Genomic DNA, 57,671 nt, shown 5'->3' on the forward strand with positions numbered 1-57,671 from the left:
TGCAATCTCTTTATTTGAACGATTACTCGTTCGTGCTTACTCACTCGTTGTTCAGTTTTCAAAGATCAATCACTCTTGTCCTACCTGCTCTCTTTCGAAAGCCGGAACATCAATATATCATAGTTACTTTTCTTTTGCAACTTGTTTTTTTCAAGTTACTTTTGTATTTCCGCATGTCTCAGCGGCAACTTTTATAAGATAACACAGATGGCTTGGTCGAGTCAACCTTATTGGCAATGTATTATTTTAACAGCTAGAGCAAGGCTAATTTCACACCGACCAGTAACATCACACCAGGAATACCGAGAAGGGTCGCAGTACCTAAAGTCGCCGTATTAATGGGAAGCTCTACATGGGTGTATGAACTTACCAGATTCAATACATACAGCAGAAACGCTGCCACCACTACATTTAATCCAAGGGATGCAACGACTCTGCCGCCACTACGGCTTCGAAACACAATTAACAACAGCATAAGAGAGGAGAGTATCATAACTCCCCATATGGCATATTTGAGATACAACGCCTACACCTCCATTAAACGATCACTATCAATTAAACTAATCCCTAGCTTCTTAGCTTGTTTGATCAACATTTCGAATCTCTTCTCCGCTGCCTCTAATGCATAGATCGTGTAGTCGATTTGATCCTTGTCCAAAGCAAAGTCGAAATGAGCTTGAGCGGCAACCCAAGTCTGATGAGCAGAACGTATCTCTTGAATCAACATAATCTTGTCCATTTTCAACTCATCTTGAACGTGCTTCTGTCGCAGACTCTTGAATCCATGCTTGCCTAATAATGCTGGTCGCACAGGCAACCCCCCATTCATTCCATAATCAGTTTGCTCTATATATATGGAGTTTCTGGTTAGTTCAGAACTAGAACAATGGCAGTTATTAGGTATGAAAAAGAGAGCCTCTCGGCTCTCCACATACACGTTTTATAGGTTATAATTCCCTGCGGCCTTCCATCGCTTTGGATAAGGTTACCTCATCTGCATATTCCAAATCCCCGCCAACCGGCAGTCCATGGGCAATACGGGTAACTCGTAGTCCAAACGGCTTGATAAGCCTCGATAAATACATCGCTGTGGCTTCGCCCTCAATATTCGGATTCGTGGCCAGAATCAATTCCTGCACCGTTTCGTCGCCTAGTCGTTTGAGCAGTTCAGCGATATGAATTTGATCAGGGCCAATTCCCTCCATCGGGGAAATGGCGCCATGCAAAACGTGATAGTAGCCTTCAAATTCTTTGGTTCGCTCCAGCGCAACCAAGTCTTTGGGCTCCTGTACCACACAGATGATGGAATTATCGCGGCTTTTATCCTGACAAATCCGGCAAGGGTCCACATCGGTAATATTACAACAAACGGAACAATAATGTAGATTTCGTTTCACATTAACAAGCGACTTCGCAAAGTCGATCACATCTTCTTCTTTCATCCGAAGCACGTGAAAGGCTAAGCGTCCCGCCGTCTTAGGACCTACTCCCGGCAAACGGGAGAAGGCATCGATCAACTTGGCTATCGGTTCGGGGTAATACAAAGGAGTACTCCTTCATCGTGCAGAATCGTTATTTCTTGGTTGTTCTAGAACAATCCAGGGATATTCATACCGCCTGTGAATTTGCCCATATCTTTGTTCGCAATTTCTTCAGCCTTGGACATCGCATCATTAACAGCTGTCAACACAAGGTCTTGCAGCATTTCAACATCATCAGGGTCAACCGCTTCTGGTTTAATCGTGATGCTTTGTACTTTCTTGTGCCCATTGATGATACATGTGACAACGCCGCCACCTGCTGTTCCTTCGATCATTTTAGTACCTAGTTCTTCTTGTGCCTTCATCATTTGCTCTTGCATTTTCTTCACTTGCTTCATCATTTGGTTCATGTTATTCATAATAGGTCGCTCCCTTATATTTAGTCTTCTTTAATGGTTACTAGGTCTTCGCCAAACAATTGGATGGCTTCCGAAATCCATTCTTCTTTGACCGCGTTCCCGCGTCCATCTTCAGCCACTAATTCCATCTCTTCAGGCGGGGCGTGCGTTGCTTCATTCTTCGCATCGTCCCATTCCTTCCGCATCAAGGTCAACAATCGCATCGGTTTACCAAAAACAGAAGAAAGCACTTGTTCAATGATGACTTTGTTTTCCGGCTTCTCTGTCGTATTACGGTGCATGTCATTCTTGAATGCGACAAGCACAACATCATCGAGCATGGCGACCAGATCCCCGTTAACAAACCAAGCATGAACGGTGATCTTCTTCTCTTTGACATCTCCTAACACTTGACTCCACTTCATCAGCGCAGTCTTCGTATCTGGAGCTTCCGACGCCTTCAGATAAGGGTCCAACTTAAGTCCTGACTTCTTAGATGGTGCCGAGGCTACGGCCACTTTGGCCGCAGGCGCTTGCCTAGCATTATCACCAGCAGCAACCGTCACTCCCGATTTTACCAGTCCTGCTATCTGTTCTTCAAGTTGTTTCATTCTTTGCGTCATCTGCGCGAGAAGATCGCCTTGCGGCGCACGTCCTCCGGATTCATCCATTGAGCGAGAGCTGCCCTCAGCACCGCGATGTCCACCACTTATTTTCATTATGGCGATCTCGAGCAGCGTTTGCGGTTGAACCGAATATTTCATCTCACTCTGGTAATGATTCAGCGTCTCGATCATGCTCATCATTTCACTCGGGGTGAAGTGACTCGCAATCTCTTTGAGCTCCGCCATATCAAATACGCGCTCGGCAATGACTGGTGAATTCGGCACCATCCGAACCATCAACAAATCGCGGAAATAATGAATCAAATTTTCGATACACTTATCCGCGCTCTTTCCCTCTTGCATAAAGGTATCAATCAACTCTAAAGCGGCGCCCAGATTCTGTTCCTTGATATAGGAAACGAGTTTCTTGAATTGATCCGAAGCAACACCGCCTGTGATTGATAAAATATCAGCAAGCTGTATCTCTCCCGTCGCGAAAGATGTGGCCTGATCCAACAGACTTAGCGCATCCCGCATTCCGCCATCCGATAGTCTTGCTATATAGTGAAGAGCTTCCTTATCAATCGATATGTGCTCTTGATCACAAACATACTGTAGACGCCCAACTTCATCCTCCATCGAAACGCGCCGGAAGTCAAAACGCTGACAGCGGGAAATGATCGTAGCCGGAATCTTATGAGGCTCCGTTGTCGCCAAAATAAACATCACATGCGCCGGCGGCTCTTCCAGTGTCTTCAGTAAGGCATTGAAGGCTTCTGTCGTCAGCATATGCACTTCATCGATAATGTACACTTTCTGCCTAACTTCCGTCGGGGCATATTTGACCTTATCTCGAATGTCTCGAATCTCTTCAACACCGCGATTGGAAGCCGCATCGATCTCAACAACGTCCATCACAGCACCTTCGGTGATTCGCTCACAGGCAGAACATTGGTTGCACGGCTCTTCGGCTGGTCCGTTCAAGCAATTTATAGCTTTGGCTAATATTTTGGCTGTACTTGTTTTCCCCGTCCCCCGGGGGCCGTTAAACAAATAAGCATGTGTTAGACGATTTTCCCGTAAAGAATTCTGCAGGGTCTGCGTTATGTGTCTCTGTCCGACGACATCACGAAACGTCTGCGACCTCCACGTGCGATACAAAGCAATGTGTGCCATAGTGTTCCTCTCCAATAATCCCTGCGTGGATTGACTACATCCATTATACTATATCGTTCCAAGGGATGAAATAGAGGATAGATCATGTATAGGGAATGGATATCGTGAACGTGGTTCCAAAGCCTTTGGAACCGACTCGAATCGTTCCGCCCATATCATGAATAATGCGTTGGCACACAGAAAGCCCAAGCCCCGTACCGGTATCCTTCGTTGTAAAAAAGGGATCGAAAATTTTATCAATCACGAACATTGGAATACCAGAACCTGTATCATGGATGTCCACACACACATTACGCTCTATGGTATCTACACGCTCCGATATCGTCAGCACCCCTCCATCGGGCATGGCTTCAATCCCATTTTTACACACATTCAAAAAAACTTGCTTGAGCAGTTCATTGTCCGCAATGACCTCTGGGACGTGACATGATGCCTCGTAATGGAGCTGCACATTGTAGAGGATCGCCTCATTATGGATAATCGGCACCATCCCTCGCAACACTTCGCTCACAAGAATAGGCTCATAGGCCACATGCCTAGGCTTACTCAGCAATAGAAACTCGTTTACTAGCGCGTTGATTCGATCAATTTCCTCCAGCATGACGTCAGTGAAGTTTTGCTCTTTGCACATGTCACGCTCACCGAACGCACGCCGAAACACTTGTAAGAAGCCCTTAATCGAAGTCAGCGGATTGCGAATCTCATGAGCTGTGCCCGCAGCAATCTGCCCAATCATGGCAAGACGGTCGCTTCTTTGGACCATTTGTTCCAGAGAGCGCATATTCGTCACGTCCTTAAAAATGACATAGGCCCCCACGATATTCCCTTGACTATCCTTTAAGACACTGGAATCAAGCAGCAAGTCGAACCTTTCCTGATTATTGGTCCAAGACACCGCATGATTACGCACAATCGCTCCATTCAAAAGTGATCGTTGCACAAGCTGGTGCTGACTGGGAACTGTTGCAAAAATATCATCCAGCGATTTATTGAGAATGTGTTCTCGTTCCAAAGCTAGCATCTGGCAGGCACGATCACTAATATCAGCCAGTTGGTAATCCAAATTAATTAAGAGTACACCTAAGTTAATATCTTTGAGAAAGGCATCTGAAAAGCGTTGCAGCAAGTTCAAGGATTGGCCTTCTTCTTTGTTTTTCAATGACAATAAGTATATGCAGGTATTCCCGTTGTTCACACGCAACATAGAGAATTGATAATACATCAAGCTACCGTTCTTCGCCTTCAAAAAGCCATGCGGCCACTCACCCACATCGTTCTCATGTTTAAAGTGAAACTCGTATAACTCACGTAAAGAAGCCCTCGCCTTAAATAATTGAGGGAACGTAATGTTTGTTATTTCATCCGCCGAATAACCAGAAACTTTCAACACCTGGTCGGATGCATGCAAGAGCCTATCGTCTTCATCCACCATCAGCATGCCCGTTTGCAGGCTATGATTGAACAGCTTCCGTAGTTCTTCAATGGATACCGAATACATCTGGGGTTCATGAATGGGCATGTCAACAGCTCCTTCATTTTCTCTTATCCAACCATCTGCGCGCGGCATCAAAACGTATGTATTTATCGTATAAAGATTCTCTATAAAGTTATATTCTTCCTGCTATATATAAAAGAAAAAACGCCCTAGAAGCTGGCGTTTTCATTATGTGTTCGAACTTATAGGGCAAGTTAAAACTGTGCACCTGTTATTGATAAAGGGATACAAGCGAACTCTTATCGTTGGCTCAAATCAGGCAACCCCTCGGCACATGAAACATCTCACTTACGGCTGCTTCCTTCCAGACCTGACCGGGTTCATGAGCATCCATTGCGAAGGACCCGACTCTCAACACCACGTGTAAAAGCCAGACCTCACATCACAGTACCGCTAACAGGAATTCAACCTCGCTACAGCGGATTGCGAGTTACAGGGCACCGCTACCTCCCCATCTAGCACAGTAAAAATAGTATAGCTGATTCACTGCTAAATAGCAACCTGAGGGGAAAAACTACCTGCTGGGTGCAATTCTAACGAACCATTGTGACTTGTATGTTATATCGCGGCATGTTGGTTTGCAGTGCCAGCTGCGCTTGCGAACGCAATTCTTCAACTTGGGCCGCTGTCAATGAAGCTGTTGGCGTTATTCTAACCTTAGCTGAAGGACCATTGATTGCGATATTGGTCTTCTGTATGCCAGGCAGCTGAGCCAGCACAGCCTTCATCAGATTCGTATCATCCTCGTAATGATGATAGGTTGGGTTCATCGGATTGTTCGGGTTCACATCTGTGATTCCCAATAACCCATCCTGCTTATAATTCTGTACTTTATAATTAGCATCGTTATTCGATTTCTTGTTGTTGCCTGTCCACATCCCGCACCCTACTAAACTCGCTATAAGGCAAATGGTTCCCGTAAACTTGACTAGACCCTTGAACATAAAAACACCTCCCATTGGACTCTAAGCCTAAGCTTAGGATGACCAAGGGAGGATGTCTTATGCTGATTGGCAATCAAGCAAATGATGCCAATTAGATTCCGTATTTCTTTTTGAACTTGTCGACACGGCCGCCTACATCGATAAACTTTTGTTTACCAGTGTAGAAAGGATGACAATTGGAGCAAATCTCAACACGAAGGTTTGCTTTGATTGAACCCGTTTCGAACACGTTACCACAAGCGCAAGTCACTGTGGTTGCATGATAAGTAGGATGAATTCCTGCTTTCATTTGGTTCACCTCTTTCCGCCCTGAATCATGTGCTGAAACAGAGTTAATGGACGTACTATTGCATTGTAGCATACTCGTAAGAGCAGATGCAATGGAAAATGATTTGCTTAAACCTGCCATTGGAAGGTTTATAGCACCGTCGTAAGCGCACGATCACTCGTGTAGAATTTGGGTGTATGGGAGTAAGAACCAATCACCACATCCGGCAATTCTTGCTCGAAAATCTCAATCATTTGCTTCATCCCTAGCAGTTCACCCTGAGCCTTGGGGATAATGCTGAGATAACTCTCGGGATCAATATTCAGGTTGCGCAATTGAATCAATTTCAATCCCGTTCTGCGGACAAATTCGATCATCGCTTCGATCTCTTCTTCTCGGTCGGTAACACCTGGGAAAACCAGATAGTTGATCGATGTGATGACCCCTTTATCCGTCGCATAACGGAGGGATTTCTCTACATTTTTGAGCGTATACGCTCTCGGCTTGTAGTAGGCGTTGTAATGATCATCTAACGCGCTGATCGTACTAACACGCATAAGATCAAGTCCAGCATCTACGATGCCGCGAATATGGTCCGTAAGGCCCGCATTCGTGTTGATATTGATGTAGCCCATCTTCGTTTGCTCACGCACACGTTTGATGGCATCAATGATAATTACCGCTTGCGTGCTCGGCTCGCCTTCGCAGCCTTGTCCGAAGGAGATGATGCTCTCCGGAGTCCGCAGATGCTCAAGCATGATCTCCGTAATCTCTTCGACCTTCGGCTTAAAGTTCATCCGCGTCTGCGGAGCCACAAAGCCGCTCTCATCAGGCTGCTCAGAGATACATCCGAAGCATCCTGCATTACAGGAATAGGAGACAGGGACAGCCCCTTCCCATCGCTGTAAGAACGTGTTCGAAGCCGTCAAGCATTCGTAGCCCAGCGCGCAGTTCGAGAGATGCGCATACAAACGATTTTCCGGATATTTGGCTGTTAGCCGTTTCACTTCAACCTCAAGTTCATCAGGGTCGCAATGAATCGGATTCCAGAAGTAAGGATTATCCGTCAGCCGCGCGGCTACGTAGAAGCCATCTTCTTTCCATACGACAGCCGTGTAACCGAACAAGGGCAATGCTTTCGTTTTGTCCGATTTCACATACCCAGGGAGAAGAAGTCTCGTGAAACCCTGCGGAAGCAGCGCGCCAACCGCGTGATAGTCCCCTTCAACCAGTTTCATCTCACCCGTTGTGGCATCAATGCCCACTGGACGTGTGAAGGGAAGACTGACAAGTGTTGAGCCCTCAGGAAGAGGGATCAGTTCGTCATCTAATATTTCGGTGATCATTTCTGCATTTCGGCCAAGGGCCAGAAAATCAGGATGATCAAATACATTTCCTTGTGAATCTGAATAAACCAAGTTCATAACGGTACTCCTCTGTATACAACGAATGGATCGTTATCTGTAAGCTTAAGATGCTGAATTTTTGACTTTCCCTTTGTTCGCTGACGAAGGCGTTCCAGCAGAAGGCGACGCCAACGAATCCAAGAACTCTTGATTCGTCTTCGTATCCGCAAGCTTTTTGATAAAGGCTTCGGTGTACTCATGCGAATCATTCATGCTTTTGCGAAGCGCCCATACTTTCTCAAGCTCATCTTTACCAAGCAACGCTTCCTCGCGGCGAGTCCCTGAACGACGAATGTCGATAGCTGGGAAAATACGACGCTCTGCCATTTTACGATCGAGATGAAGTTCCAGATTGCCTGTCCCTTTAAATTCTTCATAAATGACGTCATCCATACGTGAGCCGGTTTCGACGAGTGCTGTAGCTAGAATGGTTAAGCTACCGCCTTCTTCAATGTTACGAGCAGCTCCGAAAAAACGTTTAGGACGATGGAACGCCGCGGGGTCAACACCACCGGATAATGTCCGGCCTGATGGGGGTACGACGAGGTTATAGGCTCTTGCTAAGCGTGTAATACTATCGAGAAGGATAACGACATCTTTCTTATGTTCAACTAGACGCATCGCGCGTTCTAGAACGAGTTCAGCGACTTTGATATGATTCTCAGGAAGCTCATCGAAGGTTGAAGCTACAACTTCACCTTTGACGGAACGCTGCATATCGGTTACTTCTTCCGGACGCTCATCGATCAACAAGACGAAAAGCTCAATCTCTGGATAATTCGTCGAAATACTATTCGCGATTTCTTTCAGCAATAATGTTTTCCCTGCTTTAGGAGGTGCCACGACAAGCCCACGCTGCCCAAGACCGACAGGTGCGAGCAAGTCCATAATACGCATCGAAATCTTGTTCGGTTCTGTTTCCAGCGTAATCCGCGTGTCTGGATAAAGAGGTGTCAATGCCGGGAAATGCAAGCGCTCCGCAGCTGTCTCCGGTTTCTCACCATTTACTGCTTCGACTTGGAGAAGCCCGAAATAGCGCTCATTTTCTTTAGGAGGACGGCACTTACCGGACACAATATCACCCGAGCGCAAATCAAACTTCCGAATTTGTGAGGCTGAAATATAGATGTCCTCTGAGCTTGGCAAGTAGTTGATTGGACGTAAGAATCCAAAACCTTCCTGCAAAATTTCTAGGACACCTTGCATGAACATTAATCCACTCTCTGCAGCTTGTGCACGTAAAATGGCAAAAATGAGTTCTTTTTTCTTCAGCGTACCGTAATATGGGATCTGATGTTTCTTAGCTAGTTTATATAATTCAGTAAGCTTGAGTACTTCAAGCTCAGCAAGCTGCATGCTCATATTTCAACCACCAAACTATTAAATTTTCAATTGGATTCTAGCATTGCCTGTTGTCTGGTACTTTATTCCTCGTTCTCACGCCAAACTTCCGCACCCAGGGAAGATAGATTAAATACTAAATTCTCGTAGCCACGATCGATAAACTCCACACCTGACACTTCTGTTATGCCACCGGTCATCACGCTAAGACCTGCAATAACAAGGGAGGCACCGGCACGTAAATCCGTTGCTCTCACTTTGGCTGAACTGAGTTGTGAACCTTCAATGATCGCGGAACGTCCTTCGACCTTCATTTTGGCGCCCATACGCACAAGCTCTGGAATATGTTTAAACCGATTGCTATATACATGATCCGTTAGGATACTAACACCTTTGGCTTGGCAAAGCAGGCTGGCCATCGGTGATTGGAGATCCGTTGCAAATCCAGGATACGTTAGTGCTTTCACATCTACACTTTCATAGATCGGCTGCCCGACAATACGAATGGATTCATCCATTTCATAGACATGAACACCCATCTCTTGGAGCTTAGCGGTAAGGGCTTCTAGATGCTTAGGAATGACATTATCTACGGTCACATCGCCGCGTGTCGCTGCTGCTGCAATCATGTAAGTCCCCGCTTGGATACGGTCAGGAATGATGGAATGACGACAACCGTGCAGCTCCGAAACACCTTCAATACGAATTGTATCGGTACCCGCACCTTTAATCTTCGCGCCCATCGAATTCAAGAGCGTTGCTACATCTATAATTTCAGGCTCTTTTGCCGCATTTTCAATCGTTGTTAACCCTTTGGCACGTGAAGCTGCCAGCATGATATTGATGGTCGCGCCAACACTCGCCATATCTAAGTAAATCTTAGCTCCACGCAATTCTTTGGCACGAATATGAAGAGCTCCATTCTCGTTGCTTACCACAGCACCTAAAGCTTCAAAACCTTTAATATGCAAATCAATTGGACGTGGTTCAAAATTACAACCACCTGGCAAACCAATCGTTGCCTCTCCGAATCTACCTAGCAGTGCACCCATCAAATAATACGAGGCACGAAGCTTCTTCACTTTGCCGTTCGGCATCGCAAGAGGTTTCATGTCACTTGGGTCAATCGTCATTCGATCTTCGTTCCAATCAATCGTCGCGCCTAAATCCGTTAAAATTTCTGTATATATAGCCACATCACTCAAATGTGGAAGGTTATCCAACGTAACTGGTGTTTCTGCAAGTACGGCAGCAGGAATAAGCGCAATCGCACTATTCTTCGCTCCACTGATTTGAACAGTTCCCCGTAGTGGGCGTCCACCGACCACCATTAATTTCTCCAACATACTTCTCCCCCTAAACCAGGTGCCTTCTCACTAGCTAAATCGATAAATCGTAATAAATCCACAAACATTCGACGAAAATCCACAAATAATGAAGTATATGAATAGGAACGGGGCAAAATAACGGCTTCGTCATCCCACAGGCATGATCGAGCGTTTACTATGAATGACGCGAAGCAAAATAGGAAGCTTACATGGTTATCAAGAAATAGAAGAAGGAAACGCCCGTAATGACACAGACGGATGTCAACGATTTGTTGAGCATCCTTCTGTGAAATACAGCATTTCCTACCCTATCTATACAATTTTGGAATTAAGCTTGGTTGCTGCTTCCGAACAATTGAATTTTGGATTTAACGACTTCGATCATAGCGCTGCGAGCTGGGGTAAGGTATTTGCGAGGATCGTAGATTTTAGCATCTTTGTTCAGAGCTGCACGAATGCTTTCTGTACAAGCTACTTGATTCTCTGTGTTCACGTTGATTTTACCAACGCCTGCTGCGATGGATTTACGAATCATTTCGTCAGGAACACCGGATCCGCCGTGCAATACTACTGGAACTGGGATTGCTTTGGAAACTGCTTCAATGATATCAAAGTGAATGTTAGGCTCGCCAGCGTACATACCGTGTGCAGTACCTACAGCGATTGCCAAGCAGTCAACGCCTGTTTCTTCGTAGAAGCGAATTGCTTCTTCTGGTTTTGCAAGGTTAGCGTGCTCTTCATCAACGGAGATGTCATCCTCAACGCCACCGATTGTTCCAAGCTCACCCTCAACGGATACGCCCATTGCACGAGCAGCTTTAACAACTTCTTTCGTCAAACGAATGTTTTCTTCGAAAGAATAGTGGGAACCGTCAAACATAACAGAGCTGAATCCTGCACGGATACATTTCATTGCTACTTCAAACGAACTACCGTGATCCAAGTGCAATGCGATAGGAAGACCGGATTTCTTAGCTGCTGCTTCTGCAATAGCTACAGTAAACTCGATACCCATATATTTTAGTGCGCCTTCGCTAACACCATAAATGAACGGGGAGTTCAGTTCGATTGCTGCTTCCACAATCGCTTGAGCAAACTCAAGATTGTTCATGTTAAATTGACCAACCGCATATTTGCCTGCTTTTGCCTTAGGTAAAAAATCATTCATTGAAACCAATGCCATGTTTCTCTTCCTCCTAGAACCTCTTTAGTAGATGCGCATACCGCTCTCTGTCATACCTGAGTTATTATAGCACATAACTTTTCAAATGATAACCAAGCCTTCATTTTTCCATAACAAATTAAACATCACCACCATCTTTTTTAGACCGGAGCGTTGTCTAATCGAATAGCCACTTGTATGATGTGAAATTTATCCGTTCTATATGCAAAAAAAGACCCTATTAATTAGGATCCTACGGCAAAGCCACTGCTTGGTTCATTATTTAATTGCATATTCACAGCCAAACGCAGTTCATCAATGTCAAAAGGCTTCGTAAAATGCATAATAGCACCCAAATCCGTCGCTTCTTTGATCATATCGAGCTCACCGTATGCTGTCATCATTATCACTTTGATGGACACGTCAATTTCCTTAACATGCTTCAAAATATCAAGTCCATCCATTCCAGGAATCTTCATGTCTAACAGTATGAGATCAGGAGCTACATTTCTAACGATATCCAAGGCCAGCTTGCCATTGGAGGCTTGATAGGTGTCGTACCCCTCGTTACTGAACACTTCCATGAGGAGCACGCGAATTCCATTTTGATCATCAACAACTAATACTTTTTTCTTCATCAGCCTAGTCCCCTCCCGAAAACGAATAACAAGTCCCAATCCTATGAGTCAAGGTATTCGCTATTCATTTTCGTTTTCCTTCTGGGGAGATCAGTTTTTTGAAAAGTTTTACATATAAGTTGAAAATCAGGAGATACGTCTCCTGAGCTTCAACAGAAGTTTCTAGCGAGCAATGGATTGCGCAGCTTTCACGAATTCACGGAAAAGCGGCTGTGGACGGTTCGGACGGGATGTGAATTCCGGGTGGAATTGAACAGCCAAGAACCATGGGTGGCCTGGAAGCTCTACCATTTCGACCAAACGGCCGTCTGGGGATGTTCCTGAAATACGCAAACCTGCGGATTCAACCAATTCACGGTATTCATTATTGAACTCGTACCGGTGACGATGTCTCTCATAGACAAGCTCGTCATTATACGTCGTTGCAGCTAGTGAACCTGGAACCAGTTTACAAGGGTATAGACCTAAACGCATCGTGCCGCCAAGATTCTCAATATCCTTCTGTTCTGGCAAAAGATCGATAACAGGATACGCCGTTGTTGGGTTAATCTCGGAGCTATTCGCCCCATCCAAACCACAAACAGAACGTGCGTATTCGATAACAGCCACTTGCATCCCTAAGCAAATACCGAAGAAAGGAATTTCCTTCTCACGTGCATAACGGATTGCCGCAACTTTCCCTTCGATCCCGCGATCACCAAACCCGCCTGGTACAAGAATTCCTTGTACGCCGGAAAGTAAGGAATGCACGTTGTGGTCATAGATATCCTCGGCATTAACCCAACGAATATCAATCTCGGAATCATTATCGATACCAGCGTGACCCAACGCTTCTACAATACTCAGATAGGCATCGTGAAGGGCAACATACTTACCAACGATGGCGATCTCTGTTTTCTTCGTCAAGGATTTCACCTTGCGAACGAGACTTTCCCATTCCGTCATATCCGGCTGGTTCGTGTTAAGTTTCAAATGATTCACAACGTAATCATCAAGACCTTGCTCACGAAGCATCATCGGTACTTCATATAAGGTTTCCGCATCTTTGCACTCAATCACTGCTGCAGGGTCGATATCGCAGAACAAAGCTAATTTACGTTTCATATCTTCTGTCAACGAATGCTCTGTACGACATACGATGACATGCGGTTGAATCCCTAAGCCGCGTAGTTCTTTAACACTGTGCTGCGTAGGTTTCGTTTTCACTTCACCCGCTGCTTTGATATAAGGAATCAGCGTAACGTGAATGTACATCACATTCTCGCGGCCGATATCATTTTTCATTTGACGAATCGCTTCTAGGAAAGGCAAACTCTCGATGTCACCTACAGTACCACCAATTTCAGTGATAACTACATCGGAACCCGCTTCACGACCTGCGCGAATCACACGCTCTTTGATTTCATTCGTAATATGAGGAATAACTTGAACTGTACCGCCTAGGTATTCACCTCTACGCTCTTTGGTAATAACGGAGGAGTACACTTTACCCGATGTTACGTTCGAGCTTTTGGATAAGTTAATGTCGATAAAACGCTCATAATGACCTAAATCCAAATCCGTCTCCGCACCATCATCGGTTACGAAAACTTCACCGTGCTGGTAAGGACTCATTGTTCCTGGGTCTACATTGATGTAAGGATCGAACTTCTGAATCGTAACTTTCAAACCTCTGTTCTTCAGCAATCTTCCTAAGGAAGCTGCGGTGATTCCTTTGCCAAGGGATGAAACTACGCCCCCCGTAACGAAAATGTATTTTGTCACTATGTACGCCTCCTAAAAGTTTTAGTATAAAACTGGCTTCGTAAGCTTGATTATCTTCATAAAGCTGATCATATCCAACTGACTTATTCTAAGCATGAGCTAAACGTATTCGGTAGAAAACCGGCTCCGAAAGCATTAGCTTTTTGTGGCGCCAGAACATAGGTGTGTAAGCATTAGCTTCTGCTAAATAAGTGTTTTCATGACAAAACGCAAAAAAAACCGCTAAAAAAACAAAAAAAAGTGACACCCGTAGTGACGGGGCACTTTTTGAACGCATACGCGAATTGTTAAGATTCTTTTAAAGCCCATGCAATAGTTTACTCTGAACGCCTAGTGGCTGTCAAGACAAGTTATTTGTCGTCGTCATCGTCCAAATCTTCGTCGTCTTCCTCATCGGATTCCTCATCCAAATCGTCATCCTCATCAGCGTCGTCTGTCTCTTCAATACCAGCTTCACCGAGATCTTCTTCGATTTCTTCGTCCTCAAAGAATTCAGTATCCTCTTCCGCTTCTTCTTCCTCTTCGGTTTCGGTACCAAACGCATCGTACTCGTCTTCCTCAGCGTATGTATCTTCTTCTTCCGCGTAAACATCTTCATCCAGATCATCATCTTCGTCGTTAATGATTCTAGGACGCTTCGCGTTCCCAACCGCATCGTCTGACTTCTCAACAGGGTACCAACGTTTCAAGCCCCATAGATTCGTTCCTACGCAAGCAAAACGTCCATCGATATTGATTTCCGTATATAGTTGGGCAATCACTTGCATGACGTTGTCTTCGGAAAGCCCTTTTATTTTAGCAATTTCAGCCATAAGTTCACGGTAATAAAACGGCGTATTCGCCGACTTCAGCAATTCGAACGCCAAATCCACCATGGGCATTTCGCGTGCTTGCTCTGTGGTGATTTTGAGAGTGTATTCGCTGCTCATCTAAGGCACATCCTTTTCGATCGTTTCTTGACTACGTTATCTACCATAACCAATATCTTCATTAAGTAAAACCTATTTTTTCTAAAATTGCAACTACCCTTAAATAAACGACTACACAGACCCCTTAGGTCGCGTGAGTTTAGCCAAAAATATAGCCCATAAAATGGAATACAAGCGAAGGTCCCCCTCCGCCTGCGACTGTACCCATTGGAAAGCGTCTGCCGATTAACAGCAGCCGTTTCCGCTACCTGAGAAAGAGACACTCCTGCCCGCGCCTCTCTATGTATCCTATGTTGAACCTACGCATCTGACACGGCTTCGCACCCATTTATTTCTATAAAGGCGATGACACGGTCAATCGAAATGACCTGTACATAGGATATGGGAGATACGACATTCGTTTTTCCGGGGGGATGGCACGATGGATATAGCCACCTTTCTTCATATGCTCCATGAAGATGTAGGTCCCACTAAACAAACAGCTAAAAAGCATCTTATCCATTTCACATCAGAGACAGATTACCTCGCCTGCAAAGATGAGCTTCTTCGAATGAAGACGGCGCTGACGGGCTTATCTGGGGTTCAACCACTCGATATCATTCACGCCTTCTCTTGCACCCTGTGTCCGGATACGAAACTTAAAGACTTTTCCAGCAAGACACGTATCGAGCTTGATACGAAAATCTCCCTAAACCGAGTCACAGGTCGCAAACCCGCGCCAAAACGCGCACGCATCTTATCCAGCACCCGCACACGAACCATTCCTTGGGGCGTAGATCAGATTGGTGCCCCCGAAATTTGGAGCAAATCCGTCGGGCAAAATATTCGCGTTGGGGTGATCGATACAGGGATCGATTTCAAGCATCCCGATCTGCGAAATTCCATTTCACGCGGTATTAATTTATTGAATCGCAGGCTGCTGCCGAATGATGATAATGGACATGGTACTCATATTGCCGGCACAATTGCAGCGACAGGCCGCTATTCCGGTATCGTTGGCGTAGCGCCGCGGGCCATTATTCATCCGGTGAAAGCTTTTGATCAAAATGGCAGCGCCTATGTGTCCGACATTATTGCCGGCATTGATTGGTGTGTCCAGAACGACCTCGATATTATTAACATGAGCTTCGGGATGAAGACCTATAATCCTACCTTGGAGCAAGCGGTTATGAACGCTTATTATCAAGGCAAGGTCATTGTAGCCTCCTCGGGTAACGACGGTAAAAAGAAAACGGTGGATTATCCCGCCCGCTTCCCGCAGGTTGTTTCTGTCGGTGCGACAACGCGATTAGGGAAGATTGCCCCTTTCAGTAATCGCGGAAGTCAAATCGACATTTACGCTCCTGGGGAGCGCGTGTATTCAGCTTGGCTGGGCGGCAAATACAACGAGCTCAGCGGCACTTCCATGGCCACAGCCCATGTAAGCGGAGTCATCGCGCTCATGCTTTCGCTGAAGCCAATGTCGCCGCTTCAGATCAAGAACGCGCTGCGGCGTTGCTCCTTCAGCTTGAGCAAGCGCGTGAATGCCCGCTGGCAGCCGGGCAACTTGAACGCTCGGCGCGCGATCCGTGCCGCGCGCCAAGAATAGAGCGCAGGCCTACGGCTGCGCTTGAGAAGTAAAGAAGCTCCCCTTGTTGACCAGTGGTCAAGGGGAGCTTCTTCTTTGTTTGAGCGGGTGTTACATTCGCTCAGGGGCGGACACGCCAACCACGCGAAGCGTGTTGGCCAGGGTCGTGCGCAGCGCGCCGAGCAGCGCGAGGCGGGCTTGCGTTAAGGCTGCGTCATCCGTGATGACGTAGTGGCCTCTATAGTAGCTATGGAACTGGCTCGCCAGTTCGTAGACATAGCGGATCATGCGGTGCGGCGTGTATTGCTCAGCCGCAATGGCAATCTCTTCCGGAAGCTCGCCGATCTTGCGCAGCAAGTCGAACTCGGCTTCCGATGTGAGCTGGGATAGGTCCACCTGTCCCAGCGGGAGCACCGCGATACCTTGCTCTTCCGCTTGACGGAAGATGCTGCAGATCCGTGCATGTGCGTATTGCACATAGAACACAGGGTTCTCATTGGACTGGGAAACCGCCAAGTCCATATCGAAATCTAGATGCGAATCCATACTCCGCATGGCGAAGAAATAACGAATCGGATCCACGCCCACTTCGTCCATCAGGTCTTCCATCGTAACGGCTTTGCCGGTACGTTTGGACATTTTAACCTTTTCACCATTCTGGAATAGGCTCACCATTTGGGCAATCAATACAACAAGACGATCTGCTTCAAAACCAAGCGCCGTCATAGCCGCTTTCATCCGCGGGATGTAACCATGGTGGTCCGCGCCCCAAATATTAATTAAGCGGTCATAGCCGCGTCCGAATTTGTTGCGGTGGTAAGCGATGTCCGGCGTGAGGTACGTAAAGGATCCGTCATTTTTGATCAAAACGCGGTTCTTGTCATCCCCAAGCGGCGTCGTATTCAGCCACGTTGCGCCCTCTTCTTCGTAAATGTGACCGTTGTCCCGTAGCTCTTGCAACACTGGCGGAATCAGGTTATCTTCATATATCGACGTCTCGGAGAACCAATGGTCGAAATGAACACCAAAGCGGCCTAAGTCGCGTTTGATTTTGTCGAGTTCCTTCTCAAGACCGTAAGTACGGAAATACGTACGGCGCTCCTCATCCGACAGACTCAGAAGACGATCACCCTCAGATGCAGCGAGCTCCGTTGCAAAGCCCTTAATATCTTCACCGAAATAACCGTCCTCCGGCATTTCTGCTTCTTGCCCAAGCGCTTGCAGATAGCGAGCCTCGATGGATTTAGCCAGGTTGATGACTTGGTTACCCGCATCATTAATGTAGTACTCACGGGATACATCGTAACCTGCGAGATCCAACACGTTACAGAGCACATCGCCTACAGCTGCGCCACGTGCATGTCCTAAGTGGAGGGAGCCCGTAGGGTTCGCACTAACGAACTCCACTTGCACTTTAAGACCTTGACCTACGTTCGATTCGCCATAGCGAGTGCCATGTTTTGCCACATCAGCTATCACTGGGTAGAGGTAGACATTATCCATTTTAAAATTAATAAAGCCCGGTCCCGCGATTTCTGCTTGAGAAATACTCGCAGCTTCCTTGTTGAGATTCGCAATCACTTGCTCTGCGATTTGTCTAGGGTTCACCTTCGCAATACGCGTCAACTGCATCGCCACATTCGTCGCGAAGTCGCCGTGTGTCTTCTCTTTGGGTACTTCCAGAATAATTTCAGGAAGCTGAGCCTCTTCCACGATACCCGCCGCTAGAACAGCCTCTTTAATCGCTTGCTTCACTTTCGCTTTTACTTCGTTTAATACGTCCATTGTCTTACTCCTCCTGAATTAACAACTTGATTCGATAGGCTCCCGCATGCGTGCCTGATGCATATAGATCATAGCTCCACCTCGTAATTCCGATCCCATGGATGGCCTCCGAGGTCAGCTTGTGCGTCTCAATTTCCAGTTCCATCCGAAGCTGTGGCGTGTGATAAAAGCCTGTCCGCTTCTCCCCAGGTACGAAGGTTTGCTCCGCTTGTACGTCCCCTTGGCGAATAATGCGAATTTGGTTCTCCTCCAGCTTAATAATCGTCACTGTGCGCCCTAGCTCATTCGGCTCTTCTTCATAGCGGATGTAGGTGTGATCGCCTTTACGATAAAGATCTCCGCGCGCCTTCTGCACCGTGGTCTCGCTCCCGCTTCGACTCTCGATCCGAATCCGCACCCGCTGCTTCTCCGTCATGATTCTGTATTCCCCTCTTCAACATCATCAGTTCTTAGCACCTTATGTCAAGATAAGGCATGTTAGGTAATAGTTTATATGAAAGGATACGTAAATTCAATGCAGTTGGGTGATCGCAATGTTTGGAACCCATCTGTACATAGGTAAACGCAGGTAAAAAAGCCCCCTTATCCGCTGTGGAAAACGGACTTGGAGGCTTCCCTTGTTTACATCACTGGGGCTGGCATACCGATAGCTGCCCACTGCTCTTTGGCAGGACCGTATGCACCGATCACAGGTAAACCCGCTTGGCGCATGAGGATCGTTAACTGTCCACGATGATGAATCTCATGCTTCAAGTAGCCATACAGTGCCGTGCTAATTGTCCATGGCCTGCCGAACATCATGACCACATCTTGCAGTTTCTCATCTGTCAGCTGGGTGTTGACCGCGTTAATGATGTTCTGCATCGTTGTCCGATACGCTTCCGCAATGGTTGCAGCCTGCTTAGGCGGCTCGTTTCCAGCTGGAGGTGCTTCAAACTTCAGACCCGTCCCGTATAGCATGCCGCGATCGGAGTGAACGAGATGCCAAGCAATATATCCAAGTGGGCGATAGCCATCGGCTTGCGTTTGGTTTAGCGACTCATCTGTTAGTGTATCCAACAATTGTTGGGTGGTAGCAGATTCTGTCTGAAACTCTTTAACTAAACTTTCAACGGTTGTGAACATAGGGAATAACCTCCTAGGGAAATAGATCAGGTTTGCTTGCGCTGGATGTGTTTCATTTCCTGTCCTTATGTTTATAAGTATAGCTAAGTCTTACTGACAACTGTATGGCAGTGTTTGAAATCTGATAGGGTCAATTGTAAGACATGGTGACCGCTAAAATGCCTTGAATAGTGGATCGTCGTTCCTTTTCGTCAAAAATGTCAGTAAGAAAACGTGAGAATGTACGGCGGATGGGTGACAAACAAAAAGAGGGACCGACGAATCGGCCACCTCTCCTAGACAGACCCATCATCAGGATCTGCAGCTTATTTAATCAAATCTTCAACAAATTTAGGCAACACGAACGCTGCTTTGTGCAGACGCGGTGTGTAGTACTTGGTTTCGAATTCTGGAATTGCTGATTCTTCTACTTGAAGCGGATCATGCTTTTTGCTGCCCATTGTGAATGTCCAAAGACCACTTGGGTAGGTCGGGATGTTAGCACTGTATACACGAACGATCGGGAAGATCTCTTTCACGTCGCGATTCACCGTTTGGATCAAATCCGCTTTGAACCATGGGTTGTCCGTTTGGGCAACGAAGATGCCGTCTTCTTTCAATGCATCGAAGATACCTTGGTAGAAGCCTTTGGAGAACAACTCAACCGCTGGGCCTACTGGCTCTGTGGAATCGACCATGATGACATCGTAGGTGTTTTTGTGATCGTGAATGTGCATGTAGCCATCGTTAACGATCACTTCAACGCGCGGGTTGTCCAATTCGCCAGCAATTGTTGGCAGGTATTTCTTGGAGTACTCGATAACTTTGCCATCGATATCAACAAGAACAGCTTTTTTCACTTTCGGGTGTTTCATAATTTCACGAATTACACCGCCATCGCCGCCGCCTACAACTAACACGAACTCTGGGTTCGGATGAGTCACAAGTGCTGGGTGGGCAACCATTTCATGGTAGACGAACTCGTCTCTCACTGTTGTCATGACCATGCCGTCAAGCGTAAGCATTGTGCCCCACTCTTCGGTTTCAATCATGGATAGATCTTGGAAATCCGTTTGCTCTCTAACGTAAGTTTCCGTTACTTTCGCTGTAATACCGAAGCTGTCGGTTTGTTTCTCTGTGTACCATAATTCCATGTATAACCCTTCTTTCGCTTCTCTATTTGGATGAATAATTCCTGACATTCGTTATCTCTAACAGTGTTCCACCAGTTGGAAAAGTCATACGGGATTGCGCTGGTTTTCCCAGGCCCTTCACACGCACAAATTGTATTATAGTTCATTACCCTCAAAATGCAATATTTTCCTCACTTTTTTGCCCAATTAATAAAAAATATTTACAATTCGTTGAATACGGACTGCCATGCTTTTCCATACTGGATAGTAGCGCCATTGGGCACGGAGAAGGGAGGCATGAAGCATGTCCGAGAACGAAAATGGAAATGAAAATGCGAAGCCACGCCAACAGACCTCAGGGTCGCAGCAAGCCAAGATGAAAAATGAAGTTCCAGCTTCCATGAGATGGATGAGGCGAATTAAGAAGACCTTTTCTTTCTTCTTCACCTGCGGACTTCTCTTGCTCATTGCAACAGCCGTCTTTCTTGTATATTTGCGCTCCCAAACGCTTCCTGTCACTAAAATGCTGCAAACCTCTCAGATGTACGATGCACATGGCGAGGTCATTGACACTTTCTATTCCGGCCAGAATCGGCAGGTTGTTCCTTTGAACGAAATATCACCTTATCTCATTAAAGCCACGCTAGCTGTAGAGGATCAGCATTTCTACGAGCATTTCGGTGTCGATTTGAAGGCGGTGGCCCGTGCGGCGATTGTGAATGTTCAAGCGATGGCCAAGGTCCAAGGGGCAGGTACCATTACCCAGCAATTAGCTCGGAATTTATATTTAAATCATGACCGCACCTGGACCCGTAAAATTAAAGAAACCGTGTACGCTGTTCAAATGGAAATGCAGCTGAGCAAAGATGAAATTCTCACGGATTATTTGAACCAAATCTATTATGGTCATTCGACCTATGGCATTGAGACGGCATCTGAGCTTTTCTTCGGCAAGCATGCTAGTGAACTCACCCTAGCGGAGAGCGCAATGGTCGCTGGTGTTCCGAAAGGACCGCGGTATTATTCACCCTATTATGATCTGAAAAATGCGATGGATCGCCAAAAGATCGTCCTCCAGACGATGGTGAACAGCGGCTTCATTACCCAAAGCGCCGCTGACGCCGCAGGCAAGGAGAAGCTGACGATTCAGCCTCTTTCGAAGAAAAAACCTTCAGCAGCGCCCTATTTCCGGGATTATGTACGTAACCTCGCGACGGAAAAGCTCGGCATCACCGATGAACAGTTCGACGAAGGCGGTATTCGCGTATACACCACGCTGGATATGAATGCTCAGCAAATAGCGGAGAATGCCGTGACGAAGCAGCTTGAAGGCAAGACTGATCTGCAGGCAGCGTTGGTAGCGATCGACCCGCGAACCGGGGAGATCAAAGCCATGGTCGGTGGACGTGACTACACGGAGAATCAATTCAACCGCGCTCTTTCCAATACGAGACAGCCGGGGTCTTCTTTTAAACCCTTCGTCTATATGGTTGCCTTACAGAATGGTTTTACCCCTGTCACAATGGTGAAAAGTGAACCTACCGTGTTTACGTACGACGATGGACGGCAGCAATATACGCCGCGAAACTTCAATGATCAGTATACGAATGCCAATATTGATATGCGTCAGGCCATTTCGAAGTCAGACAACATCTATGCGGTGCATACCGTATTAGCAGTAGGCCCACAGAAAGTCATTGATTTGGCCCGCAAATTGGGCGTAGCTTCACCGATGAAGCCCCTGCCATCCCTAGCTCTTGGGGCATTCCCTGTCAGTCCTCTGGAAATGGCCTCTGCCTTCGCTTCTATAGCGAATCAGGGGATCCATCGCGATACGACGGCAATTCTACGGATTGAAGATGCCAATGGTGCTATCTTATATGAAGCAAAGCCAAAAGAAGAGCAAGTGATTCCGCCAGCTGTTGCCTATGTCATGACGGATTTAATGGAAAGTGTATTCGAAGAGGGTGGAACGGGTAATCGTGTCGCCAGTACCATTAAGCGGCCGATTGCGGGTAAAACGGGCACAACTGACACGGACGCATGGCTTGTTGGCTTCACGCCGGAGCTTGCTACTGCTGTCTGGGTGGGCTATGACAAGGACCGCGACATCTCCACAGTTGAATCTCATCTGGCGTCGCCGATCTTTGCCGATTTTACCGAACAGACCTTGGATGCGATTCCGCCGAAGCTGTTCCCGATTCCCGAAGGCGTAAGTACGGTCTATATCGATCCTGTCAGCGGCAAATTATCCAACCAGGACTGTCCTAACTCAAAAATGGAGGCTTTCCTGACAGGCACAGAACCCACGACTTATTGTACGGATCGGCCTTCGAATCCTGCCACGACCGATGGGCAAAAAGATGCAGGCAAAGCCAATACTGGGTCTTGGTGGAACGATCTCAAGCGCTGGTGGAACGATTAAATCATTGTTGCAAGAAAACACAAAAAGGCAGAACTAAGCGCGTCTTAGTCTGCCTTTTTGCTGTCCTAGTATATGAGGTAACATACACTAGGGTCTAGTATACCCGCTTCGACATTTCGTAACAATGGATGACACATAATGTTCATATTCTCCATATTTGCTTTAGAAAGCTTAGGAGAGGGCGTCCTTTAGGCTCTGATCCGAGCGATTCCACCAGTCTTCGTTGTGGGCAATCAGTTGATTACGAAGGGCCGTGCGCTCACTTTCCGACAAACCATCAAAGATGAATTTGCGCTTCATGGCACCGTCCATTTTGTTCACATGCTCAGCAAGAATCTTCCATCCGCGACGAGCTTCCGTGTCAATTAACATCTCACAAGCAGACATTCCCGCGTAATAGGAACCTTCTTCTGTACGATCAACGGCTACCCAGACGATCCAAGCCTTACGGCCATTCGGGACATCCTCTTTGTTCGTAGAGAACTTAATGCCCTTCTCAATTTTACTCTTCGCATGAAGTGTCCCTTCATCCAAATATGCTTCATCCCCATCAATAATGATACCGGAGACGTTACTAAGATCAATGGCTCCTGCGCCGAAGCCTTTGTGATTCACTTTCGAGCTTACTATATTTAAGGCTAGCTTCTTCTTATCCGCTTCCATAAGGGCACCTTCCACTCTACATTGGTTAAAATGACGACATGCTTTCATTGTAGCGAAAGTCTTCCTGTAGAACAAGGGGCGACGGCTCACCATGCCCATTCTAAGATTTCTTTTCATCCCGCAGAAATATTCCCTAGGTTGTCTACATATACATGCTGTAGATGCTTGTTTAGGCGGGGTGAATCTCATGAATGTTCTATTCAAAAGCCGCAAGGTACAGTGGTTTGCCGTCATGCTTCTTGCTGCCGGCGCTGTGTTACTAACGAACACCTTACTCCCCTCCGCACCGAGAGGGACGGCTCCTGTTGTCTCTAAAGTTGAACCTCCTGCGCAGACACCGGACATGCAGCCTGCTGATACCGGTAAACCGGTAGAAGCCTCCACACCACTTAGCTACCGTATTGCCGAATATCACATGAACGTTGCCTACACACCAGAAACGCAGCAGCTCCAAGGGCAACAAACGCTCACGTGGGAAAATCCAGGATCCGTTCCTGTACAAGAAATTTATCTTCATCTTTATCCGAATGCGTTCGAATCCAAGAAAACGACTTTCATGCGTGAATCCGGCGGAAAGCTGCGCGAGGATGAAGCTACAGCTGATAGCAGCGGCCATATGGATTTATTGTCTGTAAAGACCGATGACGGTGTAGACCTTACTAAACGTATGATGTTCGTGCAGCCTGATGACGGGAATAAGGACGACCATACGCTGCTCAAAATCCCGTTGCCAAAACCGGTAGGCTCAGGAGAACGCGTAACCATCAAAACGGAGTTCCTCGTAAAACTGCCTGCAGCCTTCGCTCGTATGGGCTATGTGAATGACTTCGTCATGGCAGGACAATGGTTTCCGAAGGTTGCCGCCTACGAACGCAAAGGGACAAGAGGACGGACAGAGCCTGGCTGGGATCTTCATCAATACCACGGCAATTCCGAGTTCTATGCGGACTTCGGGTTGTACGATGTGAAGATTCAAGTACCCGCCAACTACATAGTGGCCGCAACGGGTTTCCCCGTGAAGCCTGCTGTGACGGACAAGGGTACGAAGACGTACCAATTTTACGCCGAGGATGTTCATGACTTCGCATGGTCAGCGTCACCTCATTTCGTCTATGTGGAAGAGCCCTTCTCCGCTCCGCAAGTTCCTGGGGTCAAGATTAAGCTGTACCTCGATCCCAACCATCAGGATTTGAAGGATCGCTACATGTATGCCGCCAAAAAAGCGCTCGCACGCTACAGTCAATGGTACGGAACGTATCCCTACTCCACACTTTCCATTGTCGTTCCTCCTGATGGCGGTAACGGCGCTGGCGGTATGGAATATCCGACTTTGGTCACCGCTTGGGGTGCCAGCGACAAAGACCCTGATTTAGAGCTCGAACGCGTGGTCGTCCATGAAATTGGTCATCAATTCTTCTATGGACTCGTAGCCAGCAATGAGTTCGAAGAAGCTTGGTTGGATGAGGGCTTCACCTCCTATGCGGAAGACAAAGTGATGGAAGCCGAATACGGAGAAAAGCCCAATTTACCCGTGGAATCTAGTTATATCACCTCACCGAATGCGTTGAAGAAAGATGCATGGGCTTACACAGGACACGATCAATACGCGGAAAATGTGTACACGCGCGGCAAGCTTGTTTTGAAAGCCATTGAAACACAAGTAGGTACCAAAATGATGGACGGTATTATGAAAACGTATTTCGAGCGTTGGCAGTTTAAGCATCCAGCGACGAAGGATTTCCAGCAGGTTGTTGAAGATGTCAGCAAAACGAACTGGAATGATTTCTTTAATCAATATGTATACGGGGATATGATGATGGATTATTCCGTTGAGAGCGTACATGTCCAACCACAAGGGAACAAAGGCTCCGAGACCTACGAAAACACCATCGTCATCGCAAAACGTGGCGGCAACTCACCGGAAGTACCTATTCAATTTCATTTCGCAGATGGCTCTACGTTGGACAAAACGTGGGATGGGAAGGAAAGCAGCATCGAATTCAAATTAACGAATGCCTCTCCCGTCGATTGGGTGCGCATTGATCCGAAATACACACTCGTGCTTGAGAATAAGCACATCAACAATTTCTATCAAACGCAATTAAATACGAAGTGGCAAATTCGATGGAATCTCGGCATTGTGCAAATCCTGCAAGCCCTATTCGGTTGGGTTGCCTGGTAAGGACTTGACTCACGTCGTATGACAAACTCTGAGCGTATGCTTACGATGCCAGTTTTCTAAAGAAAACTTGAAGGAGGGACTTCGTTGGCCACCTATATCAAATCCGGCTTCAGGGCCGCTCTGCAGCAGCCTTTTGCCACGATTATTCTGTTCCTGTATCAGATGGGTTGGGGTGTTCTCCTGTATAAGTTTATACAAGGCATACTCGTCCCCCTCATGCATCGTTTCCCTGGCGCTGAGCAGCCTAAGCAAGCTTTGCAGATTTTTCTAGCAGAAGGACAGTTTCAGTTACTCAAAACCGATCTCAGCTATCCCTATTTGGGATGGCTCGCAGCTCTACTATGCACGCGCATGCTGCTGACCCCCCTGCTGAATGGCGGAGTCTATTATTCACTCACGCATGCCCATCAGAATGCTGGCTATCGCTTCTTTCGAGGGATGAAGAAGCTGATGCTTCCTTTCCTGCTTGTGTACCTCATCCGCATCGCACTGAGTCTGCTGCCCTTGATCTGGTTGGTTCCCAAAGCCAAATATATTTTAGGCCACAGCTCCTCCTATGAGCAGGTCGCAACTTCGCTCCTGCCTTGGATACTCAGTGTATTGATTTACGGTTTTCTCTTGCAGCTGTTGTTCATGTATGTGCAATTTGCGATCGCAGCCAAACTAGGTATTCTCTCAACCGTTCTATCTTTCTTTCGCTATTCACTGCCCATTATCGGACTTGCCCTCACTCTTTTACTCTTTGCAGGACTATTGGCAGGGGTCACTGTCACGGCGACCTACGTATGGGCAGGTCTGGTAGCGCTAATCATTTATCAGCTGTACCCGATCTTCCATATTTTCATCCAAATCTGGGGCATCTCCTCCCAATATCAGTTACTTTCAGCTAAAATATCCAATTAATATCCAGCAAATTCGTGAATACGTAGGCATTCTCCCCTTCTCTTAGAGAAAGGGGCTTTTTTTTGTCTATTTCCCGAACAATTCCACATATTTTTAGCCTATTTTGCATACAAAAAGAGGAATTTCATTGTTTATGACGAATTATTTGGACTAGCATCAAAAAACCAAATATTTCATGCCGAATTCCTCAGTTTATGGGGAAACGGGGGAACCACTCCGGGTGAATTGATCTTGCAAGACAGGGATCATAGGGAACCTTCAACCGAACCCTCCAGCTAACCTCGTAGGCACCGGAAGGAGACAAGCAGTTGAAGAAGATTGTTGTTCTTGTATTTAGTCTTGTTTTGTTTTTGAGTGCGAGTGTAGGAAGCGTTTTCGCATCGTCCACGATGGATAACGAGGTAGACGAGCTTGTAGGTACTCCCTACAAATGGGCAGGAACAACGACCAAAGGCTTCGATTGCTCTGGTTTCACGTCCTACCTATTCTCCGAGTTCGGCATCGACATCCCGCACAGCTCCAAAGCACAAAACCAAGAAGGCTACTGGATTGACAAAAGTGATCTTCGTAAGGGCGATCTCGTATTTTTCAACACAGATGGCAGCGGCGTTTCTCATGTAGGTATGTACCTTGGAGATGGTGAATTCGTTCACTCCGCTACGAATCAAGGTGTTGTTAAGAATAAGTTGAGCGAATCCTACTACGCGAAGCGGTACGTATCAGCCAGACGAGTTCTGTGGGATGATATCTACAATCAACTAACTGCTGAATCCAAGTAATGTTCTCGGCACCGTGAATGAAGCCCTGCAAGCTTTGCTCGTATGAGCAGCTTGGAGGGCTTCATTCATTGAACGGGAAGATACGCGTATACTAGTTGTATGAACGATTTTAATGTAAAAAACCATAGAAGCCCGCAGGCTTGGGGAAGGATCAGAACGTATGGATATCATAAAAGACAGCACAAGCAGCACAGTCCCCCCGTTTCCAGGTATTATTCACTCAATTGATGAGATTAGAGCCGATATCGGGGAGGCCCACCCTGCCGTTCTACACAAAGTCATCAATCACATTGACGAGCACGCCCGTGCTTTCATTGCCAAATCTCCTTTATTCTATGTGTCCACATCCAATGCGGAAGGGCTCTGCGACCTCTCTCCCCGCGGGGATGGCGCCGGCTTCGTTCATGTGTTGGATGAACGCCGGTTCGTCTACCCGGAAAGACTCGGCAACCGCCGACTGGACTCGCTGCAAAATCTGCTAACGAACCCACAAGTAGGCCTCTTGTTCATCATTCCCGGCGTCGACATGGTACTTCGCGTCAATGGCCGCGCTTATGTGACGAAGGATGAAGAGCTTCTCGCCACGATGAAGCTGAACGGCAAGCCGCCGATCGCCGCGGTTGGTGTCGAAGTGCAAGAATGCTTCGTGCATTGCAGCCGCGCCCTCAAGCTGTCGAAAATATGGGAACCCGAAACGTGGGTACCGGAGAACGAACAGCCGGACGGCATGGATATGTTTCGCGCGCATGTGGCATTGAACGGGATCGCGTTGGAGGATTAAGGCGATGCATCAAGTCGGAGGATCAGGCTTAGGGAAGAGCCTTGGAGACGCATAATCAGCCTTAAACCAACATCTGTAACTTGACACACCATGTTAGCTGTTCTATAATTACGGCAAGTTGTTTTCTAGGGTTCCGCGGTGCAGGATGCCGGCTGGTCCGAGAGAAAACACACAGCGGATACGCTGTGGTCACGGAGGGAGAAAAGCCCGGGAGTCTATCGCTTAATGCGATCATACTCTCGGGCTTTTCTCTGTGTGCGTGGCCTGCTTCCGCCGATAAAGGAGTGATTCAGCATGGCCTGGTTGTATTTAGTTATTGCGGGTGTTTTCGAAGTCGTCTGGGCGATCTCATTGAAATTTTCTCATGGATTCACACGGCTAGTCCCTTCGATCGTTACAGTTCTCGGAATGATCGTTAGCTTTTTCTTCTTAGCTACCGCGACCAAAACGCTCCCGATCGGCACGGCCTACGCGGCCTGGACCGGTATTGGCGCAGTTGGCGCGATTATCATTGGCACGCTTTTTCTCGATGAACCGATCAGTTTGGTCCGGATCTTGTTCATGGTGTTGATCTTGGTTGGCGTGCTTGGGTTGAAATTTACATCTGGGCACTAGGCTGAGGACTGCGGGTTGGAAATTGGCTGGATGAGCTAGTAAATGATAATGTAAATGTAAATGAAATTGAAAATGAAAATGAAAGGTGCTACGCCTCGCCCATTTGCGTGACGATATTCGCAATGCGGCGGAGCCTCGTATCTTGTGTCTTGGCGTCCTCGACTTGTCGGACGAATTCTTTGCGCTTCGAGAAGGCGAGCGCTTCAAACTTCTGAACGGCGCCGTCTTGTTCGGACAAAGCGGATTGCAGATCAGCCGGGACTTCCACCGTTCGCGGTGCTAGGTCCAGAGCCAAAGTCACCTCGACAGGGTCCTCGGCATTCAAGCCGGAAGCTTTTCTATGGGCTTCACTAAGCGGGATGAGGTACTCGCCTCCCATCACACCAATGGTCGTGCTATATGTGTACCCGTTCAGGGATACGGATACGCTTGGCTTTTTGCCTCCTGCGAGAGCGGTCATGACTTCTTCGGGGATGACGATACCCGTAGCCTTCTTATTCTGGGCTTTCATAACCTTGGTATGGAACGTTACACTCATCGTTTTGGCCTCCTAGGCGTGGATAGAATTTTATTTCACCGTATAGCAAACATACCAGAAGCTGCCGCCTACGAAAATACGCAAATGCTGCGAAATCGGCTTGAAAATATCAGTTAACTCGTCATAGCTAAAATAATTCTTCAGGATCTCATGCTTGGAGCCGTCGGCGAGCTCCCGTCTTTTGTATGTATCTTCACTATCTTCTAGTGTAATGAGCTCGCCGCCCCTTCCAGGTACATACACATTATCTGCGATAAATACTTGCGCACCGCTGCCTAGTCGTTCGTGGAAGCCTTGCAGAAAGCTATCGATTCGATTCCGTGGAATATGCGAGAACCAAAAGTTAGCCAGTCCGTAGTCAAATTCACCTCCGATCTCAGGTAGCTCGTACGCGTCTCCTTCAATAAAAGTAGCATTCCCCTTCGGCCACGGCTTCGACTCCGCAATATGCAGCACTTCGGGGCGAATATCCACGCCAACAAGTTGGGTGGCCGCTTCCGCAGCAATTTGTGACCAATAACCTGTCCCGCAAGCAATCTCCAGTACCCGGCGTCCATCGACTTGCCTTTTGATGATGTCGGACAGCAATGCCAGCTCCTGTTGATATTCTGCGTCCTCCCGGTGATAGATGCGTTCATACTCCTCGGCTCGTGCGCCGTAGTAGGCTTGCATATTCTGTTTCTCTACTTCTAAAAGGACCTGCTTTTCCTTCACCTCTTCGAAAATCCGATGCCTCGCCGACAATAAATCCGCGAAAATCGCCCCGCCTTGCGCCGAATAATTCGCGAGCAATCCCTGCGTCGCCATCACGATCAGCTGCGTCATCGACAAGCCAGTGTCATCAGCCATCCGTTCTAGCTCCGCTTTTACTTTCTCTGGCAAATAGACGGAAAGCCGTTTGGTTTTGTCTTGTTTGTCTTCCATGGTGGATAACCCCCTAGAATTAATGACATATAATTTGTACCATTGTAACATTTATTATATGGTTTGAAAAGTGAGATTCGCTGCACGTTGAAAAAGCGATAGAGCGAGTGAGTGGGGGAAGATATGGTGGGTTTGGCGGGGTAGGATGGTGGCTTGCTGGTAGATGGACTCTGGTTGGGTGGGATGGTGGCTTGCTGGTAGATGGACTCTGGTTGGGTGGGATGGTGGCTTGCTGGTAGATGGACTCTGGTTGGTGCGATGGTGGCTTGCAGGTAGATGGACTTTGGTTGGATGGTTTGTAAAAGTAGCTAGTTTTGAAAGGTCCTTGTGTAAGTTAGCTTCCAAGAACCATCGATTACTGATTATTTGCCCACTCGCCTGTCTGCCGTGCGTTCTCTCTCCATAATAAATGGAAAACATCCATCTAAATCTACGATTTATCTTCGAAAAAGTAAAATAACTGGAAAACATGTAGGTAATTCGTCAATATTTCCGAAAAAAGAACAAAACCTCTGAAATTAGCTACATAATATCCATCTATTCGTATTTTCCATTCCAAAATGGCATAAATAACTGGAGCTTTTCCAGTTATTTAGTGATGCTGCAAGTGGCTGTGCCTGTGTCGTGCTCATACCAGGGTTTTTGTTTCTGGTTTCTGGTTTCTGGTTTCTGGTTTCTGGTTTCTGGCTTCTGTGGTCTGGGGGCTGTGGGCTGGTACGGGGTTGGGGTTCAGGTTCAGGTTCAGGTTCAGGTTCAGGTTCAGGTTCAGGTTCAGGTTCAGGTTCAGGTTCAGGTTCAGGTTCAGGTTCAGGTTCAGGTTCAGGTTCAGGTTCAGGTTCAGGTTCAGGTTCAGGTTCAGGTTCAGGTTCAGGTTCAGGTTCAGGTTCAGGTTCAGGTTCAGGTTCAGGTTCAGGTTCAGGTTCAGGTTCAGGTTCAGGTTCAGGTTCAGGTTCAGGTTCAGGTTCAGGTTCAGGTTCAGGTTCAGGTTCAGGTTCAGGTTCAGGTTCAGGTTCAGGTTCAGGTTCAGGTTCAGGTTCAGGTTCAGGTTCAGGTTCAGGTTCAGGTTCAGGTTCAGGTTCAGGTTCAGGTTCAGGTTCAGGTTCAGGTTCAGGTTCAGGTTCAGGTTCAGGTTCAGGTTCAGGTTCAGGTTCAGGTTCAGGTTCAGGTTCAGGTTCAGGTTCAGGTTCAGGTTCAGGTTCAGGTTCAGGTTCAGGTTCAGGTTCAGGTTCAGGTTCAGGTTCAGGTTCAGGTTCAGGTTCAGGTTCAGGTTCAGGTTCAGGTTCAGGTTCAGGTTCAGGTTCAGGTTCAGGTTCAGGTTCAGGTTCAGGTTCAGGTTCAGGTTCAGGTTCAGGTTCAGGTTCAGGTTCAGGTTCAGGTTCAGGTTCAGGTTCAGGTTCAGGTTCAGGTTCAGGTTCAGGTTCAGGTTCAGGTTCAGGTTCAGGTTCAGGTTCAGGTTCAGGTTCAGGTTCAGGTTCAGGTTCAGGTTCAGGTTCAGGTTCAGGTTCAGGTTCAGGTTCAGGTTCAGGTTCAGGTTCAGGTTCAGGTTCAGGTTCAGGTTCAGGTTCAGGTTCAGGTTCAGGTTCAGGTTCAGGTTCAGGTTCAGGTTCAGGTTCAGGTTCAGGTTCAGGTTCAGGTTCAGGTTCAGGTTCAGGTTCGAGTTCGGGTTCGGGTTCCGATTGGGGTTGAGGTTCAGTTCGTGGTTCGAAAGTGCGTCTACATCTGTATCTAGATTTGTGTCTGATACTGGGGCTGAGGTTGTGCCTACATCTACATCTACATCTACATCTACATCTACATCTACTTCTACATCTACGTTTACATCTACGTCTCTACCTTCGCCCGCGCTCTCGCCCTGCCACAAACCTCTCCCCCCAACACAAAAAAGCCGAGCCCCATCCATCGGATGAATACTCGACTTTCATTAGAGCTACATGAGCTGCCGCTCCTCGCCATATCGGCGTTTGAGCTGACTTAAGAAAAACTGCAAAGAGAGGAACAACAGCGCAAAGCTGGTGCCCGCACTGAGAATAATCCACGGATGCAATCGAATGTAACGCGAGCCGTAGGCAATCAGCGACAACCATTCGCCGGAAGTGCTGATCGTGATCTTGAAGCCTGCTTCCTCGTCGCCAATGGTCTCCGTGCCGCCGAGCACGATATTGAACACGGCGAGCTGCCCGAGCAGGAAGAGCACCTGCATGAATTCACTTAGAAAAATGAAGGACATTTCATTTCTCATTGAAGGGACGATATGCCGAAGCGTCCGGTGCCAGAACGAACCGCCCATGAGGCGGGAGGCTTCGATGAACATTTTGCCACTATAATAGCGTGTCCGATCTGCAATCTGGTGAGCTAGCGGAAACACGCCAATCAGCGTTATGAGTATGACGAAGGTGACTGTGAACAATAGCTTGCTGTGCGGATCCGCTTTGGCCCCGAGATCGAGCCTGAGCCCATAATACATACCCGCTAGCGGTGGATAGAGGAAAATAAAGGCCGGCACCGATGCAACTGCCCACTGCAGGGAACGGAGTAAGCCTCGCCCTTTGCCGGTCATTCCACTCCATAACCCCCAAGGCAGAGCAAATGCGAAACGAAGCAGAGTCAGGCCGAGCGCCGTACCTAGGGTGTATTTTAACCCATTCAATAATAAGCTGAGCATGTCGAAGCCCCGGTGATCGGTCCCCAGCAGAAAGGTGCTATTCGGCACGTAAGGTGGGATACTGTATCTGGTTTTGCCGTTTTCTTGGTATTGGATCATGTTGATTTTATCCTCGGGCGAAATGCCATGAGGCTTTAACCAGGAACCGAACACCATCACGATCAGGAACACGGCTAAGAAAGCGATAGAAATATAAAAAGCGGTAGAAGGGCGTTTTCTCATACTCCAGCGACCTCCTCGGTACGAACCACAAAGTGCTTACGCAGCAAGGCATATAGGATATGAAACGCCATCGCAACCAACCCAAGCACCACGCAAATCGAAGACATGGAGGAAATCCCTTGATAGGTAGGCAAAATAATAAAGCCCCCCAACCCGCCGATTCCGCAAATCGCCTCAGCTACCGCCATACTTGCCAGCGCTAGCGTCGTCGCTTTAGGTAAAATCGCCAGCATATCCTCCATCACGTTGCGCAGGACATGGGAGAAGAGCACCTCACGCCGGGTTAGCCCTTTGGCCAATGCGGTTACCACATAGTCCTGCCCTAGCTCACGCTTGATCGCAACACGCAAAGTTCCATACATGGTTACGGATGGAATCAACGCAATCGTTAGAAAAGGAATGAGGAACGGTGTTCGATTGCCCACCTGAACAATGAGCAGCACATAGTGGCCGACGAACTTCGTAGCGTATATGGCTCCCAATTGAATCAGCACGATGAGGAAGAAATCCGGCAATCCAACCAATAAAGCATGAATACCATCCAATACAGCGCCAATTCGCTTCGTAACGGAAGCCCACAGAGCAACTAGCGTACTGAGCATAATCGCAAGCACTAAGCCAGGTATGAAATACGTGCAGGTTTTCAGCAGCATCTGCGGGATCGCGTGTGCGATCGTTACCTCTTTGCGCGTATACGGATCGCGGTATTTGCCAAGGTCACCACGCAGAAATAAATTCTTCACCTGAGCTTTCACCGTATACGTATAATAACGCCACGAAATGATAGGAGCATCCAGCGGAACGACTGAGGATCGCAATACCCCTTTAATCGTCATCGCTGTACCTTGGTACTCAAAGTACTTGCCATAGGGTACTTCTAGCAGCCCATTTTTCTCATTCAAAATCCGACTGCCAGGCAGCATCTCACTAAGCTTCTGCATACTTATGCTCGCATTGACCGTCACCTTGATCTGATCCGGCTGAACCGACAAGAACATCTGCCTGATATTACTCAGCAAGAAGATACCGATCAGCGTAATGACACCTAGCAACAGCCATCGTCCTATCGACTTCAACCCGTGTTCCCCCATTCATTATTTACCATTGGTGAAATAGTTTCATATGGTCATAGTTTAACATGAAGGATTTGGGAAGGACTAGTAGATTCAGCCAAAAAGAAAAAAACTCCCACCTCCCACAGGAACTGGGAAGTGAAAGTTTCCAATCTTAAGAACTAAACTGCGCCTGGTGCAAGCGGCTGTACACACCGCCCACAGCGATAAGTTCTTCATGCGCGCCTTGCTCAGTAATCCCTTGCTCCGTGACAACGACGATGCGATCCGCGTTCTTAATCGTCGCGAGGCGGTGCGCAATGACGAGCGTCGTGCGGCCCTTCGACAGCTCCGCCAAGGACTGCTGGATCGCCGCTTCAGTCTCGGTATCCAGCGCCGATGTCGCCTCATCTAAAATGAGAATCGGCGGATTCTTCAAGAACATGCGCGCGATCGCGAGGCGCTGCTTCTGCCCCCCGGAGAGCTTGACGCCGCGCTCTCCGATGACCGTATCGAGTCCCTTTGGCTGGGACTCGATATACCCCTGCAGCTGCGCGCGCCGCGCAGCGTCCCAGATCTCCGCATCCGTCGCACCCAGCTTGCCGTACGCAATGTTCTCCCGCATCGTGCCGGAGAACAGGAACACATCCTGCTGCACGATGCCGATTTGGCGGCGCAGCGATTCCAGCTCGATATTGCGGATATCGAGGCCGTCAATGGCGATGCTGCCTTCGCTGACGTCGTAGAAGCGCGGCAGCAAGGAACAGATCGTCGTTTTGCCTGCGCCGGAAGGCCCGACGAAAGCGACCGTTTCCCCCGCGCGGATGGAGAGGGAGATGTTATTCAACACGCGGGCTTCGTCCCCGTAACCAAAAGACACCGCGTCGAACTTGATTTGACCATGGAGATGATCCACCTTGATCGCATTAGGGCGGTCCGCCACATCAGGTTCCGTGTCGATCACTTCGACATACCGTTTGAAACCTGCAATCCCCTTCGGATAGCTCTCGATAACGTTGTTGATTTTCTGAATCGGTCCTAGGAATACATTCGTTAATAGAACGAAGGCGATGAACTCGCCATACGAAATTTGCTTGTCGATCACAAACCATGTCCCGCAGATGAGAACGAATACGGTCACCGAACGCATTAAAATGTAGCTTAAGGAGATGTTCCACGCCATGATTTTATAGGAAGCAAGCTTCGTTAGTCGGAACCTGCCATTGTTCACCTCGAACAATTTCTTTTCATGTGATTCATTCGCGAAAGCTTGTACCACACGGATTCCGCCGATATTATCTTCGACTCTGGCATTAATATCTGCGAGATCGCCCATCATGCGACGGAACGTTTTGGTCATTTTCTGATTAAAATACACAGCAATCCACAGCAAGAAAGGCACAATGACGAACGTTAGCAAGGCAAGCTTTACGTTAATCTGCATCATGAGCAGCAAGGCGCCAATCAGCGTCATCACAGCAATAAATAAATCCTCTGGACCATGATGCGCGACTTCACCTATCTCAAGCAAATCGTTGGCCATACGCGACATTAACTGCCCTGTCTTGTTATTGTCATAGAACCGAAAGCTCAGCTTCTGAAGATGATTAAACATCTTTTTGCGCATATCGGTTTCAATATTAATCCCCAGCTTGTGTCCCCAGTACGTAACGATAAAGTTCAGCAGTGTATTGAGCGCATAAACACCCAGCAAACCTACACACGCCCAAATAATCCAAGTCCAATTTCCTGCAGGAAGCAATTTATCGATCACCTGATTAACGGCAAGCGGGAACCCGAGCTCCAGCAAACCAGCCACCACGGCGCATGTGAAATCCAAAATAAATAAGTGCTTGTAGGGCCTATAGTACGAAAAAAAGCGTTTTAACATGTGACTTCTCCACCTTTCTGTGCCTATTATACCTGATTCATGCCATAAATAGGCAGTTGTCGGAGGACATGTATCCATTATTTTCATATGAATAGGTATATCTTATTCTGGCTGTGGGGGCATGGAATCATGTTCAGTAATGCTATGGATACACGAACTGCCCTTCGCCTCGCAGCGATGTGCGGTCAAAGCTATACCCTATTAGAACAGGGTACAGAAGGCGTGATTTTGCCGCCTAGTTATCGCATCGTCTCATCCTTCACGGCGAATTCCGCCTTTGGCGGGCGCGAATTGTTTGGCTTTATCGCTGAATCGGAGAGTCAAATTGTGATTGCTTTTCGCGGGACCTCGACGGCTTCAGATTGGATTTCTGATGCCATTGCTAGACAGACTGATTTTCCTTTTGCCAAAGAGGGCGGCCTTGTGCATCAAGGGTTTCTAGATATTTACCAGTCTGCGCGCAAACAAATCTTGGCTTCCATGAGCAAGCTTTCCCCTCAAAAACAGCTCTACCTGACAGGGCATAGCTTGGGAGGCGCACTCGCAACCTTATGCGGGGCTGACCTCGCGACGAACACCAAGTTCAAGGATCCTGCTGTATACACGTTCGGCTCACCTCGAGTCGGTAATCCTACATTTGCAAGTCAATTTAATCGTAAAACAGGCCCTCACTATCGCGTCTATAATCGCAATGACATGGTTCCCGCACTGCCGCCGCTTGTTTACAAATCACCGCGCACGGATGGGCTTTATCACTACATTCATGTAAAAAAAGCCGTTGAGCTAGACTTTCCGACAGGCTCCTTGGCAGGCAACCATGCCGTTAGCGGCTATTTCAACGAGCTGGCGAAGCTCGATCCGAAATACGCCAAGCTGATCTGCACACGGACGCCGGGCTTCTGCCCCAACTAAGAAGAGACTATGGGTAGCCCCATAGTCTCTTTTCATCTATAACAGCTGTTTAGTGAGCACTTTCTTTCACAGTAAAATGCTTCTGAATCAAGGAAATCTGTCCGGCATGAATGCCCGTATGGTACATCAATCTTCCAACCGCTTCCAGTGGTGTTGAAGATCCCATTGGTGACTCGACTGGCACTGTCCATGCCTCTTCATGCAGAGCACGCATCGCTTCAATTAAGTGGTTGTTTGATGCTGTCAGATCGTCGACCAATTCCTGCAGATTCGTGAACGTCGCCTTGGCTTTCGCACCGCCAGGACCACCGCTGGTTGAGAATTTGATCCCTTCCGGGATTTTTGCTCCAAAAAACCAATCAGCAAACATATACTCGACCTCAGCGTTATGGCGAAGCATGTATCCGATCGAAGCAGAACCCAGTTCGAGGGTCAAATCAGCCTCTGGCAGCTTTTGCACGGTTTTATGAAAACGGCCTTGAATCGCGTTCCAGATGGGCAGTACAGTTTCAAAACTCATAGTGGTAACACGTCCTTTCTTCGCATACGATTAGGATGATTTCGCTGGTTGGTGACCATCTCTAGCTACATGATCAAACTTCGTCCCTGCTAAGTCGATATCGAACGCTTGACCGAAGCCAGCTACATAGCGGCCTTCTAATGTCGTAAGCTCAAACAACGAGAAGTCGAGTGTTTTTAGAACGTTAATCATTGGCTTGCCAAAACGCTCACCGAACAACTCGAAAATATCTTCCTTGTCTTCATTTCCAACATTAACGGCGTTACATACGAAACGTGCACGTTGTCTTGCAAACAGATTCTCTGTTGAAGCTTCATCTTCAATTAACATCACGTCAACCGAAGGATTCGCTTCCATGTAGCGGAAATGATTGGCGATTCGACTAATAAAGATGTACAGTTTCCCATCCTTTTTCACAAAAGGCGCATACGATACGAAAGGCTTACCGTTGTCATCCACCGTGCTCAGCATGACCGTTTTCAAGCTGTCTGTGAATTTGAGGTACTGTAACTTGCTAAGTTCTTGGTCCAATTGTTTCATTAGGATACACCCCTGCTTTTATTTAATATATGGATGCGGGGTCCCGCACCATTGGATGAGTATTGAATATCTGATTCCACATCGTAAACTTCTCGGAGCAGATCGCTTGTGAACACATCTTGCGGCTTCCCATACTTGTGGCGCTTGCCATTCTTCAGCACACAAATGTTGTCGCTGTAACTGCTTGCATGATTCAGATCATGCAACACCATGACCACGGTTAGGTTCAATTCTTGATTTAGCTTGCGGACAAGCTCCAGCACATCCAGTTGATGCGAAATGTCTAGATAGGTCGTAGGCTCATCCAAAAGCAGCACCTTCGGACGCTGTGCCAACGCCATAGCAATCCAAGCACGCTGTGCTTCCCCGCCGGATAAGGAGTTGACGAGGCGATCCTTGTAGCTGGTCATCCCCGTTTGCTCTAGTGCCCAGTTGATGATGTCATAATCTTCCCCATTATAACGTTCGAACCATTTCTTATGCGGCATCCGCCCATAGCCCACAAGCTCTTCAATCGTCATGTCCGCAGGGCTTGTGTTCGACTGACACAACATACACATGATGCGTGATACCTGCTTCGTACTGAGTGATTGCAGCTCTTGCTGCGCAATGCAGACACGCCCGCTTTCACATGGAATGAGTCGTGAAACCCCTTTGAGAATCGTCGATTTTCCCGAACCGTTCGGTCCGATAATCGATACCACTTCTCCCTCTTGCACATCTAGTGAGAAGTCATCCACAATCGTTCTCTCTCCGTACCGAATTGTTAAGGACTGTACATCAAGCACGGCTTGCTTCCCCCTTTCGCATGAGATACAGGAAATAAGGACCTCCAACCATCGCCATCACAATACCAGAAGGTATTTCTAATGGTGCAAATACCGTTCGTCCGAGCGTGTCTGCGATTAGCAGAATGAGTGCGCCCAGCACGACACTGAGCGGAAGCATAACGCGATAATCGGAGCCGATCAGCATGCGTGCGATGTGCGGGACGATCAGTCCCACGAACCCAACTAGCCCAACCGTAGAGACAGAAACTGCTGCTAAGTAGACAGCGACGAAGGAGAGCATGAAACGGATACGTGTCAGGTTCTGGCCTAAGTTATGCGCAGCTTGTTCGCCTAATCGTAAGATGTTCGCTTGACGAATACAGAGTAAAGCAGCGATCCACCCGATGATCGAATAAGGGAAAATGGTAAGCACACCGTCCATCCCTTTACCCGAAAGGCTCCCGTTCAACCATTGCAGTGCAGCAGGCAGCTTATCGCTATATAAAATAGAGAGAAGCCCGATGACGCCTCCGAATACCGCATTGACGGCGACCCCGGACAAAATAACCCTGATGGGGGCGAACCCCGTTCGCTTACTCCATGCCCACATGTAAACCATGATTGCGGCTAATCCGCCTCCAATAATGGCCGCTAGCGGCACCAAGGCGTAGAGACTTGGAAACACAAGAATAATGAGCAGCACAGCAACTGCAGCGCCGCTCGATACACCCGTTAGTCCAGGATCAGCCAATGGATTTAGCAGAACAGCTTGGAGTAATGCACCAGATGCTGCTAAATTGGATCCAATGACTAAGGCAAGAAAAACTCTGGGGATACGAATATCCCACAGAATCGTTTGATTGGAGCCATCTCCATGACCGAACACGGTCATGATGGTATCCACTGGTGAAATACGGACGCTGCCTAGGCCGATGGAAAGCAAGGTAGCTACGAGAAGCAGCACACATGCGATCCCTATGTAAGTGACTTTTCTTTTCTGCTTCTCGACCACGAATGCATTCCCCCGGAATTATTTGTACAGAACTTGTCCTAGATCTTTGAAGGCTGCAGGTGCGTTAATGATAGATGCAATCCCGTATAGGTTATAATCCAGTGATTTGAATTTACCGTTTTTGAATGCGTTCAATTTCTCCCAAGCGCCGTTCTTTTTCAAGTCTTCTTCGAATTTCTTAGCTACCGCTGCAGGGTCGCCATGCGCTACCAACAAAATAGCATCTGGATTAGCCGTTACAATGCTTTCCATGTTCAACGGAACATAAGCGTCTTTCAGTTTGAGCACATCCGATACCACGTTGGACGCACCCAGTTGTTTAACCAAGCTTCCTGTGAATGTGTTCTCGTTCATAAACATCAATGATTCTGCGGATCCGAAAAGGATAAGTACTTTCGGTGCTGGTTTACCTTTGCCTAGTTCACGTGCTGCCGCTTCTTCGGTCGTTGTTTTCTCAATGACAGCCGTTGCTTTCGCTTCTTGCTTGAATAATCTGCCTAGTACGACAGTCGACAGCTTCAACTCGTCTAGGGAATCAACAGGAATGTAAGCTGTAGGCAGCTTCGCAGGAACGAACTGTTTTTCTAAGCTATCTTTGATGGAAGCTGGCCCAAGAATAACGTCAGGCGTTAGCTTAGCGATTTGCTCCAGATCTGGCGCGTGTGATGTTCCAATTTTCGTGATGTTCGCATAAGCCGCAGGCATTTTACTTGCTGTTGTTGGAACACCAACCGGCATAACGCCAAGCTCATTAAGAATTTCTGAAATACCTACGGAAACAGTTACGACTTTCGAAGGGTTTTGCGTTTTGAATTGTGCCAGAAGCTCCGTTGCTTTCGCTTCATCGATGGCTACTTTCGGCGCTGCGCTTGGTGCTGGTGTCGCTGCAGGCGTTGCTGCCGCTTTCGCTACAGCACTAGCTGCAGGTGTTGCTGTTGTTTCGGTTTTGGTTCCTTGACCACATGCCGCTGTCAACGACAGCAAAAGTACGGCCATACCTATTTTGACGGATGCCTGTTTCATAATTGTTAAAATCCCCCTATGTAATTGATAATGATTTTCATTATTATTATAGTGATAATGATAATTGTTTTCAATAGGAATTTTATTGTCGTATTTTGAGGTGTGCGTATTCGCTAAATTTCAGCATGCAAAAAACCGTGAAAGGTGCGCTTTCGCTACCCTTCACGGTCTATGTGATTCCACTATGTTAGTTATTCGGTATCTGCAAAAAGAGCTGACGACAAATACCGCTCTCCGGTATCCGGCAAAATGACAACGATGGTCTTCCCTTTATTCTCAGGTCGCTTCGCTAGTTGAACCGCTGCAAACGCAGCCGCCCCGGAGGAAATGCCGACGAGCAGCCCTTCGCTTTTGGCTAACTGGCGCGCCGTCTCCATCGCCTCCTCATTGCTAACGGTGAGGATTTCATCCACAACCGCTCGGTTGAAGTTGTCCGGCACGAAGCCGGCGCCGATGCCCTGAATCTGGTGCACGCCACGTGTACCACCTGATAGTACGGGGGAATCTGCAGGCTCAACCGCCACAATTTGAACGTCAGAGTTGCGCTCTTTCAGGATTTCACCGACACCCGTAATGGTTCCGCCGGAACCCACGCCAGCTACAAATATATCAACACGCCCATCCGTATCACGCCAGATTTCCTCCGCCGTTGTCGTCCGATGAACGTCGGGATTGGCTGGGTTACTGAACTGCTGCGGGATGTACGAGTTAGGGAAAGCAGCTGCTAGTTCCTCCGCTTTTCGAATCGCCCCTTGCATCCCTTCAGCCGCCGGTGTGAGCACCAGCTCTGCGCCTAGTGCCTTTACGATTTTCCTCCGCTCTGCGCTGAATGAATCCGGCAAAATGATAATCAACCGGTAGCCTAATGCAGCCGCTGCAAAAGCAAGTCCGATCCCCGTATTACCGCTTGTCGGCTCGATGATGACGGTATCTGCATTGATTTTGCCCGTGCGCTCCGCTTCCTTCAGCATGGCGTAGCCAATGCGATCCTTCACGCTGCCTGCTGGGTTGAAATACTCTAATTTCGCGACAATCCGTGCCTCTATTTCTTGCCTTTTATTGAAATTCCACAGCTCTAACAGCGGCGTATTGCCGATGAGCTCGGTTAAATTATTATATATTTTGGTCATGGGGAACCCTCGCTTTCACACATGAAATTAAACCTATGAACTTACTCGGATAAGTGGATTATACCATCTCGTGAGAGGGAAATATAATCAATAATCTTGATGAGAAGGTGCGGTATTTTCTTATAATGGAGGATTTGATATACTCGATTAGAGACGAGGAACGTCCTTTTGCCAATTTGGCGAGAGGGCGTTTTTTATTTTATCCGGGGAGAAGCGAGGTTGTGAGATTTGGATTTTGAATTGGCACATAGCATTTTTATTGAGAAACATATGGCTCTGCGAAGTGGTGAGTGGAAAGGGCGACTCGCACGAGGGCACAACTATGCGGAAAAGCTTTTTCTGCAGCAAGTCTGGTACCCATTGTTCCAGCATTTTGACCATCTCCATCCGGAGTATGAGATTTATGATTGGAATCGTAAATCCCAGTTTATCGATTTCGCTTATCTGACACCTTTTGGGCGATTCGGGATCGAATGCGATGGATTTCAGAGTCATGTCAAAGATATGGATCGAGAGAAGTTCAGCTATGCGTTAAATCGAGAGACCTTTCTAACCGGTATGGGGTGGAAAATGGTTCATTTCTCCTTCGATGATATCCAGCATCGACCTGACGTATGCAGGATGCTGCTGCACATGGTAATCGGCCCACGGATGATTCGGCAGGAGGCGACGAGTTTTACTGCAATGATGGAAAAAGAAGTGCTGCGTCTAACTTGGCAACTAGGCAGCCGTGTGAGATCAAAGGATGTTATCGATCAGTTTGGTGTTGATTTTCGGACTGCCCGCAAGCGGCTTCAGGCGTTGGTTGATAAGGGCTTCTTGACGCCAGTCGTTCGCGGGGAGGACGTTCGTTATTATGAGTTGAAGGGTGTTTCGTTTGAACATTTATGATGCACATGTGAGGGGGAATTCCAGCGGATAGCTCCTTGTTTACAACAGACTTTTTCTGGACAAACCGCGATGGTGGCTATTGTACAGGTTATCCCCCGAGAGCCTCATCCCCTCCCTTCTCGGGATTGTGCGCGATCTTCCATTGGAAAAATCCAATGTAATCCAAGTCTAGAGCTCTAAAAATGCTGTTTGATTGGATTTATCCAGTGGAGACCCCTGAAATTAAGCGAATTTGGGCATGTTTTATGAATTTGATTGGATATGTCCAATCAAAGCTGATTTCGGGGAGGAAAAAACAGAATTCTACTGGATTTATCCAACGGGCAGCGGCGGGAAACAGTGTGGTTGGGTAAAGTTGGAGCTATGAGGTAATGGGGCGGCGGGACGCTGCGACAAGTTTGCATGATGAGCGTGTACCAGACGTGTGTAAGTATTTCGAGAATAACAGCAAGATTCCTTAGGTTAGGACGACCCTAGAGCCGAACATATGATACACTGATTTGGAGAAAGTTAAAATCATGATCAGAGAGTAAGGGGAACCGCGACAATGAAACTCGTATCTTGGAATGTGAACGGCTTGCGAGCCTGCGTGAATAAAGGGTTTACCGATTATTTCAAAGAGGTGGACGCTGACCTCTTCTGTCTGCAGGAAACAAAGCTGCAAGCGGGTCAAATCGACCTCGACCTCGGCGAGGGATATAAGCAATATTGGAATTATGCGGAGAAAAAAGGATATTCGGGTACGGCTGTTTTTTCAAAAGTGGAGCCACTATCTGTCCGTTACGGGATCGAGGAAGATTCTGAGCCAGAGGGCCGTATTTTAACCTTGGAATTCGAGAATTTCTACCTGGTGACGGTGTACACACCGAATGCCAAACGTGATTTATCCAGACTGCCCTATCGGTTAGAGTGGGAGGATCGGTTTCGCGACTATTTGGCGGGATTAGATGCAGTTAAGCCTGTTCTCGTCTGCGGTGATTTAAATGTCGCCCATAACGAGATTGACTTAAAAAATGCCAAAGGCAACCACAACAACTCCGGCTTCACCCTTGAGGAGCGTGGCAAAATGACGGATCTCCTAGCAGCTGGATTCATCGATACGTTCCGTCACCTTTATCCTGAGCGGACCGATATGTACTCGTGGTGGTCCAATATGCCCAGCGTGCGTGCGCGGAATGTGGGATGGCGTATCGACTATTTCCTCGCATCGGAGCGCTTAGCCCCTAAGATTATTGAAGCATCCATTGCTTGCGATATCCTGGGGAGCGATCATTGCCCTGTTGTTTTGGAGTTGGAGCTGGCTTAAGTAAGTTGACTCTGACATCACGCGTATAGCTTTGTTCCCCGCCTTAAGGAGGGGCGCCCTTTCCGACTCTAGTCGCTTCTGAAAATAACTCCCTAGATGCTATGATCGAATCAAGAAGAATCGAGTATAGTGAGGGATGCGAAGTGAAGAGAAACCGCAGAAGACGACGGAGTTGGCTGTTTGGTATCATGGCTTTTCTGGCAGTTGTTATAGGAGCTTACGCGCTATTTTTCTATGGTAATCCCGATGGTGTGAAGGATCAAGAATTTGTGACGGCCAAAGGCTCCATGCCCGATCTGTGGTACACCGTGCTGTGGATTCATGCGATATCCGCTGGATTAGCACTTGGGATTGGCTGGCTTCAATTTATTCAGAAGATTCGCCTCCGCTCACCCAACATCCACCGCGCTATTGGCTACGTGTATGCGATGATGATTACGGCTGCTGGTTTTACAGGCTTGTATTTGGCATGCTATGCCAGTGGAGGTCTGAGTGCTCAGATTGGATTCGGAGCTTTATCCGTCATGTGGCTGTATACGCTTGGCCGCAGTTTAAAAAGCATTATCATCGATCACAATCCACGCGTGCATGGTCAATGGATGCTGCGTAATTACGCGCTCTCCTGCGCGGCGATCTCCCTTCGCATCTACACGCCGCTGGCGGGTGTGTTCTGGGGGCTTACAGATACGAACGATACCTTTGGCGTTATCGCTTGGCTCTGCTGGATCCCGAATTTACTCATCGTGGAGATGATTATTCGGAGTGGTATGCGAAGGATTTCACGGCCATTGAACGTTTAAGATAGGTTCCTATGAGAAATAACCCCTTTGTATATAAAAGGGGTTTTTCCGCTTTTACTTTTTATTATTCCGCGAGCTCTTAGTTCACAGCAAAAAGGGAATGGATATTCCCATCAGGGTCCGCAAAGAAGCACGTCGTGTGCCCCCAAGACTTGGGCCTTGGCTCCGTAACCGCCGTAGCCCCTTTGGCTATGTACGTCTGATACAGTGCTTTGACTTCTTCCGGTGATTCACATTGAAAATTGAACTCAAAGGCTTGCCCTTTACGTTCTTCTATAAACGAGGGATGACCATCCGTGTTATCCGCCATGAGAGGCGTCGAGCAAATGGCCAGGCGGACACCGCTATTTTCAAACTCAACATAATCCGCTTCTTCAACTACGATTCGAAATCCGAGCACATCTCGATAGAAACTGGCTAATCGGGCAACGTCTTTGGATAACATCGTAATGCCTTCTAATTGGATCTTCATCTGGAACTCCGCCTTTCCAAGCTTTATTTCTATTATAACATGCCGGATGATAAAAGCGATCAAATGTTCTTATTTTTCTTCAAAGAGAATACAAGACATCACTCCAAATCCGCAAATAGGCGCTGTGTAAATTCTTTAATAATCGCTGATACTTCCACATCCTTTTTCGTTACACGCCACAAGTAATTCGGGGAATGACGGTACTTACCGATCGGCACCGAAACAAGCTCGCTTCTCAGCGGTTCAGGCAGCGCATTCACAATATAATCCGTCCCAATCGTGATGGCGTTTCCGCGGGTTACCATTTGCATGATCGCTTCGAGATTATTGGTTGTTAGCGCAATGCGGTTGCCCGTGTCTCCAGCGATGAGTTCACCCGCGATACGTTCAATATAGGCATCTTTATAAATAACAAACACCTCATTAGTTAACTCCGGTCCTGTTATTTCATCTAGGAATCGCAAGGGTGAGTGCTTATTAACAACAATAACGGCTTCCCCGCGAATAACAGGCTCCCACGTATAGGCTTCATCCAGATGATCCCTCGCAAAGGAAACGAATCCCATATTCGCCTCCCCTTTCATCACCTGATTCATAACCGCCGTATTATCGCCTTCGAAAAGCTGGACGTTGACATGTGGATAGATGCTCATGAAGGCAATTGTCGTACTCGTAACCAATGAAATCATGCCAGGTATGGTGGCAATCACAATATTCCCTGTATCGATTTGTTTGGAGTTGGAGAGTTCCTCCCTCATATTTCGAACATTTGAAAGAATGGTTCGTGCATATTTCATGGCCTTAAAACCATCCTGTGTAGGGACAATTCCTTTTTTGGAACGGGTAAAAAGAGTAGCCTCTAATTCATTTTCCAGTTGACTGATAGATTGACTAATCGCAGGGACGGTAATCCCATGCTTCCTAGCTGTTTCCGTAAACGATCCTGATTCCGCGGAATCAATGAAATATTGAAGTTGTATGACGTTCATCGCCAGATCATCCTTAACTTTAAGTTTAATATAATAAATTTATCTTAAATATATTTTATCATTTTATGGTGGTATTATACAGTAATTGATGCAAGGGATTATTTCCTTAGAATGAGGGAAAATAATAACTAAATTACCGTGTAAAGGAGTGCCATCATTGAAAATTTTTCAAGTATTCGCTGGCGAATTTCGGCGTTTTCTCAAGAACCCCATGATGATAATCACGTTTTTAGCCATTGGGCTTGTCCCTCTTCTATATAGCGGATTCTTAATTAAAGGGACTTGGGACCCTTATGGCCAGCTCGAAAAGCTTCCGATTGCCGTCGTCAATCTGGATCAAGGTGCTGAATTAGAAGGAAAGCCGCGCAATATCGGCAACGACTTCGTGGAAGAGTTGCATAAAAACAACAGCTTTTCGTGGGGCTTCGTGAGCGCGAAAGATGCGGCATTGGGCATGACAAACAACCAATATTATGCCACGATCACGGTTCCAGCTACCTTCTCGGCTGACGCGGCTTCCATTACGAGCACCACCCCGAAGCAGGCAGAAATTATTTATGAATCAAACAGCTTCTATAACTTTGTTGCTGGCCAACTCGGGGAAACGGCCACGAAGGAATTGAAGAACCAACTATCCAAAACTCTGACGGAAGCTTATTCCACAAGCATTCTCTCCCAATTTGAGACCATTTCAAAAGGGTTAGGTGATGCTAGTAAAGGGGCTTCCGATATTCAAACCGGTGCACAAGCGTTAAGCGACGGCATTGGCAAAGTCCAGTCCAACCTAGTCATACTAGCTAGCGGTTCCAAGCAATTGGACGATAATGTCGGGTTATTGCAAAAGGGCGCTAACCAGCTCAGCGCAGGATCACTTGAAGTCAGCAAAGGAGCAGCGTCTCTAGCGAGCGGTGCCAGCCAATTACAGGCCGCTGGCACACAGCTGGAACAAGGAGCACAGAAAACATTATCAGGCTCGTCCGATTTGGTGAAAGGGCTGCAAGCCTCGCAAACAGGAGCCGATCAGCTGGCTTCCGGGCTTACCTCCTCATCAGCAGGAAGCAAGCAGCTCGTCGAGGGTTTAACTTCTTCATCCAAAGCTAGCAGCGACTTGGCTAGTGGCTCCGAGCAGGTAGCTTCGGGTCTTGAAGCTTTCGTCGCCGCGCATAAGGAACTTGCATCAGACGCTACGGTAACGAAACTGCTCGCAGCAAGCAAACAGGTTGCAGAAGGAAACAAGAAGTTGAATGAAGCTCAGAAGCAGCTTCTCTCTGGCAGTCAGACACTAGCTACAGGTACACAGAAGCTAGAAACTGGCGCTACGCAACTGCAAGCTGGTCAGAAGCAGTTAGTGACCGGCGCCACACAGTTGCAAGCAGGGCAGCAACAACTTGCAGATGGCTTGCACACATTCAATTCGAAGCTGCCTGCATTGTCTGCTGGCGGCACTAAGCTGCAGAGCGGCGCGGCTCAAGTTAGCACAGGAGCTAGCGATCTGGCTAATGGTGTAGGGCAAATGGCCGCAGGGATTAACAAGGTGGCCAGCGGTGCCGCACAGTTAAGCGCAGGTGCCACCGAGCTTAACGCTGGTGCTCCGAAGCTCGTTGATGGCAGTGGCCAGCTAGCCACGAAGCTGAATGATGCAGCTAAAGAAACGGCCGCCGTTAAAGCCGACGATGCGACTATCAAAATGCTGGCAGAACCTGTGAAGATTACAGCCAATGACGACCGTAAGGTTAAGCTGTATGCGAACGGTATCGCTCCTTACTTTATCTCGATGGCCTTGTTTGCCGGAGCACTCGTGTTCACGACCATCTTCGCTGCAAGAACATCATCGATTCCAGGTGCTTCTGGGCTCCGATTGCTGGTTAGCAAGCTTTCAACTTTTAGCCTGATGAGTCTATTTCAATCACTCATCGCAAGCACCGTGCTTGTCTTCATTTTAGACTTAAAAGTACAGAACATCCCTTTGTTCTTCATCTTTACCTTCATTGTTGGTTTAACCTTTATGCTGATCATTCAAATGCTCGTCACTTGGTTAGACCAACCCGGCAGATTCGTCGTATTACTCATCATGATTCTCCAATTAGCGTCGAGCGCAGGAACGTTCCCGTTAGAACTGCTGCCTGATTGGGCCAAAGCACTTAATCCTTGGCTGCCTATGACGTACGCGATTCGAGGGTTCCGCTATGTGATATCCAGTGGGCAATATGCAAACATGTGGCATCAAGCAGGCTACTTGAGCATCTATCTCTTTACTGCCTTGATTCTAACTTGTGTATACTTCCTTACTCGCAAAAAGAATGATCACTCCGATGAACAATTGATGCCCGTTAAGGTGTAATAAGTGAAAAGCCGGCAACCACTCGAAAGAGGGGGTGCCGGCTTTGTTTGTTACTCCCTACAAATTCTGCTCACTAACCCCGGCCTCGGGGTCAAACGTCAGCATTTTCGTGCCGATTTTATCTATGAAAAACCGATCATGGCTGACGGTAATAACCGCACCAGGGAAATGAATCAGCGCCTGCTCCATGACCTGTATGCTCGTTAAATCGAGATGGTTCGTCGGCTCATCTAAAATGATGACAGCCGCACCGGAGAGCAGGCATTTCGCTAGCGCGACACGGGCTTTTTGCCCGCCGGATAGGTTGCCAATGAACTTGCTAAGATCCATCTCGGAGAATTGCAGCATGGCGAGGAATTTATTCACTTTCTTCCGCGGCGCATCGAGGCCGAGACCGTACGTATTCACCGCGTGACTCACGGTATCTTTCGGATTAAGCTCCTCCCACATCCGATTGAAGTAGGCGTAGCTGACGCCTTTCTCCCAGATTACTTCGCCGGACTCCGGCTTCTCCTGCCCCGTTAGCACCTTAATGAGCGTGGACTTCCCGCTTCCATTCGGGCCTACGATGACGAGGCGGTCTTCCTTTTGAATATCGAAGCTCACGTTCTGGAAAATAGTCCGCTCCTCATAGGTCTGGCCGATTGCTTTAACCTCGCATAGCTTGTCTGGAAAGCGTAGTTTCTCATATATATCCGTGATAAGAACGTTGACGGGATGCGGTTCTATGCGCTTTTTGTTATCTGCCAGTTGGCGAGATAGGCGGTCTTTGGACGACTTTTTGCTGGCGCGGCTATCGATGGCCTCATTCTCCATGAGGAGCAGCTCTTCCTCCCACTCGAATTGGCGATCCAATTCCTTCTTGCGCATCTTCTTTTTACGAATATAGTCGGTATAATTGCCTTCGTATTCCTGAAAATGATAGTTCTCGATCTCGATCGTACGCGTAACCACCTTATCGATAAACTGCCGGTCATGGGAGACGAGAATCATCGCACCTTTGAAGCGGTACAACCACTGCTCCAACCAAGTAATCCCCTCGATATCCAAGTAATTGGTCGGTTCGTCGAGCAGGACAACATCCGGCCGTTCAATAAGCATTTTGGCGAGCGCGGCGCGATTTCTCCAACCACCAGACAACTCATCAATCGGCTGATGGCGCGACCTTTCATTGAAACCCAGCTTCGTTAGTACGGTATTGATCTCAACGGACACGTTCCAGCCATCCAGGTGGTCCATTTGCTCGAATAACTCCGCCTGTCGCGTCAACAACCTGTCCATTTCACCATCGTCGGTGACCACACCAAGCTTATCGCCAACTTCCTTCAACTCCCGCTCGATCAATGCAACCTGCTCGAAACACATTTCTAGCTCTTGTTGCACAGACAAGCTTCCGGTCATTTCCGAGAATTGCGAGAAGTACCCGATGCGGATCTGTGGGTCTATGTCTACTTTGCCTGATGTCGGCTCCTCTTTCCCCATAATAAGCCTAAAAACCGTCGACTTCCCTGCACCATTTCGCCCAATTAGTCCAATTCGTTCACCTTGAGTTACCTTAAAATAAATATCGCGAAAGATTAAAGACTCTTCATATTTCTTCGTAACGTTCTCCAAACGAATTACACTCATCGCTATCACCCTTCTACGTGCATCAGTCTAGCGTGATTATATCACTTTATTGCTCTAACAATCTCCCTAGAAGGGATCAGACAGACCATCATCGCCCTTGAACAAGGCAACTACTCCCCCTCATTGGAACTGGCGCAAGAATACTTGCAAAAAAAGGTTTGGGTTATTCTAAGTTAGGAACTTCATCTTCACCTGCCTCCAAACTCAAAAAGGCCAGGAGCCACCTTTCCAAGTGGTTTCCCGGCCTTTTCTCATGCTGTAATATGGATGCTTATGATTCCATAACTGCCTTCGTATTTGTATTCGCAGGTGCCGGTGCTTCCACAGCTTGCCCCGTACGTTTAATGAAGAAGGAAAGCAACAGACCTACAATCCCAATACCGATGATAACTAGATAGGCATCATTAATACCTTGGATCATGGACTCCGTCTGCATTTGTTCTTTCGTCAGCTTAGCGCCTGTCGCGATCATGTCAGTAATGTGTGATTTGGTACTTGTCGTCATAACGGTTACCAGCAATGACGTACCAATCGCTCCTGCTACCTGTTTAATCGTGTTGGAAATGGCTGTACCATGTGCATTGAGTCTAGCAGGCAATTGGTTCAGACCCGCTGTCGTGATCGGCATCAAGAACATCGCCATACCGAAACGTCGTCCCGTGGACATCAGAACTAAGTATGTGTAACTTGTGGAATCCGTCAAATTCACGAAACCAATTGTTGTTACGATCGTAATGGCCATCCCAATAATGGATAACCACTTGGCTCCAAATTTGTCGAACAGTCTGCCTGTGACCGGCATCATGAAGCCCATTAGGAGCGCACCAGGGAGCATCAGCAAGCCGGACTCCATGGCTGTGTATCCACGCGCATTTTGCAAATAGAGAGGAAGCAGCATCATGTCTGCATACATCACCATCGTTACCGCAATATTAATAATGGTTGTAAGGGAGAACATGCTGAATTTGAATGCTCGAAGATCCAGAAGTGGGCTCTTCGCAACCAGTTGGCGCCAAGTGAACAAACCTAACGAAACAACACCCAAAATGAGAGAAACAATCACTTCTGCACTTGACCAACCTTTGCTTCCAGCGCTGCTGAAACCATACAGAAGAGCACCAAAGCCGATCGTTGAGACTACAGCGCCCCAAACATCAATTTTGGGATACGTGCGTTCCGCTACATTTTTCAAGTAGAAATACGATACTGCAATAACAATAACAGCAAATGGAATCATGCCATAAAACATCGTTTGCCACGTATAATGCTGCAAGACATAACCAGCAAGCGTCGGTCCGATTGCCGGAGCGAAAATGATTGCAAAACCTACTAATCCCATCGCAGCTCCACGCTTATCCGGAGGAAATACGGTGAGTACAACATTCATGAGCAATGGCATAATAATACCTGCACCAGCCGCCTGAATTAATCGACCAACTAGCAAAATGTCAAAGCCGTTTGCCATAGCCGATACAATGGTTCCTGCAAGGAACACAATCATGGAAGTTAGAAAGAGCTCACGCGTCGTAAACCGCTGCATGAGATAAGCAGTGATTGGAATCAAAACCCCATTCACTAACATATAGCCAGTCGTCAGCCATTGCGCGGTAGATGCTGCAATCTTAAAGTCTACCATCAACTCAGGCAACGCGACACCCATAATCGTCTGATTCAATACGGCGATGAACGCCCCCAAAATCATTACAAACAGCAAAGGACCTTTTTTAATGGAACTGCTGTCAAAAACTGCACTTGTACTCATTGTCCACATTCCTTTCAAAATATTCATCAATCTAAGCAACACTTTGTTGTATACTTAACTTCATGTAAAATACTATAATCATCTCAGATCGATTACACAAGCAACAGCTTTTCGCAATTTGTATATTAGTTTACATATTGTCCTCATTTGTTAATTTCATATGGAATAAACTACACAATATTGCCTAAGTGTCGTATATAAAGAAAGGAAATAAGCAACCATGTCTACATCATCTTCGCGTACGGATCCGCGTGTCCTTCGCACACGCCAATTGATTCGAGATGCTTTCATTGAATTGTTGCAAGAGATTGAGCTAGAGAAAATAACTGTCAATCGACTTGCTGAACGCGCCACGATTAATCGTGTTACGTTCTATCTCCATTATCGCGATATTCCCGATATGTTGGAACGCATGGCGGACGACATGGATCATGACATCCATACGATCTTAAATGATTTGAAAAAAGATGCCAATCCTGATTTTGATTGGAACATTCTAGTCAAACTGCTTGAGCATTTTGCCGAGCATGCGAAATTCTATAAAGTGGTGCTTGCGTCTAAGCGTATTGCAGTCTTTACGGAACGGCTCATGGTTCTGATGGTTGATTTGATCAACGACAGAATTGAGCATCGCGGGGCTTCCTCCCCTTCCGGTGATACATCTGTGCATATTCCCCAAGACATTGTCACTTGGTACAGCTCTTCCGCCTTCATTGGTACAATTGTCTTCTGGCTTAGTCAGGATATGCCGTATACACCGCTTTTTCTCGCGAAGCAACTCTCGTTGCTTGCTCCGTCTCCCAAAAAACCTTGATGAGCGTTATCCGACTTTGAGTCACCATCTACAGGTGAGGTTTCTCCTCATCGCCATCTAGAACATGGATAAATAAAAAGACAGGTCACGGACGAATTTCATCTGTAACCTGTCTTCTTTTTATTATTATCAACTATTATTTCACTTGATCATCCAAAGCTTGCGTGTAGTTCTCAGCTCCGTCTGCCGTGCGAGTTGCCTTATGACTTCTGGTTGCCTCTTCAACCTGTCCAAAAGCCCAGTTATTCTTATCCACATCAGGGAATGAAGCATTCACGTTCGTAAGCGGTCCTCTGAATAATAAGCTATTGATCATCGTAACAGCTTCCAAACGGATAATGGCATTGCCTGGCTTAAACGTACCATCCTTGTACCCTGCGATTAACCCGTTTCGGTACAATGCCTCTATCGCAGAAGTTGACCAGCGATCTTGTGAATCCTTAAAGTAAGGTTTGATTGGCTGAGCAACGTCCAACTTCAGGAATCGTGTCATAACCACTGCTAATTCTTCCCGCGTTACTGGGATGTCTGGGCGGAATGTGCTGTCGTTAAAGCCATTGAATATGCCACTGTCTGTTGCAATTCGGATATAACCGCTTGCCCAATGGCTCGTTGGTACATCCTTGAATTCTGCTTTCAATGCTGTATTTCCCCCATTGAGGAGACGAGCAACAATCGCCGCTAGCTCCGCACGTGTGAGATTATTGTTCGGATGGAAAAGCTTATCGGGATACCCTAAAATGTAACGCGTGTGTGTTAACTGATCAAATCGATTGGAGAACAACAATACTTTCAGCGATGATTGAGCCACTGCAGGATCAAGCACTACCCCTGCTCCCGCTTTACCAACAACCGAAATAGTAGTTAACACTTCAGGCTTGTCAATCGAAGGATAGCGCACTTTCACGTTGTGTTCGCCACCGTCGCCCGCTTTTAAGTCTCCTACCTGCCACGTGACGGTTGTGCCTTCAACTTTACCACCATCAGCGTCTGTTACTACCGTGCCTTCAGGTAGGGTTAAAGTTACTGTGGCCCCCGTAGTAGTTGCAGCTCCTTTGTTCGAATAAGATACTTGGATCGTTCCCGCACTATTCTCTTCTTGTCTGCTACGATCAACCTTTGCATTCACACTCAGGTCCGGTTTCTTGTCTACTGTTATAGGAATGATTACACTACCAGCTACCGGACGCATGTTAATATCATGACGCACAATCGTAAACTCCACCGGAATGGTCGGGCTCGTATACGTCTCATAACCAGCTGCGTTGGCTACAAGATAATAGTCCGTCGTAGGATAGACCATGTACGCGTATTTGCCGCCATCACGGCTCGTTTGCGGATTGGCATTGTTATTTGGCGCAAAACCAGGAATTAATGGTAAGACAACTTCAGTCCCCGGAGTAACACCATTCGTAATGTTTCTCGGCGTATTTGCGTAGTAGAGCTTTACAATCGCCCCATCAATAGCCGTGTGCGTATTGATATTTGTAATATCGCCATATGGATCTATCAGTTCGTCCAAAATGTTCATTTCACCATTTGAAGAAACCTTAATTCTTGGAAGCGTACCTTCGTTATCCAGCGAATTTACGATGATTTCCTTGCTGGCACCGTGATTTTCCTCATCAGGAATACTGTAAACGATGGCCAACTCGTATTCTTGATTCAAGGTTAGACCTGGAATATTGAATACACCGTCCGCACTAAGTGTGAATGAACTCTGACCACCGATTGTCACGAAGTTCCCCGTGGTTGGATCCTTCAGCTTAATGCGGACCTGTGCCGCGAATTGCTGATCGTTCGCATCATTCTCGTCCATCAACTTCTTCTGACCACCTGGTAGTTGTGTAACGAGAATGCCTGTCGCCGTCTTCGTAGAATCAAATACTTCTCCACCAGTCCCGGTTACAGTTCCCACTTCAGCTGTCTGCTTAAAGACAACATCTTTCTTCACATCGCCAACTTGAACGGTTTTAATCACTTCAACATCATATTGTACATCCCCGCGAGGGACAGCAAGGCTGTATTTCCCATTTGCATCGGTTATGGCCTCCGCGGCAAAATCAATTATACCGTCATTATCAAAATCCTTCGTTACTTTCACGCGAACTCCTGACAATACTGCGCGTACTCCGTCCGTCGTCGTCGCAACTACACCGGATACAGATGCTGGCTCAAACGTAACGATAATTTGCTCTTGTGCATAAATATCTCTACCTGCGTCCACTGCAGTAGCGGTTACAGGAATTTGCTGTGACAGGATCCCTTCAATTTTGGCTGAGCGATAGAGCACACTTGCTTTACCATAAGTATCTGTCTCTGCAACGGGAGACCCTACAAATGCTCCCACTAATGCGGAGAAAGTAATTGGAACTCCTGCAAGAGGCTTACCTTCCATGTCTGTTAAGACAGCTGACAAGGTGGAAGTCGTATTGCCATCCCCTACAATGGAGCTGGGATTCGCATTTAACTTCAGTATATATTTGACTAGTTTAAAATCTTGCTCTATCACCGTATTCTCAGCTTCACTCGGAAGTGCGTCCACAGCGCGCGTACGACCTGCGTACGAGTCTTTTTTCACATCAATCAAGTATTGCTCTGTACGAACATGAGGAAAGCTATATCTTCCGCTAGCATCGGTATCAACAGGTCCACTAACAATTTGCGTGCCGGTGGGGTCGTATAATGTGACCTTAGCGCCTTGGATAGGCTGACTCGAATCACGGTCAAGAATTGTACCTGCTATGCCCACATATTTAACAACTATGAATTTATTATTCATTTTTTTGTCCAAAGCCTCTGACGGCAAATTCCCGCCCACATTCGAGGCTACAAAGTTCACCTCATGATGACCTTCGGCAATGTCCTTGGGAAGCCGGTATGTGACATTCTCCCATTTTTTAAATCCATCTACCGAGTAGCTCTCTGCATTAACCAAAGTGAGATCAACCTCATCGTTAGCTGATCCTTCATCGGATCCGTCGAAATCGAAAACAGCTTTGACAGCCTCTGCTTGAATAGAAGTATAAGCTGAAAGCTTTAACGGTTTGTCAGGTGCTACAACCCATTCTGGCGTCGTAATGCTTGCACTCCGGCTGCCTACCCAACCTTCTAAGAGATTCACGGTAAGGCGAATGGTAGCAGTATTCGAATCTAACGTGCCATCATTCACTTTAAAAGTGAAGCTGTCTAGTCCACCGAAATCGGCCGTTGGTTTATATTCGTAGGTTCCATTGGTATTTACAGTAACTGAACCATGACTAGGTCCGCTAACAAGTGCAAAAGTAAGCGTATCCCCTTCTACATCGTGGCCAATCAAGCTACCATTGGCTATTTCGTTGGCTTCAAGTGAAACGTTATCATCTGTAGCCGTTGGCGCATCATTCACAGGCGTAACCGTGATGGTTACAGTTGCTGCTTCGGAATCCGCACTGCCATCATTCGCTTTGAAAGTGAAGCTATCCGTTCCATTATAGTTCACGTTTGGCGTGTACGTGTAAGTACCATCACTATTCAGCGTTACGCTGCCGTGCGCAGGGTTTGTCACCACCGTATACGTGAGCGGACTCTCTTCAACATCGCTTCCACTAACAGTCCCGTCCACCGCTGTATCTTCAGGTGTTGTCTTTGTACTGTCATTAGCTAAAGGCACATCGTTTACTGCTGTAATCGTCAGGCTAACTGTAGCTATCGATGAGTCTACAGTCCCGTCGTTGACCTTGTATGTGAAACTATCTGCTCCGTTGTAATTAGCACTCGGTGTGTAAGTGTAAGTGCCATCTTGATTCAAGGTCACCGTGCCGTGCGCAGGTTGTGTAACAATGGTATAGGTAAGATGATCTTCATCATTGTCGCTAGCAGTGACCGTACCATTCACAGGTGTGTCTTCCTGTGTTGATTTGCTGCTGTTAGCAACTGTCGGCACATCGTTCACTGGCGTAACCGTGATAGTTACGGTTGCTGCTTCGGAATCTGCACTGCCATCGTTCGCCTTGAAGGTAAAGCTATCCGTTCCGTTATAGTTAGCGTTTGGCGTGTACGTGTAAGTACCGTCACTATTCAGCGTTACACTGCCGTGCGCAGGGTTTGTCACTATCGTATACGTGAGCGGACTCTCTTCAACATCGCTTCCACTAACAGTTCCGTCCACCGCTGCATCTTCAGGTGTTGTCTTTGTACTGTCATTAGCTAAAGGCACATCGTTTACTGCTGTAATCGTCAGGCTAACTGTAGCTATCGATGAGTCTACAGTCCCGTCGTTGACTTTGTATGTGAAACTATCTGCTCCGTTGTAATTAGCACTCGGTGCGTAGGTGTAAGTGCCATCTTGATTCAAGGTCACCGTGCCGTGCGCAGGTTGTGTAACAATGGTATAGGTAAGATGATCTTCATCATTGTCGCTAGCAGTGACCGTACCATTCACAGGTGTGTCTTCCTGTGTTGATTTGCTGCTGTTAGCAACTGTCGGCACATCGTTCACTGGCGTTACCGTGATAGTTACAGTTGCTGCTTCGGAATCCGCACTGCCATCGTTCGCCTTGAAGGTAAAGCTATCCGTTCCGTTATAGTTCGCGTTTGGCGTGTACGTGTAAGTACCGT

At 47.4% G+C, this 57,671-nt stretch carries 51 protein-coding genes, 1 other RNA gene and 2 riboswitches (1 of these 54 running past the window's edge); of the genes, 14 read left to right on the top strand and 38 right to left on the bottom strand.

Annotated elements, in window-relative coordinates; all coding sequences use genetic code 11:
* The coding region (locus tag A8709_RS34865) for a hypothetical protein (RefSeq protein WP_208607633.1) at nucleotides 1-202 on the top strand (202 nt) is incomplete at its 5' end.
* 51 nt (nucleotides 203-253) lie between these two features.
* Here A8709_RS34865 and A8709_RS03870 read toward each other — a convergent pair.
* From A8709_RS03870 to rpoE, 16 genes are all read right to left on the bottom strand, one after another.
* Nucleotides 254-523, bottom strand: a complete 270-nt coding sequence (locus tag A8709_RS03870) for a pro-sigmaK processing inhibitor BofA family protein (RefSeq protein ID WP_084224651.1) — start codon at nucleotides 521-523, stop codon at nucleotides 254-256.
* Nucleotides 524-526: 3 nt separating this feature from the next.
* Nucleotides 527-811, bottom strand: a complete 285-nt coding sequence (locus A8709_RS03875; RefSeq protein WP_244163094.1) for a DUF2508 family protein — start codon at nucleotides 809-811, stop codon at nucleotides 527-529.
* Between the two features lie 136 nt (nucleotides 812-947).
* Nucleotides 948-1,544, bottom strand: coding sequence for a recombination mediator RecR (gene recR / locus A8709_RS03880; protein ID WP_028555043.1), 597 nt, complete (start codon nucleotides 1,542-1,544; stop codon nucleotides 948-950).
* A gap of 44 nt (nucleotides 1,545-1,588) precedes the next feature.
* Nucleotides 1,589-1,900 carry a YbaB/EbfC family nucleoid-associated protein gene (locus A8709_RS03885; RefSeq protein WP_028555044.1) on the bottom strand — a complete coding sequence of 104 codons (312 nt, stop codon included), beginning with the start codon at nucleotides 1,898-1,900 and terminating at the stop codon, nucleotides 1,589-1,591.
* Nucleotides 1,901-1,920: 20 nt separating this feature from the next.
* A complete protein-coding gene (dnaX, locus tag A8709_RS03890; RefSeq protein WP_065850887.1) occupies nucleotides 1,921-3,660 on the bottom strand; it encodes a DNA polymerase III subunit gamma/tau in 1,740 nt (579 codons plus the stop codon).
* 82 nt (nucleotides 3,661-3,742) lie between these two features.
* A complete protein-coding gene (locus A8709_RS03895) occupies nucleotides 3,743-5,179 on the bottom strand; it encodes an ATP-binding protein (RefSeq protein ID WP_141692421.1) in 1,437 nt (478 codons plus the stop codon).
* A 176-nt stretch (nucleotides 5,180-5,355) separates the two neighbouring features.
* Nucleotides 5,356-5,619: signal recognition particle sRNA large type (ffs, locus tag A8709_RS03900), an RNA gene on the bottom strand.
* A 69-nt stretch (nucleotides 5,620-5,688) separates the two neighbouring features.
* A complete protein-coding gene (locus A8709_RS03905) occupies nucleotides 5,689-6,099 on the bottom strand; it encodes a hypothetical protein (protein WP_065850888.1) in 411 nt (136 codons plus the stop codon).
* A gap of 91 nt (nucleotides 6,100-6,190) precedes the next feature.
* Nucleotides 6,191-6,388 carry a 50S ribosomal protein L31 gene (gene rpmE, locus A8709_RS03910; RefSeq protein ID WP_028555047.1) on the bottom strand — a complete coding sequence of 66 codons (198 nt, stop codon included), beginning with the start codon at nucleotides 6,386-6,388 and terminating at the stop codon, nucleotides 6,191-6,193.
* Between the two features lie 128 nt (nucleotides 6,389-6,516).
* The gene (locus A8709_RS03915; protein WP_065850889.1) at nucleotides 6,517-7,791 is read right to left on the bottom strand and encodes a radical SAM family protein; all 1,275 of its coding nucleotides are present in this window, start codon (nucleotides 7,789-7,791) and stop codon (nucleotides 6,517-6,519) included.
* A gap of 45 nt (nucleotides 7,792-7,836) precedes the next feature.
* Nucleotides 7,837-9,135 carry a transcription termination factor Rho gene (rho, locus tag A8709_RS03920; RefSeq protein ID WP_065850890.1) on the bottom strand — a complete coding sequence of 433 codons (1,299 nt, stop codon included), beginning with the start codon at nucleotides 9,133-9,135 and terminating at the stop codon, nucleotides 7,837-7,839.
* A gap of 62 nt (nucleotides 9,136-9,197) precedes the next feature.
* Nucleotides 9,198-10,457 (bottom strand): UDP-N-acetylglucosamine 1-carboxyvinyltransferase, encoded by a 1,260-nt coding sequence (locus A8709_RS03925; protein WP_065851232.1) that lies wholly within the window; start codon nucleotides 10,455-10,457, stop codon nucleotides 9,198-9,200.
* Nucleotides 10,458-10,770: 313 nt separating this feature from the next.
* Nucleotides 10,771-11,625: a class II fructose-1,6-bisphosphate aldolase gene (gene fba / locus A8709_RS03930; RefSeq protein WP_065850891.1), complete on the bottom strand. Its 855-nt coding sequence runs from the start codon at nucleotides 11,623-11,625 to the stop codon at nucleotides 10,771-10,773.
* 224 nt (nucleotides 11,626-11,849) lie between these two features.
* Nucleotides 11,850-12,242: a response regulator gene (locus tag A8709_RS03935; RefSeq protein WP_065850892.1), complete on the bottom strand. Its 393-nt coding sequence runs from the start codon at nucleotides 12,240-12,242 to the stop codon at nucleotides 11,850-11,852.
* A gap of 162 nt (nucleotides 12,243-12,404) precedes the next feature.
* Complete coding sequence (locus A8709_RS03940) at nucleotides 12,405-14,006, bottom strand: CTP synthase (RefSeq protein ID WP_065850893.1); 1,602 nt, start codon at nucleotides 14,004-14,006, stop codon at nucleotides 12,405-12,407.
* Nucleotides 14,007-14,356: 350 nt separating this feature from the next.
* A complete protein-coding gene (rpoE, locus tag A8709_RS03945) occupies nucleotides 14,357-14,935 on the bottom strand; it encodes a DNA-directed RNA polymerase subunit delta (RefSeq protein WP_065850894.1) in 579 nt (192 codons plus the stop codon).
* Between the two features lie 421 nt (nucleotides 14,936-15,356).
* On the opposite strand from rpoE, the gene A8709_RS03950 reads away from it, so the two are divergent.
* The gene (locus tag A8709_RS03950; RefSeq protein ID WP_065850895.1) at nucleotides 15,357-16,523 is read left to right on the top strand and encodes a S8 family peptidase; all 1,167 of its coding nucleotides are present in this window, start codon (nucleotides 15,357-15,359) and stop codon (nucleotides 16,521-16,523) included.
* A 90-nt stretch (nucleotides 16,524-16,613) separates the two neighbouring features.
* Here the strand turns inward: A8709_RS03950 and argS are convergent, their stop codons facing one another.
* The 4 genes from argS to speE all read right to left on the bottom strand — a co-directional run bounded on the left by argS (nucleotide 16,614) and on the right by speE (nucleotide 20,545).
* Complete coding sequence (gene argS / locus A8709_RS03955) at nucleotides 16,614-18,287, bottom strand: arginine--tRNA ligase (protein ID WP_065850896.1); 1,674 nt, start codon at nucleotides 18,285-18,287, stop codon at nucleotides 16,614-16,616.
* Nucleotides 18,288-18,291: 4 nt separating this feature from the next.
* Nucleotides 18,292-18,702, bottom strand: coding sequence for a YwiB family protein (locus A8709_RS03960; RefSeq protein ID WP_065850897.1), 411 nt, complete (start codon nucleotides 18,700-18,702; stop codon nucleotides 18,292-18,294).
* Between the two features lie 206 nt (nucleotides 18,703-18,908).
* Nucleotides 18,909-19,412 carry a DinB family protein gene (locus tag A8709_RS03965; RefSeq protein WP_065850898.1) on the bottom strand — a complete coding sequence of 168 codons (504 nt, stop codon included), beginning with the start codon at nucleotides 19,410-19,412 and terminating at the stop codon, nucleotides 18,909-18,911.
* Nucleotides 19,413-19,717: 305 nt separating this feature from the next.
* Nucleotides 19,718-20,545: a polyamine aminopropyltransferase gene (gene speE, locus A8709_RS03970; protein WP_065851233.1), complete on the bottom strand. Its 828-nt coding sequence runs from the start codon at nucleotides 20,543-20,545 to the stop codon at nucleotides 19,718-19,720.
* 283 nt (nucleotides 20,546-20,828) lie between these two features.
* Here speE and A8709_RS03975 point away from each other — a divergent pair, with 283 nt between their 5' ends.
* The gene (locus tag A8709_RS03975; RefSeq protein ID WP_065850899.1) at nucleotides 20,829-22,949 is read left to right on the top strand and encodes a transglycosylase domain-containing protein; all 2,121 of its coding nucleotides are present in this window, start codon (nucleotides 20,829-20,831) and stop codon (nucleotides 22,947-22,949) included.
* A gap of 171 nt (nucleotides 22,950-23,120) precedes the next feature.
* Here the strand turns inward: A8709_RS03975 and A8709_RS03980 are convergent, their stop codons facing one another.
* Complete coding sequence (locus A8709_RS03980) at nucleotides 23,121-23,660, bottom strand: YwhD family protein (RefSeq protein ID WP_425262306.1); 540 nt, start codon at nucleotides 23,658-23,660, stop codon at nucleotides 23,121-23,123.
* A gap of 139 nt (nucleotides 23,661-23,799) precedes the next feature.
* Here A8709_RS03980 and A8709_RS03985 point away from each other — a divergent pair, with 139 nt between their 5' ends.
* From A8709_RS03985 to sugE, 5 genes are all read left to right on the top strand, one after another.
* Nucleotides 23,800-25,794 (top strand): M1 family metallopeptidase, encoded by a 1,995-nt coding sequence (locus A8709_RS03985; RefSeq protein ID WP_065850901.1) that lies wholly within the window; start codon nucleotides 23,800-23,802, stop codon nucleotides 25,792-25,794.
* An 84-nt stretch (nucleotides 25,795-25,878) separates the two neighbouring features.
* Nucleotides 25,879-26,697: a hypothetical protein gene (locus A8709_RS03990; protein WP_065850902.1), complete on the top strand. Its 819-nt coding sequence runs from the start codon at nucleotides 25,879-25,881 to the stop codon at nucleotides 26,695-26,697.
* Between the two features lie 166 nt (nucleotides 26,698-26,863).
* A riboswitch (cyclic di-AMP (ydaO/yuaA leader) is annotated at nucleotides 26,864-27,002 on the top strand.
* A gap of 3 nt (nucleotides 27,003-27,005) precedes the next feature.
* Nucleotides 27,006-27,476: a C40 family peptidase gene (locus A8709_RS03995; RefSeq protein WP_065850903.1), complete on the top strand. Its 471-nt coding sequence runs from the start codon at nucleotides 27,006-27,008 to the stop codon at nucleotides 27,474-27,476.
* Between the two features lie 160 nt (nucleotides 27,477-27,636).
* Entirely contained in the window at nucleotides 27,637-28,257 is a 621-nt protein-coding gene (locus A8709_RS04000) for an MSMEG_1061 family FMN-dependent PPOX-type flavoprotein (RefSeq protein ID WP_065850904.1), read from the top strand.
* A gap of 114 nt (nucleotides 28,258-28,371) precedes the next feature.
* A riboswitch (guanidine-I (ykkC/yxkD leader) is annotated at nucleotides 28,372-28,473 on the top strand.
* 78 nt (nucleotides 28,474-28,551) lie between these two features.
* Nucleotides 28,552-28,872, top strand: coding sequence for a quaternary ammonium compound efflux SMR transporter SugE (sugE, locus tag A8709_RS04005; protein ID WP_065850905.1), 321 nt, complete (start codon nucleotides 28,552-28,554; stop codon nucleotides 28,870-28,872).
* Nucleotides 28,873-28,960: 88 nt separating this feature from the next.
* Here the strand turns inward: sugE and A8709_RS04010 are convergent, their stop codons facing one another.
* From A8709_RS04010 to A8709_RS04035, 6 genes are all read right to left on the bottom strand, one after another.
* A complete protein-coding gene (locus tag A8709_RS04010; protein WP_065850906.1) occupies nucleotides 28,961-29,410 on the bottom strand; it encodes a YdeI/OmpD-associated family protein in 450 nt (149 codons plus the stop codon).
* 30 nt (nucleotides 29,411-29,440) lie between these two features.
* The gene (locus tag A8709_RS04015) at nucleotides 29,441-30,334 is read right to left on the bottom strand and encodes a methyltransferase domain-containing protein (RefSeq protein WP_167357009.1); all 894 of its coding nucleotides are present in this window, start codon (nucleotides 30,332-30,334) and stop codon (nucleotides 29,441-29,443) included.
* A 628-nt stretch (nucleotides 30,335-30,962) separates the two neighbouring features.
* Nucleotides 30,963-32,195 carry a hypothetical protein gene (locus tag A8709_RS33975; RefSeq protein ID WP_208607634.1) on the bottom strand — a complete coding sequence of 411 codons (1,233 nt, stop codon included), beginning with the start codon at nucleotides 32,193-32,195 and terminating at the stop codon, nucleotides 30,963-30,965.
* 66 nt (nucleotides 32,196-32,261) lie between these two features.
* On the bottom strand, nucleotides 32,262-33,218 hold the full coding sequence (locus A8709_RS04025; RefSeq protein WP_065850908.1) for an ABC transporter permease subunit: 957 nt from the start codon (nucleotides 33,216-33,218) through the stop codon (nucleotides 32,262-32,264).
* A complete protein-coding gene (locus A8709_RS04030; protein WP_065850909.1) occupies nucleotides 33,215-34,294 on the bottom strand; it encodes an ABC transporter permease subunit in 1,080 nt (359 codons plus the stop codon). Before A8709_RS04030 ends, A8709_RS04025 begins: the two co-directional genes overlap by 4 nt.
* Nucleotides 34,295-34,445: 151 nt before the next feature.
* The gene (locus A8709_RS04035) at nucleotides 34,446-36,161 is read right to left on the bottom strand and encodes an ABC transporter ATP-binding protein (RefSeq protein ID WP_065850910.1); all 1,716 of its coding nucleotides are present in this window, start codon (nucleotides 36,159-36,161) and stop codon (nucleotides 34,446-34,448) included.
* 129 nt (nucleotides 36,162-36,290) lie between these two features.
* Between A8709_RS04035 and A8709_RS04040 the strand changes: the two genes are divergently transcribed.
* The gene (locus A8709_RS04040; protein ID WP_065850911.1) at nucleotides 36,291-37,073 is read left to right on the top strand and encodes a lipase family protein; all 783 of its coding nucleotides are present in this window, start codon (nucleotides 36,291-36,293) and stop codon (nucleotides 37,071-37,073) included.
* Nucleotides 37,074-37,122: 49 nt separating this feature from the next.
* Here A8709_RS04040 and A8709_RS04045 read toward each other — a convergent pair whose 3' ends face one another.
* From A8709_RS04045 to cysK, 6 genes are all read right to left on the bottom strand, one after another.
* Nucleotides 37,123-37,593: a DinB family protein gene (locus tag A8709_RS04045; RefSeq protein WP_065850912.1), complete on the bottom strand. Its 471-nt coding sequence runs from the start codon at nucleotides 37,591-37,593 to the stop codon at nucleotides 37,123-37,125.
* A 30-nt stretch (nucleotides 37,594-37,623) separates the two neighbouring features.
* Nucleotides 37,624-38,133, bottom strand: coding sequence for a HugZ family pyridoxamine 5'-phosphate oxidase (locus tag A8709_RS04050; protein ID WP_065850913.1), 510 nt, complete (start codon nucleotides 38,131-38,133; stop codon nucleotides 37,624-37,626).
* Entirely contained in the window at nucleotides 38,133-38,921 is a 789-nt protein-coding gene (locus A8709_RS04055; RefSeq protein WP_065850914.1) for an ABC transporter ATP-binding protein, read from the bottom strand. The genes A8709_RS04050 and A8709_RS04055 overlap by 1 nt, the downstream gene beginning before the upstream one ends.
* On the bottom strand, nucleotides 38,914-39,915 hold the full coding sequence (locus tag A8709_RS04060; protein WP_065850915.1) for a FecCD family ABC transporter permease: 1,002 nt from the start codon (nucleotides 39,913-39,915) through the stop codon (nucleotides 38,914-38,916). Before A8709_RS04060 ends, A8709_RS04055 begins: the two co-directional genes overlap by 8 nt.
* Nucleotides 39,916-39,933: 18 nt before the next feature.
* Nucleotides 39,934-40,938 (bottom strand): ABC transporter substrate-binding protein, encoded by a 1,005-nt coding sequence (locus A8709_RS04065; protein WP_065850916.1) that lies wholly within the window; start codon nucleotides 40,936-40,938, stop codon nucleotides 39,934-39,936.
* A gap of 191 nt (nucleotides 40,939-41,129) precedes the next feature.
* Nucleotides 41,130-42,068, bottom strand: coding sequence for a cysteine synthase A (gene cysK, locus A8709_RS04070; protein ID WP_065850917.1), 939 nt, complete (start codon nucleotides 42,066-42,068; stop codon nucleotides 41,130-41,132).
* Nucleotides 42,069-42,296: 228 nt separating this feature from the next.
* Between cysK and A8709_RS04075 the strand changes: the two genes are divergently transcribed.
* The 3 genes from A8709_RS04075 (at nucleotide 42,297) to A8709_RS04085 (ending at nucleotide 45,065) form a co-directional block, all read left to right on the top strand.
* Nucleotides 42,297-42,959, top strand: a complete 663-nt coding sequence (locus tag A8709_RS04075; RefSeq protein WP_065850918.1) for a hypothetical protein — start codon at nucleotides 42,297-42,299, stop codon at nucleotides 42,957-42,959.
* Between the two features lie 547 nt (nucleotides 42,960-43,506).
* Nucleotides 43,507-44,265: an exodeoxyribonuclease III gene (locus tag A8709_RS04080; protein ID WP_065850919.1), complete on the top strand. Its 759-nt coding sequence runs from the start codon at nucleotides 43,507-43,509 to the stop codon at nucleotides 44,263-44,265.
* Nucleotides 44,266-44,453: 188 nt separating this feature from the next.
* On the top strand, nucleotides 44,454-45,065 hold the full coding sequence (locus tag A8709_RS04085; RefSeq protein WP_167356996.1) for a DUF2306 domain-containing protein: 612 nt from the start codon (nucleotides 44,454-44,456) through the stop codon (nucleotides 45,063-45,065).
* Between the two features lie 79 nt (nucleotides 45,066-45,144).
* On the opposite strand, the gene A8709_RS04090 is transcribed toward A8709_RS04085, so the two are convergent.
* Nucleotides 45,145-45,537 carry a VOC family protein gene (locus A8709_RS04090; RefSeq protein WP_065850920.1) on the bottom strand — a complete coding sequence of 131 codons (393 nt, stop codon included), beginning with the start codon at nucleotides 45,535-45,537 and terminating at the stop codon, nucleotides 45,145-45,147.
* A gap of 98 nt (nucleotides 45,538-45,635) precedes the next feature.
* Complete coding sequence (locus tag A8709_RS04095; RefSeq protein ID WP_065850921.1) at nucleotides 45,636-46,526, bottom strand: LysR family transcriptional regulator; 891 nt, start codon at nucleotides 46,524-46,526, stop codon at nucleotides 45,636-45,638.
* Nucleotides 46,527-46,683: 157 nt separating this feature from the next.
* Between A8709_RS04095 and A8709_RS04100 the strand changes: the two genes are divergently transcribed.
* Nucleotides 46,684-48,867, top strand: coding sequence for a YhgE/Pip family protein (locus tag A8709_RS04100; RefSeq protein ID WP_065850922.1), 2,184 nt, complete (start codon nucleotides 46,684-46,686; stop codon nucleotides 48,865-48,867).
* 57 nt (nucleotides 48,868-48,924) lie between these two features.
* On the opposite strand, the gene A8709_RS04105 is transcribed toward A8709_RS04100, so the two are convergent.
* Both A8709_RS04105 and A8709_RS04110 read right to left on the bottom strand, forming a co-directional pair.
* A complete protein-coding gene (locus A8709_RS04105) occupies nucleotides 48,925-50,496 on the bottom strand; it encodes an ABC-F family ATP-binding cassette domain-containing protein (protein WP_065850923.1) in 1,572 nt (523 codons plus the stop codon).
* 271 nt (nucleotides 50,497-50,767) lie between these two features.
* On the bottom strand, nucleotides 50,768-52,258 hold the full coding sequence (locus tag A8709_RS04110; RefSeq protein WP_065850924.1) for a DHA2 family efflux MFS transporter permease subunit: 1,491 nt from the start codon (nucleotides 52,256-52,258) through the stop codon (nucleotides 50,768-50,770).
* 220 nt (nucleotides 52,259-52,478) lie between these two features.
* Here A8709_RS04110 and A8709_RS04115 point away from each other — a divergent pair, with 220 nt between their 5' ends.
* Entirely contained in the window at nucleotides 52,479-53,072 is a 594-nt protein-coding gene (locus tag A8709_RS04115) for a TetR/AcrR family transcriptional regulator (protein WP_065850925.1), read from the top strand.
* Between the two features lie 136 nt (nucleotides 53,073-53,208).
* Here the strand turns inward: A8709_RS04115 and A8709_RS04120 are convergent, their stop codons facing one another.
* On the bottom strand, nucleotides 53,209-57,671 hold the 3' portion of the coding sequence (locus A8709_RS04120; RefSeq protein WP_244163104.1) for an Ig-like domain-containing protein. Its footprint extends 1,996 nt past the window's final position; only the last 4,463 of its 6,459 coding nucleotides appear in the window; the start codon falls outside the window, past its right edge; its stop codon occupies nucleotides 53,209-53,211.

The sequence above is a fragment of the Paenibacillus pectinilyticus genome (genome assembly GCF_001700435.1).
In the GTDB taxonomy this organism is placed as follows: domain Bacteria; phylum Bacillota; class Bacilli; order Paenibacillales; family NBRC-103111; genus Paenibacillus_E; species Paenibacillus_E pectinilyticus.

What these genes read in the sequence shown, in the direction of transcription:
- dnaX (WP_065850887.1), bottom strand. Translation starts at nt 3,660, where the DNA reads ATGGCACACATTGCTTTGTATCGCACGTGGAGGTCGCAGACGTTTCGT.
- A8709_RS03985 (WP_065850901.1), top strand. Translation starts at nt 23,800, where the DNA reads ATGAATGTTCTATTCAAAAGCCGCAAGGTACAGTGGTTTGCCGTCATG.
- A8709_RS03980 (WP_425262306.1), bottom strand. Translation starts at nt 23,660, where the DNA reads ATGAAAGCATGTCGTCATTTTAACCAATGTAGAGTGGAAGGTGCCCTT.
- A8709_RS04110 (WP_065850924.1), bottom strand. Translation starts at nt 52,258, where the DNA reads ATGAGTACAAGTGCAGTTTTTGACAGCAGTTCCATTAAAAAAGGTCCT.
- A8709_RS04065 (WP_065850916.1), bottom strand. Translation starts at nt 40,938, where the DNA reads ATGAAACAGGCATCCGTCAAAATAGGTATGGCCGTACTTTTGCTGTCG.
- sugE (WP_065850905.1), top strand. Translation starts at nt 28,552, where the DNA reads ATGGCCTGGTTGTATTTAGTTATTGCGGGTGTTTTCGAAGTCGTCTGG.
- A8709_RS04045 (WP_065850912.1), bottom strand. Translation starts at nt 37,593, where the DNA reads ATGAGTTTTGAAACTGTACTGCCCATCTGGAACGCGATTCAAGGCCGT.
- A8709_RS03935 (WP_065850892.1), bottom strand. Translation starts at nt 12,242, where the DNA reads ATGAAGAAAAAAGTATTAGTTGTTGATGATCAAAATGGAATTCGCGTG.
- A8709_RS04025 (WP_065850908.1), bottom strand. Translation starts at nt 33,218, where the DNA reads ATGAGAAAACGCCCTTCTACCGCTTTTTATATTTCTATCGCTTTCTTA.
- rpmE (WP_028555047.1), bottom strand. Translation starts at nt 6,388, where the DNA reads ATGAAAGCAGGAATTCATCCTACTTATCATGCAACCACAGTGACTTGC.
- A8709_RS04080 (WP_065850919.1), top strand. Translation starts at nt 43,507, where the DNA reads ATGAAACTCGTATCTTGGAATGTGAACGGCTTGCGAGCCTGCGTGAAT.
- A8709_RS03895 (WP_141692421.1), bottom strand. Translation starts at nt 5,179, where the DNA reads ATGCCCATTCATGAACCCCAGATGTATTCGGTATCCATTGAAGAACTA.
- A8709_RS03965 (WP_065850898.1), bottom strand. Translation starts at nt 19,412, where the DNA reads ATGTTCACAACCGTTGAAAGTTTAGTTAAAGAGTTTCAGACAGAATCT.
- argS (WP_065850896.1), bottom strand. Translation starts at nt 18,287, where the DNA reads ATGGACGTATTAAACGAAGTAAAAGCGAAAGTGAAGCAAGCGATTAAA.
- A8709_RS04040 (WP_065850911.1), top strand. Translation starts at nt 36,291, where the DNA reads ATGTTCAGTAATGCTATGGATACACGAACTGCCCTTCGCCTCGCAGCG.
- A8709_RS04095 (WP_065850921.1), bottom strand. Translation starts at nt 46,526, where the DNA reads ATGAACGTCATACAACTTCAATATTTCATTGATTCCGCGGAATCAGGA.
- A8709_RS04090 (WP_065850920.1), bottom strand. Translation starts at nt 45,537, where the DNA reads ATGAAGATCCAATTAGAAGGCATTACGATGTTATCCAAAGACGTTGCC.
- A8709_RS04115 (WP_065850925.1), top strand. Translation starts at nt 52,479, where the DNA reads ATGTCTACATCATCTTCGCGTACGGATCCGCGTGTCCTTCGCACACGC.
- A8709_RS04000 (WP_065850904.1), top strand. Translation starts at nt 27,637, where the DNA reads ATGGATATCATAAAAGACAGCACAAGCAGCACAGTCCCCCCGTTTCCA.
- rpoE (WP_065850894.1), bottom strand. Translation starts at nt 14,935, where the DNA reads ATGAGCAGCGAATACACTCTCAAAATCACCACAGAGCAAGCACGCGAA.
- A8709_RS03905 (WP_065850888.1), bottom strand. Translation starts at nt 6,099, where the DNA reads ATGTTCAAGGGTCTAGTCAAGTTTACGGGAACCATTTGCCTTATAGCG.
- A8709_RS04035 (WP_065850910.1), bottom strand. Translation starts at nt 36,161, where the DNA reads ATGTTAAAACGCTTTTTTTCGTACTATAGGCCCTACAAGCACTTATTT.
- speE (WP_065851233.1), bottom strand. Translation starts at nt 20,545, where the DNA reads ATGGAATTATGGTACACAGAGAAACAAACCGACAGCTTCGGTATTACA.
- A8709_RS04015 (WP_167357009.1), bottom strand. Translation starts at nt 30,334, where the DNA reads ATGGAAGACAAACAAGACAAAACCAAACGGCTTTCCGTCTATTTGCCA.
- rho (WP_065850890.1), bottom strand. Translation starts at nt 9,135, where the DNA reads ATGAGCATGCAGCTTGCTGAGCTTGAAGTACTCAAGCTTACTGAATTA.
- A8709_RS03915 (WP_065850889.1), bottom strand. Translation starts at nt 7,791, where the DNA reads ATGAACTTGGTTTATTCAGATTCACAAGGAAATGTATTTGATCATCCT.
- A8709_RS03975 (WP_065850899.1), top strand. Translation starts at nt 20,829, where the DNA reads ATGTCCGAGAACGAAAATGGAAATGAAAATGCGAAGCCACGCCAACAG.
- fba (WP_065850891.1), bottom strand. Translation starts at nt 11,625, where the DNA reads ATGGCATTGGTTTCAATGAATGATTTTTTACCTAAGGCAAAAGCAGGC.
- A8709_RS04105 (WP_065850923.1), bottom strand. Translation starts at nt 50,496, where the DNA reads ATGAGTGTAATTCGTTTGGAGAACGTTACGAAGAAATATGAAGAGTCT.
- A8709_RS04010 (WP_065850906.1), bottom strand. Translation starts at nt 29,410, where the DNA reads ATGAGTGTAACGTTCCATACCAAGGTTATGAAAGCCCAGAATAAGAAG.
- A8709_RS04085 (WP_167356996.1), top strand. Translation starts at nt 44,454, where the DNA reads ATGGCTTTTCTGGCAGTTGTTATAGGAGCTTACGCGCTATTTTTCTAT.
- A8709_RS04050 (WP_065850913.1), bottom strand. Translation starts at nt 38,133, where the DNA reads ATGAAACAATTGGACCAAGAACTTAGCAAGTTACAGTACCTCAAATTC.
- A8709_RS03950 (WP_065850895.1), top strand. Translation starts at nt 15,357, where the DNA reads ATGGATATAGCCACCTTTCTTCATATGCTCCATGAAGATGTAGGTCCC.
- A8709_RS03885 (WP_028555044.1), bottom strand. Translation starts at nt 1,900, where the DNA reads ATGAATAACATGAACCAAATGATGAAGCAAGTGAAGAAAATGCAAGAG.
- cysK (WP_065850917.1), bottom strand. Translation starts at nt 42,068, where the DNA reads ATGACCAAAATATATAATAATTTAACCGAGCTCATCGGCAATACGCCG.
- A8709_RS03960 (WP_065850897.1), bottom strand. Translation starts at nt 18,702, where the DNA reads ATGACGGAGAAGCAGCGGGTGCGGATTCGGATCGAGAGTCGAAGCGGG.